This is a genomic window from Streptomyces sp. NPDC017943, from assembly GCF_044328425.1.
In the GTDB taxonomy this organism is placed as follows: domain Bacteria; phylum Actinomycetota; class Actinomycetes; order Streptomycetales; family Streptomycetaceae; genus Streptomyces; species Streptomyces djakartensis_A.
Map to the genome: position 1 here is coordinate 1 of NZ_JBIRHH010000004.1, position 55681 is coordinate 55681.

The following is a 55681-nucleotide window of genomic DNA, read 5'->3' on the forward strand; positions in this document are numbered from 1 at the left end:
TTTCCGATCCGATTTCCTCGGTGCTTTCCAGGTTTCCGCTCTCGCGGTTTCCTTTCCGGCGGTTCCGACTCTATCAGATCCTTTCGGGCCTGATTGCCAGTCAGAGGGGCTTGTCCTCGCGGCTGTTGGGCCGTTCCGACGAGTGAGACTTTAGCGGATTCCCCGGCTCCCGACCTAATCGGGGGCCCGCGTCCTTTCGAACATGGATTCCTCATTCCGCGAATACGCGCACCGAAGAAAACGAGGACAGAGATCTGCCCGTCGAGTAGTGGTGGGTACCTGCGGAGTGGCTGCCCGGGGACCGACCGGAGTCGGCTCTCACGTCGGGCAACTCGGAGAACACTACGGAGGGGGTTAGGGCGTGTCAAGTGCCGGGTGGACCGGGGCCCTGGGGCGTACCGTGGAGCGCATGACCACGCGTACGTGTCACCAGTCCTGGTGGGCCGCCTGACGGCGGCCGCGCTCACGTACGCACTCGACGGCCGCCGCTTCGGCGGCCGTTTCTGTTTCTCCCTCCGCTACTCCCGAGGGGCGGCCGGGCCGGGGCGGTGGTCCCGGACCGGAAGGTGGAACAGAGATGACGCGGGTCTTCAGCGGGGTCAAGCCGACGGGGCATCTGACGCTGGGGAACTACCTGGGAGCGATGCGGCGGTGGGCCGCTGTCGACCAGCACGAGGCGGACGCCTTGTTCTGCGTGGTCGATCTGCACGCCCTGACCGTGGACCACGATCCCGCGCGGGTGCGCCGGCTCAGCCGGCAGGCCGCGAGCCTGCTGCTGGCGACCGGGCTCGATCCCGAACTGTGCACGGTCTTCGTGCAGAGCCATGTGGACGAGCACGCCCGGCTGTCGTACGTGCTGGAGTGCGTGGCCACCGACGGGGAGATGCGGCGGATGATCCAGTACAAGGAGAAGGCCGCCCGGGAGCAGCGGCGGGGTGGGAGCGTGCGGCTGTCGCTGCTGACGTATCCCGTGCTGATGGCGGCGGACATCCTGGCGTACGGGGCCGGTGAGGTGCCGGTCGGGGACGATCAGCGCCAGCACGTGGAGCTGGCCAGGGACCTGGCGGTGCGGTTCAACCAGCGGTACGGGCACACCTTCGTCGTGCCGCGGGCCACCCGGCCCGAGGTGGCGGCGCGGGTGATGAATCTGCAGGACCCCACGTCGAAGATGGGCAAGAGCGACGACGTGGGGCCGGGGATCGTCTATCTGCTCGACGAGCCGGACGTGGTCCGCAGGAAGGTCATGCGGGCCGTGACCGACAGCGGGCGGGAGGTCGTGTACGACCGGGAGGCCCGGCCGGGGCTCGCCAACCTGCTGGAGATCCTCGCCGCGTGCACGGGTGCGGATCCCGAGGACCTGAGTGGCGCGTACGCGTCCTACGGGGATCTGAAGAGGGACACGGCCGAGGCCGTGGTCGAGGTGCTGCGGCCCGTGCAGGAGAGGCACAAGGAGCTGTGTGCCGATCCGGGCCAGGTGGAGGCCGTGCTGCGGGCCGGGGCCGAGCGCGCTCGGGGGATGGCCCGGCCGACGGTGGACGCGGCGTACCGCGCGATCGGGCTGCTGGCTCCTGTGGTGGAGGGCGCGGGGACGCGGGCCGGGGCCGGCGTGTGAGGTGAGGGTGCCGGTGGGGGCGGTGTGTGTGCGGCCGCCCCCGCGGGTTCAGTTGCTGTTGCCGGAGGCCAGGGCGCGGCTGCGGTCGCGAGCGGCTTCGAGGGCGGCGATGAGGGCGGCCCGGACGCCGTGGTTCTCGAGTTCGCGGATGGCGTTGATCGTCGTGCCCGCGGGGGACGTGACGTTCTCGCGGAGCTTGACCGGGTGCTCGCCGCTGTCGCGGAGCATGGTCGCGGCGCCGATGGCGGACTGGACGATCAGGTCGTGCGCCTTGTCGCGGGGCAGGCCGAGCAGGATGCCGGCGTCGGTCATGGCTTCGACCAGGTAGAAGAAGTACGCCGGGCCGGAGCCGGAGAGGGCGGTGCAGGCGTCCTGCTGGGACTCGGGTACGCGGAGGGTCTTGCCGACGGCGCCGAAGAGCTCCTCGGTGTGGGCGAGGTGGTCGGCGGTGGCGTGCGTGCCGGCGGAGATGACGGACATCGCCTCGTCGACCAGGGCCGGGGTGTTCGTCATGACGCGGACCACCGGGGTGCCGGGGGCGAGGCGCTCCTCGAAGTAGGCCGTGGGGATGCCGGCGGCGCCGCTGATGACCAGGCGGTCGGCGGGGACGTGCGGCGCGAGCTCGTCGAGGAGGGTGCCCATGTCCTGCGGCTTGACCGTGAGGATGAGGGTGTCGGCGGTCTTGGCGGCCTCGGCGTTGGTGACCGGGGTGACGCCGTAGCGGGTGCGGAGTTCCTCCGCCCGTTCCCGGCGGCGGGCGGTGACCAGGAGGTCGGCCGGGGTCCAGCCGGCCCGGATCATTCCGCTGAGCAGGGCTTCGCCGATCTTGCCGGTGCCGAGGACTGCGACTTTCTGGGTCATGGCTTTCGGTGCCCTCCGGGGGTTGCGCGTCGTCCTTGGTTCATCCTCGCACTCGGGGTGGCGGGGCGGCGGGCGTGTCCGGTGGGCGGGACGTGCGCCCGGGCCGGTCACATGGTGCGGCGGCGGAGGGTGGCTGCTCCCAGGGTGAGGACCAGCAGGGCGCAGCCGGCGACGATCGACACGTCCCGGACGAAGGTGGCCGTCATGTCGGTGTGGCGCAGGACCTCGTTCATGCCGTCGACCGCGTACGACATGGGCAGCACGTCGGAGACGGCCTCCAGGACGGGGTGCATGGCGTCGCGCGGGGTGAACAGGCCGCACAGCAGGAGCTGGGGGAAGATCACCGCCGGCATGAACTGGACCGCCTGGAACTCCGAGGCCGCGAAGGCGGAGACGAACAGGCCGAGGGCCGTGCCGAGGAGGGCGTCGAGGAGTGCCACCAGGAGCACGAGCCAGGGGCTGCCGGTGACGTCGAGGCCGAGGAGCCAGACGGCGAGGCCCGTGGCCAGGGCGGACTGGACGATCGCGAGGGCGCCGAAGGCGAGGGCGTAGCCGGCGATGAGGTCGCCCTTGCCCAGCGGCATGGCGAGGAGGCGTTCGAGGGTGCCGGAGGTGCGTTCGCGCAGGGTGGCGATGGACGTCACCAGGAACATCGTGATCAGCGGGAAGATGCCGAGGAGGGACGCGCCGATGTTGTCGAAGGTGCGGGGGCTGCCGTCGAAGACGTAGCGCAGCAGGAGCAGCATCACGCAGGGGATGAGGATCAGCAGCGCGATGGTGCGCGGGTCGTGGGTGAGCTGGCGCAGGACCCGGGCCGCGGTGGCGGTGGTGCGGGACGCGCTGAGGGCGCGTGGGGGTGTGGCCGTGCCGGTCATCGGGTCGTCTCCTTGGTGCGGTCCGCGGCCGTCGCGTGGTCGACCAGGTGCAGGAAGGCCTCTTCGACGGTGTCGGATCCGGTGCGGGCGCGCAGTTCGTCGGGGTCGTCGTCGGCGAGGAGGCGGCCCTCGCGCATGAGGAGGAGGCGGTGGCAGCGCTCGGCCTCGTCCATGACGTGGGAGGAGACCAGGAGGGTGGTGCCGCGGTTCGCCGCGAGGTCGTGGAAGAGGGTCCACAGGTCCCGGCGCAGGACCGGGTCGAGGCCGACGGTCGGTTCGTCGAGGACCAGGATCTCGGGGGTGCCGAGGAGGGCCACGGCGAGGGAGACGCGGTTGCGCTGGCCGCCGGAGAGGTTGCCGGCCAGGGCGTCGGCGTGGCTGGTGAGGTCGACGTCGGCGATGGCGCGGGTGACGTGGTCGCGGCGGCGGTCGGCGCGGGCGCGGCCCGGGTCGAGTATCGCGGCGAAGTAGTCGAGGTTCTGGCGGACCGTCAGGTCGTCGTAGACGGACGGGGCCTGGGTCACGTAGCCGATGCGGGTGCGCAGGGTGGGGTGGCCCGCGGGCCGGCCGAGGACGTCGAGGGTGCCGGTGACCTTGGCCTGGGTGCCGACGATGGCGCGCATGAGGGTGGACTTGCCGCAGCCGGAGGGTCCGAGGAGGCCGGTGATCCGGCCGCGCGGGACGGTGAAGGCGAGGTCGCTCAGGACGGTGCGGGTGCCGCGGACGACGGTGAGGTGCTCGGCGTGGACGGCGGGGGTGGCGGGCTCGGATCCGCCTGGTTCCGGACTCGGGCGCGGGGGCGCGGGAGCATTATTCATCATGCGATGAATAATGCTCCCGCGGGTGAGGGGCGTCAAGCGTGGGGCGGGGTTCCGGGCCGCCTCGGGCGGGGGTGTCTCGCCGGGTCGGATGTGCCGGGGGCTGCCGGAGGGCTTGTGTCGGTGGAGTGCGCTGGGAGGGGAGGCGCCGGGTGGGGAGGCGCCGGGTGGGGTGAGGTGTGGGGTCCGGGTCAGGACGGGGTCCGGGTCGCGACGGGGTTCGGGTCGCGACGGGGTCCGGGTCACGACGGGGTCCGGGTCAGGACGGGGCTTCGGCGAGGAGGAGGACCACGTCGTAGGCCTTCTCCATGTGGCCGCCGGGCGGCGGGCATGAGGTGGGTCATGCCTCATGGCCGCCGGGAGCCGGGCCGGGACGCGGTGAGATCTCGGTGAGATGTACGAAGGGCTTGCCCCGGGCGGTGAGCTCCCGTGGGACGCGCTCGGGGGCGGCGGGCCTCAGACGGCCGGGCCCGAAGGGTGAGATCCACGGCGGGCGGGGCCGGGCCCCCGAGCGACGGGACCTGGTGAGGGCGGGCCGGAAAGCGGTCCGTGCACGACGGGCCCGGCGACCCTGAGCCTGTGGGGGCGGTCAGGCGCGGCGGCGGTCCGTGAACTGCGAGCCCGGCGACTCCGAGCCGTGTGGGGGCGGTCAGGTGCGGCGGCGTTGTTTGGACGGGTTGCCGGAGCGGCGGGTGCTGCGCTTCTCGTGGCGGCGGCGGGCCTCCTCGTACTCGGCGCGGTGGAGCTTCTCGCCGGGGGCCTCGGTGAGGGAGCGGAGGAAGTAGGCGAGGAGCGAGCCGACGAAGCCGATGGTGAGGAGGCCGCGCAGGGACGCCTGGCGGTCGGGGTCCGGGCGCCGGGTGAAGCCCTCCCAGGTGTGGCGGAAGGCCATCGCGCTGCAGATCGCGAACATGGCGGTCGTCAGGAGCGTGACGAAGCCGCCGATCGCGGCGATCTGGAGCCCCTGGTAGGCGAGGCGCAGGACGAGGCAGGACGCGGCGGCGGCGACGAGCGAACCGGCGGCCACAGCGACGCGGCGGGCGGTGTAGTGGTCGTCGTGGTCGACCCAGCTGTTGCCGAAGAACCGGAGCGGCTCCGGGCGGGGGGCGGTGCCGGGGGACGGGGTGCCTGTCTCTGCGCTCACCCGTCGATTATGCGCGCGGTGCGGCGCCCGGGGCGGTGTGGCCCGCAGTGGGGGTGGGCCACACCGGCCCGGGGTGGGCGGTCAGGAGCAGCGGGGACGGATGTAGCCGTCGCTGCCCGTCTGGACGTAGGCGTCCGAGATGTACTGGCCGCTCGCGATGTTGTCCCAGATGTTGGTGGTGCCGTAGGGGCCGGTGATCCAGGTGCCCGGCGACTGGCAGTTGATGGAGACCCGGGACCCGGCGGGCAGGACCTTGACGACCGGGTAGCCGGTGCCGGGGCCGCTGCGGACGTTGACGCTGGTGCCCGGTGCGATCGGGTACGTCGTGGCCGCCGCGGCCAGGGTGGTGACGGCCGGGACGGCGGCGCCCGCGGTGTCCTCGGGCTGTGCGGTGCGCTCGATCTCGGCAGGCTCGACTGACATGTGTTCCTCCCCCGTTGAGCCCCACGTCTGCCGTGGGGTCCCGTTGATTCCCTGGAATCACGCTCTCAAACACATGTGCGTGACTCGCCGTTGGGGGGCGGCAAGCCGCCGCTGTCCCGTACGAGTCATCGACTAGGCTCCGTGCGTCGCGCGCGCGGACGAACAGCACGGGGGTGGTCCCATGGCGCCACAGCGGAACGCCGGAGCGGGCCCGGAAGCAGAACTTCCCGAATACGCCGGTCACTACCGTCTCGAGTCCTGCCTGGGTTCCGGCGGGATGGGGGTCGTGCACCTGGCGCGCAGCACCTCCGGGATGAAGCTGGCCGTGAAGGTCGTGCACGCCGAGTTCGCCAAGGACCCCGAGTTCCGGGGGCGTTTCCGGCAGGAGGTGGCGGCCGCCCGGCGGGTCAGCGGAGCCTTCACCGCACCGGTCGTGGACGCCGATCCCGAGGCCGGGCGGCCCTGGATGGCGACCCTGTACATTCCGGGCCCCACGCTCGCCCAGGAGGTGAAGCGGAACGGGCCCCTGGCGCCCGCCCGGTTGCGGCGGCTGATGGCCGGGCTCGCGGAGGCGCTGCGGGACATCCACCGGGTCGGGGTCGTGCACCGGGATCTGAAACCGAGCAACGTGCTGCTCGCCGAGGACGGGCCGAAGGTCATCGACTTCGGCATCTCCCGGCCGAAGGACAGCGAGTTGCGCACCGAGACGGGGAAACTCATCGGGACGCCGCCGTTCATGGCGCCCGAGCAGTTCCGGCGGCCGAGGGAGGTCGGGCCCGCCGCCGACGTGTTCGCGCTCGGGTCGGTGATGGTCCACGCGGCGACCGGGCGGGGGCCGTTCGACTCGGACAGTCCGTACGTCGTCGCCTACCAGGTCGTGCACGACGAGCCGGAACTGACCGGCGTGCCCGCCGAGTTGGCCCCTCTGGTGCTGCGGTGCCTGGCCAAGGAGCCCGAGGACCGGCTGTCGCCGGACGAGTTGATGCGGGAACTGCGCTCGGTGTCGGCCTCGTACGACACGCAGGCCTTCATACCCGCACAGCGCGCCGAGGAGGAACCGGCGGAGCCCGCCCCCCAGGCGCCGGCCGCCGAGGCGCCGGCCGCCGACGCGCCCGCGCGTGGGGGGTCCGGCCGGCTGCTGAAGCGGGGGGCCGTGGTGGCCGGGGCTCTCGCGCTGGCCACCGCGGGGGTGCTGGCGGTGACGGGTCTGCCCGAGGGCGCGGAGCCGGCGCGGGAGGCCGCCTCGCCGCGGACCACGGCCGCCGCGTTCTCCGGGTGGGAGGCGGAGCCGCTGGACGGCCGCAGCGCCCCGCAGTGCTCGTACGCGGCGGACGCCGTGGTGTGCGCGCAGGAAGGGCTGGTGTTCGCGCGCGACGCCATGGACGGGCGGCTGCTGTGGCGGCGGGCGCTGAAGGGCGCCGCCGCGAGCGGGCCGCCGGCCGGGGCCCCGGTCGTCGCGGACGGCAGGGTGCTGGGCGGACTCGGTCAGGGGCGGGAGCTGACGTCCGTCGAGCTGGCCTCGGGCGAGGTGTCCCGGCGGGAGCTGCCGGCGTACGGCGGCTTGCGGGCCGTGGGGGGCATGGTGCTGCTCACCGGCTCCGACGGCACGGTCAGCGGGGTGGAGGCCGCCTCGGGCCGCGTGCGGTGGAGCCACCGGGTGCCGGGGCAGGACGTGCCGTACTTCGTGTCGTTCCCCGGTGACCGGCTGGCGTACGCGGTGGGCGTGTCCGATGACGGGAGCCGGACGCGCGTCACGGCGGTGGATCCGCGGACCGGTGCGGTGCGGTGGCAGGCCGGGCTGGAGGGCAACCTGGAGGCCGTCGGCACGGCGGACGGATCGCTGGTGGCGCTGGCCGTCGACGCCGTGCGCGGCGAGGCGCGGTCCGTCGTGCGCTACGACCCTCGCAGCCGCACCACCGTGCGGGTGCCGCTGCGCGTCCCCCTGGCGCAGGCCCAGGGCGGTGTGCGGGGGGACGTCGTCCATCTCATGGCGGCCGGCGGGGCGTTGACGGCCGTCGACCTCGGGGCGCGCGAGCAGCTGTGGACCCTGGAGACGGGTGTCGTACGGGCCTCCCGGCCCGCTTCGGACGGACGGCATGTGTACGTGAGCGCGCCGGACGGGCGGCTGCTCGCCGTCGACGCCCGGCGGGGCAGGCTCGCCGGGCAGACGCCGGTCCGGCTGGGTGAGCGCTCCGACCGGGTGCCGGCCTCGCTGCCCGAGCCGGTGGTGACGGGCGACCGGGTGTACGGCAGCGCGCCGGACGGCACGGTGTTCGCCGTCGACGGGCGCGATCCCGCGGCCTGGTGAGCGGATACGCCGAGGACCGCCCCCGACGCCCGACGACGGGAGGCGGCCCTCGGCGGCTCGGCGGGGCTCAGCCCAGCTTCGACACGTCCCGCACCGCGCCCTTGTCGGCGCTCGTCGCCATCGCCGCATAGGCACGCAGCGCGGCGGAGACCTTGCGGTCACGGTTCCTCGGTGCGTACCGGCCGTTCAGGGCCTGCTCGCGGCGGGCCAGTTCGGCGTCGTCGACCAGCAGGTCGATCGAGCGGCCCGGGATGTCGATGCGGATGCGGTCGCCGTCCTCGACCAGGGCGATGGTGCCGCCCGCGGCCGCCTCGGGCGAGGCGTGGCCGATGGACAGGCCGGAGGTGCCGCCGGAGAACCGGCCGTCCGTGACCAGCGCGCAGGTCTTCCCGAGGCCGCGGCCCTTCAGGTACGAGGTCGGGTAGAGCATCTCCTGCATGCCGGGGCCGCCCTTGGGGCCCTCGTAGCGGATGACGACGACGTCGCCGTCCTTGACCTGCTGGGTGAGGATCTTCTGGACGGCCTCCTCCTGCGACTCGCAGACCACCGCCGGGCCCTCGAAGGTCCAGATGGACTCGTCGACGCCGGCGGTCTTCACGACGCAGCCGTCCACGGCGAGGTTGCCCTTGAGGACCGCGAGGCCGCCGTCCTTGGAGTAGGCGTGCTCGGCGGAGCGGATGCAGCCGCCCTCGGCGTCCTCGTCCAGGGCCTCCCAGCGCTCGGACTGGGAGAAGGCCTCGGCGGAGCGGACGCAGCCGGGTGCGGCGTGCCACAGCTCGACCGCCTCGGCGGACGGGGAGCCGCCGCGCACGTCCCAGGTCTTGAGCCAGTCGGCGAGGGAGGGGCTGTGCACGGAGTGCACGTCCTCGTTGAGCAGTCCGGCGCGGTGCAGCTCGCCGAGCAGGGCGGGGATGCCGCCGGCGCGGTGCACGTCCTCCATGTAGTACGTGCGGTCCTTGGCGACGTTCGGGGCGACCTTGGCCAGGCAGGGCACGCGGCGGGAGACGGCGTTGATCTCGTCCAGGCCGAAGGGGACGCCCGCCTCCTGGGCGGCGGCCAGCAGGTGCAGGATCGTGTTGGTGGAGCCGCCCATGGCGATGTCGAGGGCCATGGCGTTCTCGAAGGCGGCGAAGGACGCCACGCTGCGCGGCAGGACCGTCTCGTCGTCCTGCTCGTAGTAGCGGCGGGTGATGTCCATGACCGTGTGGGCCGCGTTCACGTACAGCGCCTTGCGGGCCGTGTGGGTGGCGAGGACCGAGCCGTTGCCCGGGAGGGACAGGCCGATGGCCTCGGTCAGGCAGTTCATCGAGTTGGCGGTGAACATGCCGGAACAGGAGCCGCAGGTCGGGCAGGCGTTCTCCTCGATGCGGAGGATGTCCTCGTCGGAGATCTTGTCGTTCACGGCGTCGGAGATCGCGTCGACCAGGTCGAGGGTGCGGACCGTGCCGTCGACGAGCGTGGCGCGGCCGGACTCCATGGGCCCACCGGAGACGAACACCGTGGGGATGTTCAGCCGCAGGGCCGCGTTGAGCATGCCCGGGGTGATCTTGTCGCAGTTGGAGATGCAGATCAGGGCGTCGGCGCAGTGGGCCTCCACCATGTACTCCACGCTGTCCGCGATGAGGTCGCGGGAGGGCAGGGAGTAGAGCATGCCGCCGTGGCCCATGGCGATGCCGTCGTCGACGGCGATGGTGTTGAACTCGCGCGGGATGCCGCCGGCCGCGACGACCGCCTCGCTGACGATCCGGCCGACCGGGGCCAGGTGCGTGTGGCCGGGGACGAACTCGGTGAAGCTGTTGGCGACCGCGATGATCGGCTTGCGGCCGATGTCGCCGCCCGGTACACCGGAGGCGCGCATCAGGGCGCGGGCGCCCGCCATGTTGCGGCCGTGGGTGACTGTGCGGGACCTCAGCTCGGGCATCGTCGCTCGCTCCTTCAGAGACTGCGTCAGAGGATTGCGGAGATTTCTGACTGCTGTCGAGCGTACGCCGGTCATCCAGAGGGCGGGACAGAGTGTCCGAAATGCGGGACGCCCGTCTCGTGTACGCCCCCCCCGGGCGGCTCACGGATCGGTCAGATGTCCCTGGACGACCGGGGCCAGCCGCTCGATGATCTGCTCCGGGTCCGCCGAGGCCAGCGGCTCGATCCTGATGACGTACCGCAGGATCGCGGTGCCCACGAGCTGGGCGGCGGCGAGCTCGGCGCGCAGCTCGGCGTCCGGCAGCTCCAGCCGTACGGCGATGCGGCGCAGCACCTGGGTGGCGACGATCCGGCGGAAGACGGCGGCCGCGGTCTCGTTGGTGAGGGCGGAGCGGACGATGGCCAGCAGGGGGGCGCGGGTCGCCGGGTTCTCCCAGACGCCGAAGAAGAAGCGGGCCAGCCGCTCCCCCACGCCGTCGAGCGGGCCCTCCTCGATGGCCGCCGGGGCCTGCAGGGCCGGGCCGAAGGACTGGGTGATCGCCGCCTCGAACACCTGCTCCTTGGTGCCGAAGTAGTGGTGCACCAGGGCGGAGTCGACGCCGGCCGCCTTGGCGATGCCGCGCACGGACGTCTTCTCGTAGCCGCGCTCGGAGAACTCGTCGCGGGCGGCGGTCAGGATGCGCTCGCGGGTGCCGGCCGACTCGGTGCGCGGCGGGCGGCCGCGGCGGCGCGCGGGGGCACCGGGGCCGCCGGACGCGGGCCGGTCGGTCACGGGCGCGGGACCTTGGCCGCGGCGGCCAGGTGGAGGCGGGTGAAGGCCAGCGCCTCGGCGAGGTCGGCCTCGCGTTCCGCGGCGGACATGGCGCGGCGGGTGTTGACCTCGATGACGACGTGGCCGTCGAAGCCGGTCACGGCCAGCCGCTCCAGCACCTCGGCGCAGGGCTGGGTGCCGCGGCCGGGCACGAGGTGCTCGTCCTTGGCGGAGCCGCGGCCGTCGGCGAGGTGGACGTGGCCGAGGCGGTCGCCCATGCGGTCGACCATGGCCAGCGCGTCGGAGCGGGCCGTCGCGGTGTGGCTCAGATCGATCGTGAAGTGGCGGTAGTCGTCCTTGGTGACGTCCCAGTCGGGGGCGTAGGCGAGCATCTCCCGGTCGCGGTAGCGCCAGGGGTACATGTTCTCGACGGCGAACCGTACGTCCGTCTCGTCGGCCATGCGCCAGACGCCGCTGACGAAGTCGCGCGCGTACTGGCGCTGCCAGCGGAACGGGGGGTGGACCACGACCGTGCCGGCGCCGAGCTTCTCGGCCGCCGCGCGGGCCCGCTGGAGCTTGGTCCAGGGGTCGGTGGACCAGACGCGCTGCGTGATGAGCAGGCAGGGGGCATGCACGGCGAGGATCGGGATGCGGTGGTAGTCGCTGAGTCTGCGCAGGGCTTCGATGTCCTGGCTGACCGGGTCGGTCCAGACCATGACCTCGACCCCGTCGTAGCCGAGACGCGCGGCGATCTCGAAGGCCGTGGCCGTCGACTCCGGGTAGACCGAGGCCGTCGAGAGGGCGACCTTCGCGTCCGGGATCTTTACGGCTGGCTCTGCCATGCAGCACAGGTTACGGGGTGGGGTGGTCGGGACGTGGGGGGTCTCCTGGCCGTTGTGGTGATTGCCACGTGCAGGCGCGGCCCGTTCCCTCCCTCGCGCTCGGGCCCCGCAGCGGCCGCTACGCGTTGTCCATGTGGTCCAGCCTGCGCAGGATCACGCCCTCCCGGAGGGCCCAGGGGCATATCTCCACGCGCTCCACGCCGAACAGGTCGAGGGCGGCCTCCGCCACCAGGGCCCCGGCCAGCAACTGGCCGGCCCGTCCCTCGGACACCCCGGGCAGCTCCGCGCGCTCGCGCTCGGTCATCCCGGCCAGCCTCGGCACCCAGCCCTCCAGGGACTCCCGCTTCAGCTCGCGCTGGACGTAGAGGCCCTCGGCGGAGCGGGCGGCGCCGGCGATGCGGGCCAGCTGCTTGAACGTCTTGGAGGTGGCGACCACGTGGTCGGGGGCGCCGAGGCGGCTGAACTCGCCGACCGTGCGGGCGATCTCGGTGCGCACGTGGCGGCGCAGCGCCCGCACGTCGTCGGGGCCGGGCGGGTCGCCGGGCAGCCAGCCGGCCGTGAGGCGCCCGGCGCCCAGGGGCAGGGAGGCGGCCGCGTCGGGCTCCTCGTCCATGCCGTAGGCGATCTCCAGGGAGCCGCCGCCGATGTCCAGGACGAGCAGCTTCCCGGACGACCAGCCGAACCAGCGGCGCGCGGCGAGGAAGGTGAGCCGGGCCTCCTCCTCACCGGTGAGGACCTGGAGCTCGACGCCGGTCTCGCTGCGCACGCGCGCGAGGACGTCGTCGGCGTTGCGGGCCTCGCGCACGGCGGAGGTGGCGAACGGGAGCATCTCCTCGACGCCCTTGTCCTCGGCGGCCTGGAGCGCCCCGTGGACGACCGAGATCAGCCGGTCGACGCCCTGGGGGCCGATGGCCCCGTCCTCTTCGACGAGCTGGGCGAGGCGCAGCTCCTCCTTGTGCGAGTGCGCGGGCAGCGGGCACGCGCCGGGGTGGGCGTCCACCACCAGCAGATGCACCGTGTTCGAACCCACGTCGAGGACACCGAGTCTCATGTAGGGCACGCTACTGCCCGCCGGGCCCTCCGCCGTCCTCGGTGCGGGCACCCGGCCCGTACCCTGGAGGCGTGCCAAAGACGAAAAAGGCCAAGCGCGACAAATCACCTGGCGTCGCGGTTCCCGACGAGCAGGGCCTCGACTTCGCCCGCGCGTGGGTGGAGTTTCCCGATCCGGCGGACGACGAGCAGGTGTTCCGCTGCGATCTGACATGGCTGACCTCTCGCTGGAACTGCATCTTCGGCAGCGGCTGCCAGGGCATCCAGGCGGGCCGCGCGGACGACGGGTGCTGCACGCTGGGTGCCCACTTCTCGGACGAGGACGACGAGAAGCGCGTCGCCGAGCATGTGGCCAGGCTCACTCCGGACATCTGGCAGCACCACGCCGAGGGCACGCGGAACGGCTGGGTGTCCGAGGACGAGGACGGCGACCGGCAGACCCGCCCCTTCCAGGGGTCCTGCATCTTCCAGAACCGGCCGGGCTTCCCCGGCGGGATGGGCTGCTCGCTGCACATCCTCGCCCTCAAGGAGGGCCGCGAGCCGCTGGAGACCAAGCCGGACGTGTGCTGGCAGCTGCCGGTGCGCCGGACGTACGAGTGGATCGACCGGCCCGACGACACGCGCGTACTGCAGGTGTCGATCGGTGAGTACGACCGGCGCGGCTGGGGTCCGGGCGGTCACGACCTGCACTGGTGGTGCACCTCGGCGACCTCGGCGCACGGCGCGGGCGATCCGGTCTACGTCTCCTACCGGCCCGAGCTGATCGAGCTGATGGGCAAGGCCGGCTACGACCGGCTGGTGGAGCTGTGCGAGCAGCGGCTGGCCTCGCAGCTGCCGCTGCTGGCGCCCCACCCGGCGGATCCGGCACCCCCGGCGCCTCCGGCCGGGCCGGTGGCCTGACGGGGTCCTTCCGCACCCCTCGGCGGGTCCTGCCCACCCGGCCCTACGACGTCGCCGGGCTCGGGTCGCCGCTGCCGGACGGCGGGGGCGTGGAGCCCGCCGGTTCGGTGGGCGCCGTGGCCGTCGGGGTCGGGGTGGGGTCCGGGTCGGAGGACGGCGGCGGGGTCGTCGGCGTCGGGTCCGGGTCGGGGGCGGAGGTCGTGGGGGTCGGGTCGGGCCGGGTCGAGGGCTGACCGCCCGGCCCGCCGGGGTGGGTGCCGGGGCCGGACGGGGTGGGCGCGGTGCCGTACCCCTCGATGTGCACGACCGCGCCGGCCGGGGCGATCGCCACCCGCGCCTGCCAGGCGCCGGCGGGTTCGCGCAGGTGGTCGACGTAGACCTGGATCGTCACCGTCCGGCCGGGGCGGAGGGTGCCCGAGGAGCGGCTGAGGTAGAGCCAGTCGGCCCCGGTGGAGGCGGACCAGGTGACGGTGGCCGGGCCGGTGGCGGTCAGGGTGATCAGGGTGGTGTCGCCGCGGTTGTCGGCCGTCACGGCCAGGGCGCCCTCGCGGCCCGCCCCGGCGACACCGACGACCTCGACGGACACGTCGGCCTTGCCGTCCTCGCCGAAGCGGGGGCCGGGGCGGGTGCTCGCGTTGCCGGCGTTCTCGTAGCCGCCGCCCGCGATCTCGCCGTCCATGCCGTACGGGTCGTCGGCCTCGCTGGCCGAGGCGGAGCGGCCGTCATGCCCCTCCCCGACCGGGGTGCCGCGGTAGGCGGCCCACAGGGCGAGCACGGGGGCGGCCACGACGGTGGCGACGACGGTCGTGGTGACGGCACGCGCGCGCAGGCGGTCCCGCCGGGCGGCGTGGTCCTTGGGGTCCATCGGGAAGCCGCGGCGGTCGAAGCGGGGCGCGTCGGCCCGCGCGCGCGGGGGGTGGGCCATGGCGACGTGCAGGGCCGCGCGGGGTGCCGCGAGGACGGGCAGCTCGGCGGGCGTGACGCTGGTGCCGGGCCAGCGGCCGGGGATGGCGCGCTCGGCGGTGCGGCGGCAGCGCGGGCAGTCGTCGACGTGCCGGACGAGTTCGCGGCGCAGGGTCGTGCCGAGGACCAGCCGGTCGTCACCGACGAGGTGGGCGACGCTGGGGCAGGTTCCCGTCTCGACCACGGCGAGGGCCGCACGCGTGCGTTCCACCTCGCAGGCCGCCGAGGCGAGCAGATCGCGCGTGGCCGCGACGTCCCGGCCGAGCACGGCGGCGACCTCGTGGGCGGAGAGGTGGTGGCGCACGGCCAGTTCGAGCGCCTCGCGCTGCTCGGGGGTGGTGCCGGCGGCCTCCGGCCAGGCCAGCTGGGCCAGTTCGCGGCGGCGGTGCTCCTGCACCTCCTCCGAGGGGGCGGGCGCGGCCGGGCGCTCGGCGTGCTGCCGGCCGGAACGGCCCGCCGCGTGGCTGCTCTGACGTTTCTGCTTGGCCTCGGCCAGCTTGCGCAGACAGGCCCAGCGGGCCAGCGCGTACAGCCAGGCCCGGCGCTCGGCGGGCGCCTCGGGCACGTGCCGGCCGCGGCGCTCGGCCAGGGCGAGGACGTCGCCCAGGGCGGCGGTCGCGGCGTCGTGGTCGCACAGCACGGACAGGCAGTAGGTGAACAGGCCGTCCAGGTAGGGCTCGTAGCGCGCGGGCGGCTGCTGCGCCAGCGTGCGCGCCGCCCCGCGGTCGCGCGCTTCCCGGTGCGCCCTGTGGGCGCCGGTGCTGCGGGCCGAGCGGGTCGAGATCTCCGGAGTACTGCTCATCATTCGGCGACCGTAGGGGGCCGGACGTGGCACCTTCCGGTGGCTTGAGCACATTTAATCCGTACGGGTGAAACGATCCCTCAATCGGGGACAGGAACGGTTCGTTCCGCCGTCGGCGAGGGGTGGCGGAGCCCTGGCGCGCAGGCGGGCGGGGCCGGCCGGTCCCGCGATGTCAGTGGCGGCGGCTACGGTTCCGTCCATGGCTGCCCGTACGAAATCCACCAAGGACCGCCCGTCCTACCGCTGCACCGAGTGCGGCTGGCAGACGGCGAAGTGGCTCGGCCGCTGCCCCGAGTGCCAGGCCTGGGGGACGGTCGAGGAGTACGGCACGCCCGCGGTCCGTACGACGACGCCCGGGCGGGTCACCACCTCCGCCCTGCCCATCGGCCAGGTCGACGGCCGCCGGGCCACCGCCCGCACGACCGGCGTGCCCGAGCTGGACCGCGTGCTCGGCGGCGGACTGGTACCGGGCGCGGTGGTGCTGGTGGCGGGCGAACCCGGCGTGGGCAAGTCGACGCTGCTGCTGGACGTGGCGGCCAAGTCGGCGAGCGACGAGCACCGCACGCTGTACGTCACGGGCGAGGAGTCGGCCAGCCAGGTCCGGCTGCGCGCCGACCGCATCGGCGCGATCGACGACCACCTCTACCTGGCGGCGGAGACGGACCTCGCGGCCGTGCTGGGCCACTTGGACGCGGTCAAGCCCTCGCTGCTGATCCTGGACTCGGTCCAGACCGTCGCCTCCCCGGAGATCGACGGCGCCCCGGGCGGCATGGCCCAGGTGCGCGAGGTCGCCGGCGCCCTGATCCGCGCCTCCAAGGAACGCGGCATGTCCACGCTGCTGGTGGGCCACGTCACGAAGGACGGCGCGATCGCCGGCCCCCGCCTGCTGGAACACCTGGTGGACGTCGTCCTGCACTTCGAGGGCGACCGGCACGCGCGCCTGCGGCTGGTGCGCGGCGTCAAGAACCGCTACGGCACCACCGACGAGGTGGGCTGCTTCGAACTGCACGACGAGGGCATCACGGGCCTCGCCGACCCGAGCGGACTTTTCCTGACACGCCGGGCCGAACCGGTCCCGGGCACCTGCCTGACCGTCACCCTCGAGGGCCGCCGCCCCCTGGTCGCCGAAGTGCAGGCGCTCACGGTCGACTCGCAGATCCCCTCCCCGCGCCGCACCACCTCCGGCCTGGAGACCTCCCGCGTCTCGATGATGCTCGCGGTGCTGGAACAGCGCGGCCGGATCAGCGCCTTGGGCAAGAGGGACATCTACTCCGCGACGGTCGGCGGGGTGAAGCTCTCGGAGCCCGCGGCGGACCTGGCGGTGGCGCTCGCCCTGGCGAGCGCGGCAAGTGACACACCTCTCCCCAAGAACCTCGTCGCGATCGGCGAGGTGGGCCTGGCCGGAGAGGTGCGCAGAGTCACAGGAGTGCAGCGCAGACTGGCGGAAGCCCACCGTCTGGGCTTCACGCACGCCCTGGTCCCGACCGATCCGGGCAAGGTCCCGGCGGGCATGAAGGTTCTGGAAGTCGCGGACATAGGGGACGCCCTGCGGGTCCTTCCCCGGTCCCGTCGCCGAGAGGCCCCACGGGACGAGGAGGGTCGCCGGTAGACTTTGCCCTGGTCTCGCCCGTCCGTGCGAACCAAGCGTGCGACACGGGGGCGCCCCAGAACCTGCGACCGGAGGAGTGCAGTGGCAGCCAACGACCGGGCAGCAGCTCCCGGAAAGTCCGGTGGGAGTGCCGGTACAGATGGCCTCATGCGCGCCTCTCTGAGCGCCGTGGCACCGGGCACCGCCCTACGTGACGGCCTGGAGCGGGTGCTCCGGGGCAACACCGGCGGTCTCATCGTGCTGGGCTCCGACAAGACCGTCGAGGCGCTGTGCTCCGGCGGCTTCGTGCTGGACGTCGAGTTCACCGCGACCCGCCTGCGCGAGCTGTGCAAGCTCGACGGCGGCATCGTGCTGTCCTCGGACCTGTCGAAGATCCTGCGCGCGGGCGTGCAGCTGGTCCCCGACCCGACCATCCCCACCGAGGAGACGGGCACCCGGCACCGCACCGCGGACCGCGTCAGCAAGCAGGTGGGCTTCCCGGTCGTCTCGGTGTCCCAGTCGATGCGGCTGATCGCCCTGTACGTCGACGGCCAGCGCCGCGTCCTGGAGGACTCCGCGGCGATCCTGTCCCGCGCCAACCAGGCCCTGGCCACGCTGGAGCGCTACAAGCTCCGCCTCGACGAGGTCGCGGGCACGCTGTCCGCGCTGGAGATCGAGGACCTGGTCACCGTCCGGGACGTCTCGGCGGTGGCGCAGCGCCTGGAGATGGTCCGCCGCATCGCCACGGAGATCGCCGAGTACGTGGTGGAGCTGGGCACGGACGGCCGGCTGCTGGCGCTCCAGCTGGACGAGCTGATCGCCGGTGTGGAGCCCGAGCGCGAGCTGGTCGTGCGCGACTACGTCCCCGAGCCCACGGCCAAGCGGTCCCGCACGGTCGACGAGGCGCTGTCCGAGCTGGACGCGCTGACCCACGCCGAGCTGCTCGAACTGCCCACGGTGGCGCGGGCACTGGGGTACACGGGTTCCCCCGAGACGCTGGACTCGGCGGTGTCCCCGCGCGGCTTCCGCCTGCTGGCCAAGGTGCCGCGCCTGCCCGGCGCGATCATCGACCGCCTGGTGGAGCATTTCGGCGGCCTCCAGAAGCTGCTCGCGGCGAGCGTCGACGACCTCCAGACGGTCGACGGCGTGGGCGAGGCCCGGGCCCGCAGCGTCCGCGAGGGCCTGTCCCGGCTGGCGGAGTCGTCGATCCTGGAGCGGTACGTCTGAGACGTCCCTGCCTTCCCCGCGCCTGACCGACCCGTCCTGAACGGCTGAGGGCGGCACCCCGAGAGGGTGCCGCCCTCAGCCGTTTCGTGTGTGCCGGGCGTATGCGCGCGCTGTGCGGAGCGCGCGCGCAAGGCGCGCGGCCGGCCCATCCGGCCGGAATCCCGCTGCCATCTCCCGCATGCCGTCGGGACATCGTGAAGGAATCACTCCGCCATTCCCGGCGAATGCCGACGGCCCAGGATGTGAGTCACGGCTCGCCGGCCGGGAAAAGGGCGCCGGGCCGATACCCCTATCAAGGAGGACCTCATGTACCAGGGAGACATCTCTCTGCTCGAGGAGATCGCGGAGCAGGACTTCGACGGTGTCGCCTACGGCGCGTGCACCACGAACACCTTCTCGCTGTCCGACGCCCTCGGCAACAACGGCGGCTGGTGCACCCTCACCAAGGAATGCCAGCCCAACTGCAACTGATTTCGCGGCTGATCAGAGCTTCCAGAAGGAGACACGATGCAGGACAAGAAGACCGACCTCCTCGGTGGTCACGACGAGGCCGAGCTCATCGAGCTCGGTGAGGCGGACACCCACGGCGGTACCGGTCCCTGGTGCATAGCCACCGTGACGCTGGCGTCGGCGGCGCTCTGCCCGACGACCAAGTGCACCAGCAAGTGCTGAATTCCGCCTCACCCCTGCCGGTGAGCGCTTAGCACGCCGAGGCGGAATGGGCGTCGGTCCTCCGATTCTCATTCCGCCCTCACCGTGTTGCCTTCCTCGACGACGCGCACAGACGGAGCGGCGAAACATGACAACTCCAGCCCCTTACTATCCAGAGTTCGACAGCGCCGAAGTCGAGGAGACCATCGCACCCCTGGCGCACTACGACGACGAGATACTCGCCGTCCTGCGCGACGGGCCGGGACACCGCGCGCCCTCCCCGTCCGGTGCCGGCGACCGGCCTTCCGTGGCGCAGTGGCTGAACGACCCCGAGCGCTACCCGTTCCAGCACGTCGTCCGATCCGTCGCCCTGCCCGTGGCGGACACCGGCCTCCCGGCGCTGCTCGCCGTGAACCCCGGCGCCCCCGACGCCCTGCTGCTGCAACTGCTCGACCGGGCCGAGGTCCGGCTGCGCCACGTCCTGACCCGCCCCCTGGTGGCGGCCGTCAACCACGCCCGGGAACAGGGCGTTCTGCGCGGTGACACGCCCCAGGAGCGTTACCGGTACTTCGTCCGCGAGGCGTGCCGGACGTCCTTCGAGGACGTGAGCGGCCTGTCGTTCCCCGTGCTGCGGGACGTCGTCCGTGTCGTGCTGCGCAACGAGGCCGCCGCCATCGCCGAACTGTGCACGCGCCTCACGCAGGACCGGGCCGCCCTGGCCGGGGCGTTCGGCATCGACGCGGCCGACCCGCTGGTGTCGTTCGGAGCGTCGGAGGGCGACACCCACCATCACGGCCGGTCCGTGTCCGTGCTGACCTTCGGGTCCGGCAGGCGCCTGGTCTACAAGCCCCGCGACGTCTCCTGCGAGGCCGCGTACACGACGATCGCGCAGGAACTCAACGACCGGCTGGGCACCCGGCTCGTCTGGGCGGACGTCCTGGAGCGCGACGGTTACGGCTACGTGGAGTTCATCGACGCCGAGGACGTCTCCGACATGTCGGCGCGGTTCATGGAGGACAGCGGGGAGCTCGCCGCCGTGCTGTACCTGCTGAACGCGCGTGACATGCACTTCGAGAACATCCTGCCCACCCGGCGCGGTCCGCTCCCGATCGATCTCGAGACGATCCTGCACCCGGAGCGGGTCCACACCGGCCCCACGCCCGAGGCGCCGGGCAACGCGTACGCCGTCATCGGGCAGTCCGTCTACGGCATCGGCATCCTCCCGCTGGTCATGGCGGGCAAGGGCGGGGACGGCGGCCACGTCGACCTGGGGTTCCTCGGGGACAAGGGGCGCGGGGCCTCCCCCTTCAAGTCGATGCAGTTCGACGAGCCCTTCACGGACCGGGTGCGGCTCGCCTTCCGGTCGGCGCCGGTCGAGGAGCGGCACACCGTGGTGGGGTCCCTCACCGAGGACGAGACCCACGAGCTCGGCCGGCGCATGGCCGACGGCTTCAGCCGGGTCTTCCGGGCCGTCATGGCGGACCCGGACGGCTGGACGTCCCTGCTGCGCAAGGCGGCCGCCGGGATCCGGGTCCGCTACGTCCACAACCCGACGGTGCTCTACTCCCAGACGCTGCGGATGGTGTCCGGCCCGCACGCGCTGGACTCGACCGGGCCGTTCCTGGCGCTGCTGAAGCGCATCGCGATCGCCAGCAAGACCTCCGACCGGCACATCGTCCGCTCCGAACTGCGGCAGCTGGCCGAGCGGGACGTCCCGTACTTCACGGTCGCCGCCACCGGCACGGCCCTGACCGACGGCGCGGGGACCGAGGTCGGTGCCCGTTTCGCCCGGTCGCCGCTGGACCAGGCCCTGATGAAGAGCGCACGGCTGACCGAGTTCGAACTCGGCGAGCAACTGCGGTTGCTGCACTCCGCGTTCGCCTCGCGCTTCCCCGACAACCATCTGACACCGTCCCGGGGCACGGTCGCCGCGGCGCCGGCCGCCGGCTCCTCCGGCCCGCCCGCGGACGGGGCGGCCGGACCCGCCGCGCTCACCGGACCCGCCGCTCTCGCCGGACTCGCCGTCGACCTGTGCGACCGGCTGGTGGCCACCTCCCGCCCCGACCGCTTCGCCCACCTCCCGCGCACCTGGATCGGCCCGCTGGCGTCCGCGCAGACGGACCGGCCCTGGCCTCCCGGGGTCCTCGGCTACGACCTGTACACCGGTCGGACCGGGCCGGCCCTCGCCCTCGCGGCGGCCGGACGGGTGCTGGACGTCGCCGCCTACCGGGACCTGGCCGCGCAGATCTTCTCCACGACCGCCGACATCCTGGCCGGTCACCGCTACGAGACCCGCAGCGTGCGGCAGGCCGGCTACGGCGGCTACACGGGGCTGGCCGGCATCCTGTTCGGGCTGTCCGCGGCCGGCCGGGTGCTCGGCCAGGACGACTGGACCCGGGCCGCCGGCGGCGCCGTGCCGCTGCTCCTGGAGCAGATCCGCGAACAGCCGTCCGCCGAACTGCCGTTGGACGTCATCGGCGGACTCGCCGGTGTGCTGTCCTGCGTCACGGCGGTCGGCGGTCCGCACACCGCCTCGGCCACCGACCTGCTCGCCTCCCTGCTGGTGGACGGGCTGCGCACCGACGGACCCGGAGCCCGGGGCGTGCTGTCCCAGTCGGGCTTCGCCCACGGCGTCAGCGGGGTCCTGCACGCCCTGTGCCGGGCCCTGCCGCGGCTGTCCCCCGACCGGCGCCGCGAGGTCGAACCGGTCGTGGAGCAACTGGTCGCGCGGCTGGGGGACTTCTACGACGCGGACGAGGGCAACTGGTTCTCCAGCACCACCGGGCCGAGGTCCTTCTCCACCGGTTGGTGCCACGGCGCCACCGGCATCGCCCTCGCCCTGACCGCGTACCACGGCGTCTCCGGCGACGAGGCGAGCGCGGCCCTGCGGGACCGGGCCGTGGCCGGCACCCTGCGTCACGGCTTCGGCCGCAACCTCACCTGGTGCCACGGCGACCTGGGCAACCACGGCGCCCTGGCCGCACTGGCCCGGGACGCGGGGACCACCGGGCTGCGCGCCGAGCTGGAGGCGATCGAGCGGAGATGGCTGCAACCGGACGTGTTCCTGCGCAAGACGGACGACGCCCGCAGCCGCTACGCCCACACCAGCAGCCTGATGGTCGGCACCTCCGGGATCGTGCTGCACCTGGTCAACCGGCTCGACCCGGCCGTCCGCGTCTGCCCCGTCACCCTCACCGCCCGGGAACGATGAGCATGGCACGCCACGTACCCACCGTCACCCAGGTCACGCAGACCGAGTGCGGCCTGTGCTCCTGCGTCGCCCTGCTGCGCTACCACGGCCGTGCCGAGGAACTGTCCAGCGCGCGTGAGGCGATGGACGCCGGCCGCGACGGCCTGTCCGCCCAGCAGCTCGGCCGGTTCCTCGCCTCCCGGGGCATGGACGTCAAGGCGTACCGGATCAAGGACGTCTCCGCGCTGGAGAAGTTCACCGCCCCGGTGATCCTCTACTGGGAGGACTACCACTTCGTCGTCCTGGAGACGTTCGACGGCGAGACGGCCGTCGTCATGGACCCGGCCGTGGGCCGCCGCCGGATCAAGCGCGACGAGCTGGAGGCGGGCTTCAGCCACATCGCACTGGCCGCGGAACCGGGGCCGGACTTCGAGCGCACCCGCGGCAGGCCCCTGTCCGAGTGGCGCGGCATGCCGCTGTTCGCCGAGGGGTCCCGGCAGCGGATCGCCCTGGTCGCGCTGCTGTCGCTCAGCGGATACGGGGCCGTGCTCGGCATCCCGATGCTCACCGAGTGGGCCGTGGACCGCACCGCGCGCTGGTCGGGGCTGGCCGACCTGTCCCAGGTCGTCGGGATGGTGCTGGCGGTGGCCGTCGGCTGGTTCGCGCTGCACCTGGTGCGGGTCACGGTGCTGTCCTCGCTGGTCGCCCTGCTCGGCCGGCACCTGATGACCCACACGTTCCGCAAGCTGCTGTCCCTGCCGTACCGGTTCTTCACCACCCGGCAACCCGGTGAACTGCTGTTCCGCCTCAACAGCGTGAACTCGATCCGCGACCTGCTGTCCTCCCGCGTCGCCCAGGGCATCCTGGACGTCGGGACGCTGGTCTGCGTGAGCGTGTACCTCTTCGTCACCGAGTGGCGGCTGGGACTCGTCGCGTCCGGGCTGTTCCTGCTGAACGCCGCCTATCTGGCGCTCACCCGGGTGCGGGTGCTGGAGGCCGTGGACGCCGAGATCGCGCACCTGTCGAAGAGCCAGTCCACGCAGCTGGACGCGATCGTGTCGATCCCCACCATCAAGATGGGCGGCTACGCCGACCAGTTCGTCGACAGCTGGAGCACCACCTACCACCAGTCGCTCGACGCGATGAAGGCGCGCATGCGGCTGCAGCAGGGCCGTATCGCCGGGTTGACGACGACCACGCAGATGTTCGGTCCCGTGGTGCTGCTGCTGGCCAGCCTGTACTTCGTCAACCGCGGCCAGATCTCGCTGGGTGCCGCGATCGCCGTGCAGGCGGTGTCCGCGACCTACTTCGCGCTGGCGACGTCGGTGTTCCAGACGTACACCGAGTTCAACGAGGCGTCGCGGTACCTGGCGCGGCTGCACGACATCACCGACGCCCCGTCCGAGCCGGCCGGAGGCAGCCGCACCGAGCTCGACTCGACGTCGATCCGGGTGGAGGGGGTCGGCTTCCGGTACACCAAGCACAGCGATCCGGTCCTGCACGACGTCTCGCTGGACATCGCCCCGGGCGCCCGCGTGGCCCTGGTCGGCCGCTCGGGCTCGGGCAAGAGCACACTCGGCCGGATCATCTGCGGCCTCTACGAACCCACCACCGGCAGTGTCCGGTTCGGCGGCCGGCCCATGGCCGAGTACGACCGCGACGCGCTGCGGCGGGCCATCGGGTACATCCCGCAGGAGGTGCACCTGCACAACCGCACCATCCTCGAGAACCTGACGCTCGGCCAGGACATCTCGCTGGAGCAGGTCCGCGACTACTGCGACAGCGTCGGCATCCTCGACTTCCTGGAGGAGCTGCCCATGGGGCTGAAGACCCTGGTGTCGGAGATGGGGGCCAACTTCTCCGGCGGGCAGCGCCAGCGCCTGGCGATCGTGCGGGCCCTGCTGCAACGGCCCCGGATCCTCGTGATGGACGAGGCGACGGCCTCCCTCGACACCGTGAACGAGCGGCGGGTCACGGAGATCATCCGGGACATCGGCGCCACGCAGGTGATCATCGCCCACCGGCTGGCCACCATCAGGTCGGCGGACCGCATCTACGTGTTCGACGGCGGCCGGGTCGTCGAGCAGGGCACCCACGAGGAACTGCTGGCCGCGCGGGCGGTCTACGCGGACCTGTACGCGGAGGCCACGCCGGAACTGACCGCGGGGGAACCCGTGGACGCACTCGTCGGAGGCGAGCGAGCATGACCGCACCGGACGTCGCGATCCCCGCGTTCCTGCCCTTCTACACGCAGCTGATCCCCCGCGCCCGCGTCCTCGGGCGGCTGCGCGGCCTCGTCGCCGCGGCCGCCGCGCCGGAGCACGTCGAACCGCTCCTGGACCAGGTGTGGGAGGACCTCGCCGGCAGCGTCGAGGGGCACGCCTTCCGCATGCTGATCGGCGCGTTCCACACCTTCCGCGAGGAGTGCGGGCTCCCCCTGACCACCGAGGGCGACCGGGCCCTGTGCCGGTTCCGGGACCACCTGTCGGACCCGGCCGTCAGCCGCCGGCTCCTCGACGCCCACCCGGTGCTGCGGGACAGGCTGGAGACCGTGCTCGGCAACTCGCTCGACGCCTACGCCGACCTGTTCACCGCCTTCGTCGAGGACCGTGCCGCGCTGGCCGCCGCGGGTCTGCTGCCGTCCGGCGGGGCCGCCATGGCCGGGCTGTTCGCCACCGGCGCGGACCTGCACAACGACAACCGGCAGGTCGTCGGCGTGCGCCTGGTGGACGGCACCAGGATCATGTTCAAGCCGCGCCCGCTGGTCTCCGACGACTTCGTGCGCGACCTGTACGCGGTGGCGGACCACCACCTCGAGCACCCCCTGCGCGGCTGTGTGCCGGACTCGCTCACCATCGGCTCGCACGGCTGGCAGCGGTTCGTCGAGCCCGGCCCGATGCACGACCCCGCCCAACCGGCCCGCTACTTCTACCGGTTCGGGGCCCTGTGCACGCTGTTCGGCTCGATCGGCGCGTCCGACCTGCACGAGGAGAACCTCCTGGCGGCCGGTGAGCACCCGTGCGTGATCGACACGGAGACCATGGTCCGGCCCAACGCCGGCGTGGACGACGACTCCCTGCCGCACGTGCTGATCAACCAGTTGAAGCTCTCCGTGGCCTCGACGATGCTCGTGCCGATGTCCAGCCCCGACTCGCCCATCGACCTGAACATGGCGGGCGTCGGCGTCGAGGGCGAGCAGGCCTCGAAGATGCGCCGGCCGGTGATCCGGGACTCCGGCACCGACGGCATCCGCGTGGAGTGGGAGAACGTCACCTACCGGCACAAGAACAACGTCCCGCGTCTCGGCGCCGACGCGCTGTCGCCCCTGGACCACTTCGCCGACATCCTGGCGGGCTGCACGGACGCGCTGGCGGCCGTGCGGGACGAACGGCTGGCGAAGGTCCTCGACGGCTACCCGGACATGCCGGTGCGGGTGCTGATCCGGTCGACGATGGTCTACAGCCGGTTCCTGGACGCGGCGACCCACCCGGACTACCTGGGGCGGCCCGAGGAGGCCGCGCGGATCTTCCGGCTGCTGGGCACCTACCCCGACTACCTCACGCCCGAGGCCGCGGCGTACGTCGGGGAGCGGGAGCAGGCCGATCTGCACACGGGGAACGTGCCGTACTTCGTCGCCCCCGGCGGTTCCACGGAACTGGCCACGCCCGGGAGCCGGTTCCCGGGCGTCTACAAGCACTCCGCGCTCGACTTCGCGCGCCGCGGGCTCGCCCTCAACGCGCGGCGCGGTGACGCGTTCCACCGGTTCCTGCTGGAGGAGTGCTTCGGCGAACTGGCCGGCGGGAAGGCGCCGGGAAGCCTGTGCGGGCAGGGGGTGTTCGCCGGTGTCCCGGCCGCGGGCACGCCGTCGCAGCGGTGGTCGCGGATCGCCGGGGTCATCGCCTCGGTGGGAGTGTCGTACGACGGCCCGGACGGTCCGCAGACCGGCTGGGTGTGCGGGATCGGGCCGGACCGGAACGCCCCCACCGTCACCCCGGGCAACTTCGTGTCCTTCCACGACAACGGCGGCATCGTCGCCTTCCTGGCGAACGCCGCCCGCCACGAGCCGGGCCTGCGGGAGGTCCACCGTGCCGCCGACCGCGGGCTGGACGCGCTGCTCGAACGGTACGGCGACCTGCTGCTCCAGGTTCCGGAGGGCGTCTTCACCGGGGCGGCCTCGCTCCTGCTGACCCGGCCCGACGCGGTGGACCGCGGCCGGCTCGCACGAGTGCTGGACGGCATCGAAGCGCGGGCCCGGGCGGGCGGCGGGGACACCGACCTGGCCAACGGGCCGGCCGGTCTGCTCATGCTGCTGCTGTCGCGGCTGGAGTCGGGCGAGGCCCCGCTCGTCGACGCGGACCGGCTGGCGCGGCTGCGGGCACTCGTCCTCGACCACGCCGAACGCCCGCGCGCGGGCTTCCACTGGTACGACGTGGCGCACGGCGACCTCGGGCTGCGCTGGGCCGCCGCCCGCGTCGGCCGGGTGACGGGCGACGACAAGCCGGCCCGGGGGTCGGCCGACTGGCTGGCCGCACGGCTGGCCGACGGCGACGAGCCACCGGTGCCGGGCTGGTGCAACGGCGCCGCCGGACTGCTGCTGACGTCCGCCGAGATCCTGGTCTCGGCCGGGCGGCGGGAGATGCTCTCGGACGGCCTGGCGGCCCGCCTGGCGGACCGGGCGACCCGGCTTCCGGAGGACGGGCCGCTGGACCTGTCGGTGTGTCACGGGAGCAGCGGTGTGGTCCAGTCCCTGATCGCGACGGCCCGGCTGCTCGGCGACGACACACTCCTCGACCGGGCGTTCGACCATCAGGAACGGGTCATGGCGGCAGCCCGGACGAGGGGATTCCACACCTCCGCCGTGGGCAGAACCTCCCTGCTCGGCTACATGTTCGGCTGGGCCGGCGTGGGCGACACCGAACTGATGCTGCACGCCGCCGCTTCGGGCACGGACGGCCCCGCCGTCCCGGTCGCGCTGACGGGCGCGGCCACCCGCACCACCACCCCCCACCAGGTCCCCCCGGGGACAGCGACAGGAGAACCGTCATGAGGAAGAACAAGACGGGCGCGGGCTTCGCGCTGGTCATCGGTGTCGTCATCGCCGCCGTCGCCATCACCCAGGACAACTACGGAGGGGCCGTGTTCGCGGTCGCGGCGGGGGCGATCGCCTCCGGCCTCCTGTACGTCCGGTCCGGCCGGGAACGGGGCAACTAGTGCGGTACTCGATCCTCCTGCCGTTCGGGCCCAACCGGCCCGAGCAGGTGGTGCCGTTCGCCAATCTGGTGCGCTGGACGGCGGCGGAACGCCTGTGGCAGGGACAGGGCCTGGTCCTGGAGTCCCACCACCTGGCGAGCTGGCTCTCGGGCATCGGCATCCGGGTCCCGATGGGGTTCGGGGTCTCGCTGATGCCCTTCCGGTCCCCCTTCCACGCCGCTGTGGAGGCCCGTTCGGTCGCCCTGGCCACCGGGCACCCGGTGGTCGCGGGCTTCGGGCCGGGCGCGGCGTCGCTCCAGGAGAGCCTGCTGGGCAAGCCGTACGCGAGCCCGTTGCGGGCTTCGCGGGAGTACGTGTCGATCGTGCGCGGCCTGCTCGCCGGGACGCACGTCGACCTGGCCGGCGAGTACCACTCCGTCTCGGCGAGTCTCTTCCGGACGCCGGCGCCGCCGGTGTCCGTGGGCCTCGGCGTCCTGCGGGAACGCATGGCCGCCCTGGCCGGCGAGGTCGCCGACACCGCCATCACCTGGATGGGGTCGGCGCGGTACCTGGGCGAGACCCTGATCCCGGCCGCGCGCGCGGTCCGGCGCACCCTGCCCGAGCCGCTGAAGGTCACGGCCATCGTTCCCGTCGCCCTGTCGGGCCCGGACCGCAAGGCCGTCGACCTCGCGGCCGCGGCCTGCGGCTCGCACGCGCAACTCCCGCACTACCAGGCGACCTTGCGCCGGGCGGGCATCGAGGTGCGCGGCGAGCCGGAGGACGGGGCGCGGCTGATCGACGGCGGCGTGTTCCTGTACGGCAGCGCCCGGGAGATCCACGAGCGGCTCGCCGCGTACCGGGCCGCCGGTGTCGACGAGGTGGTCCTCAACGCCACCGGAGTCGGCCTGGTGCACGGTCCGCAGGCGGCCGCCCGGGATCTCCTGCGGATCCTGGAGGCGCTGCCGGGCCCCGCCTCAGCCGGGGCTGAAACTGAGCATCCGGGTGCGGGCGGCGATCAGCCGTAACGCGTGCTGGCGGTCCCAGCCCAGTGCGGCGGCCCGCATCGCCTCGACGTCCGGCGGGAGGTTGAGGCCCAGGTCCTCGACGAACACCTTCTGGCAGCGTTTGATGACCGCCAGCGCGTCGGCCGCGTTGCCCTCGATGCAGTGCACCGCGGCCAGGAGCTCCCACAGGCGCTGCTGGTAGGCGGCCTCGGCGATGAGGCTCTCGATCTGGTACGACAGCATCTCGGTGCGGCCGGCGAGGATGCGGGCCGTGAACAGGTCCTGGTAGGTGTCCAGTCGCGCCTTGTTGAGGCCGGCGGTGTGGGCGTCGAACCACCGGGTCGGCGGCAGGTCCTGGCCGAACGGACCGCGCCAGAGCGTCACGGCCTCCTCCAGCGTCTCGATGGCACGGTCCGCCTCGCCCTGCGCCAGCAGCTTGCGTCCCTGCCGTGAGTACGAGAGGAAGGTCGGCAGATCGACCTCCTCGGGGGCGGCGTCGAGCATGTAGCCGCTCTGGTTGCCGCGGTGGGTGCGGATCCTGCCGCTGAGCCCCGTCGCCGCGCGCTCCAGGTCGCGGCGCAGGCCGGTGATGTGGCTGCGGATGTTCGCCACCGCCGACACCGGCGGCTCGTCCCACAGCAGTTCGGCCAGCTGCGCGATGCCCATGGGCTGGCCCGCCCGCAGCAGCAGGGCGGTGAGGATCGCGCGCCGGACGGGCGAGCACTGCTCGAAGTCCCCCCTGACACGGAGCGGACCGAGAATCCTGAAGAGCATCTCCCCGCCCCCCGTCACGATGCGAGGGGGTGTCGGCCTTTCGCGGGGCCGCCGATTCTCCGTCTGGGCGCAGCGGTACAACGCACGATCATGCGCATGAAGTAGTCCCCCGTATGTGAATTGTGTTCAGCGACAAGGCACTCAGGGTGTGTGTGCCCCTTCTGACAGGACGCGTGCCCCGTAGGTCAACCGGAACGCCCCAACCCTCGATCAGAGAGATCGCACGTGCAAGCCCGAACAAGGTTGCTGTGAGCCACCTCACACCGAAGTACTTTCCTGTCAGGAAAGTAGGTGGTACTTTCCTGACAGGAAAGTACGCACGAGCGAGGGGCACGCATGACCTCCGACGACGCGCAGGCCGCACTCGACGACATTCGCCGCCGCCAGGACCAGACCCGGCATGCATATGCCCGTCAGGGCTTCTCCAGACCGGTGGTGCTGATCGCGGCGTCGATGATCTTCCTGGTCTGCCTCTCGTTCGATCTGCCCACGCCGTGGAACGGGGCGATGATCGTGCCGCTCGCCCTGCTGGCCGCCGCGCAGTGGGTGCTGCACCGGCGGAGCTCGGCGGTGCGCCGGCGGCCGAGCGCCGTAGAGCAGGTGTTCGCATTGGCCGTGACAGCAATCCTCATCGGAACCTTCATGGGCCTCTCGGCCGCCGCCTCCGCCGCCGGTGCGCCGGCCCCGCACACCCTCGCCGGCGTGGTGCTCGCGCTCGCCAGCGTGCCGGGTGCGCAGTGGACGCGTTCCCTGTTCGAGGCACTTGTACGCAAGGAAGGCCGGCGAGGCTGATGGACCCGGACTTCGACGAGTTCCTGCACGTGCCCGCGCGGCTGTCGATCGTCGCGCTGCTGGCGCCCGCTTCCTGGGTGGAGTTCGGCTTCCTGCGCGATGCGATCGGCACCAGCGACTCGGCGTTGTCCAAGCAGGTCTCCGCGCTGGCGGCCGAGGAGTACGTCGAGGTGCGCAAGAGCCAGGGGCGTCCCCGCCGTACCCATCTGCGGCTGACCGGGCAGGGACGGGAGGCGTTCCGCCGGCACGCGGCCGCCCTGGAACGCATCGCCGCGGTGGCCCGCACGGCGGCGGAACCCGTGACCGACGAGTAGACCGGCCCACCGCCGGCCCGGGCCGCGAGGCCCGCACGGTCGCCGCGTGGACCACGACAGCAGCAGGGGGACAGTCATGATCGAAGTGAAGGACCTGACCAAACGCTACGGAGACACCCTCGCCGTCGACGGGCTCTCCTTCCGCGTCGAACCCGGGCGGGTGACCGGTTTCCTCGGTCCCAACGGAGCCGGCAAGTCGACGACCATGCGCACACTGATCGGCCTCGACCGGCCCACCGCCGGACAGGCGCTCATCGACGGCAGACGGTACGCGGACCTGCCGCGGCCGCTGTGCACGGTCGGCGCGCTGCTCGACGCCAAGGCCCTGCACGGCGGCCGCACCGCCCGCGGTCATCTGCTGGGGCTCGCCCGCAGCAACCGGATCCCCGAGCGGCGCGTCGACGAGGTCCTCGAGACCGTCGGCCTGTCCGCGGTGGCCGGCAAGCGGGCCAAAGTGCTCTCGCTCGGCATGGCGCAACGGCTCGGCATCGCCGCCGCGCTGCTCGGCGACCCGGACGTGCTGCTGCTCGACGAGCCGGTCAACGGACTCGACCCCGAAGGGGTCCTGTGGATACGTGAGCTGATGAAGAAGCTGGCCGCCGACGGCCGTACGGTCCTCGTCTCCAGCCACCTGATGAGCGAGATGGCGCTGACCGCCGACCACCTGATCGTGATCGGCCGCGGACGGCTGCTGGCCGACACCTCCACGACCGAGTTCGTCACCCGCCACTCCCGCTCCGCCATCCGGATCCGCACACCGCAGCCGGAGCGCCTGCTCGACGTGCTGGACGCCGCGGGCATCTCCGCAGCCGCCGGTGCCGACGGGGCGATCGAGGCGACCGGGACGACCCAGGAGAGGATCGGCGCCCTGGTGGCCGAGGAGCGCGTGACCGTGTACGAGATCAGCCCGCGAACGGCCTCACTGGAGCAGGCGTTCATGCAGCTCACCGGTGGCACCGTCGAGTACCGGGCCGGACAGGGGGCGAGCCGGTGATGACCGCGATCAGCAGCGCGATGGCCTTCGAGTGGGTGAAGATCCGCACGGTCCGGGCGACGGTGTGGTGCCTCGTCTCGTACTTCCTGGCGACGGTGGCGGTCGCCGTCCTCACCGGCTCCTACCTGCGCGGCTCCGCCCAGGACGCCGAAGCGCTCAAGAGCTTCGACCCGGTGGCCGCCGGCTTCAGCGGGCTGCGCCTCGGACTGATCGCGCTCGTGGTCTTCGGCGTGCTCGTCGTGACGCAGGAGTACGCGTCGGGGACGATCCGCACGTCCCTCGCCGCGGTGCCCCGGCGCGGCGTCTTCTACGGCGCGAAGATCCTCACCGGCGCGGCGACCGCCCTGGTGGTCTCCACCCTCGTCGTGACGGTCGGCTTCCTCGCCACCCAGCTGGTGATGGGCGACGCGCGGAACGTCTCGGTCCTCGACGACGGGGTGCCGCGCTGCCTGGTGGGAGCGGTGCTGTACACCACGCTGCTCTGCGTCTTCGCCATGGGACTGGCGAGCGTCCTGCGCAGTTCGGCGCTGACCATGGGCATCCTGGTGCCGCTGTTCTTCATGATCTCGACGATCCTGAACAGCATCCCGGGGGTCCGGGACGTGGCCCAGTTCCTGCCCGACGTGGCCGGCGGGCTCATCCTCTACCGGGACCAGCCGGACGACACCGTCCTGAACGCCTGGACCGGCCTGGGCGTGCTCGCCGCCTGGGCCGCGGCCGCCGTGACCGCCGGATACCTGGTCACGCGGCGCCGCGACGCCTGAAGCCACCCTCCCCCCGCCCCGCACCCGCCCGTCCCCCGGGGCGGGTCCGGGGCGGGCCTTCGGTTCTCGCCCCGCACGCGGCGGCGAGGTCCGGCAGGATCGGGCCGGCCGCCCCTAGTCGGCCGCCCCTAGTCGGCCGACAGGACGAAGGACGTCTGCACCTTGGCGAAGCCCGGTGCCTTCGCCTCGACCAGGTACGTGCCCGGCTTCGCCGAACCGGCCGGCGGGGTGGCGCACTCGGCGGCGCTCGGCTTGCGGTTCCACTTCACCGTGTAGGTGATGCCGCTGTCCGAGGGGACCCGGAACAACTGGTGCGCGGCGGCCTTGGGGCAGTCCTCGGAGGACCAGTAGTCGTCGTCGCTGTCGGCCTGGGAGATGGTGAACACCGCGCTCTCCGGCCCGAGATCGACCTTGCAGTCGTTGTCCGAGACGTTCCGCGCGGTCAGCAGGAACGTGGGCGTCTGGTCGGGGTCGTAGGTGTTGTGGCGGCTGCGGAGGCTGAACTTCACCGCGCTGGGCGTGCAGTTGGGCAGGGTGGACCCGGCCGGCAGGGTGTCGCCCGCGCCGACGCCCGTCCCGGTGCCGCCGCCGGAGCCGCCGGTGCCGCCCACGCCCTGGGAGCCGCCGGAGCCCGAGCCGCCACCGGAGCCCGCACCGGAACCGCCGCCCGAGCCCCCGCCGGAGCCGCCGCCGGACCCGGCGGACGAGCCGCCCGTGCCCGGGTCCTCCGACTCGTCGCGGCCGCCGGGGGCTTGGCTGATCGCCGGGCCGGAACCGGACGGGCCGGGCGTGATGGAGGGCGCGGGATTCTTGCCGTCGGCGCCGTTGCCGTCACCGTCGCCGCCACCACCGCCCACGGACACGATCCAGGCGATCAGCAGCGCCAACACGGCGACCACGGACACGAGTACGACCCTCCTGCGCCAGTAGATGGAGGAGGGAAGCGGACCGACCGGATTGCGCAGAGATCCCACGCCGCAAACCTTACGAGAGTTCGGCGCGTTCACCCGTTTCACCCGCCGTTCGGACCTCAACTTTTCCGGATCATCATTCCGGAAGTGCCGTGGCCACCCCCGTCGTTCGCGGGATGCGGGCGCGGTGATCGCGCACGGTGACGAGATCGACTCGCCGCCTACCGAGCGTGATCACCGGATTCGGGGACGCCCACTTCGCGATCGCATGCCTTGCACCTCTGGCCATGGCAGGGGCGGCCGGGAGTGGCGGGGCGCCCAAGTCCGTTGCCGTGCGCAGGCGTCCGCGGTCCCGGGCGCGCGACCGCCCCCGACTGCACGGTGCGGGGCGCGAGTTGCTCGCGCGGTGCGGCAAGCCGCGCGGTGCGGCGAACCCGCTCGCGGCGGAGGGCGACGCGCCCGGCACGCCCCGGGCGCGCGACGCCCCCGGCACGCCGGGCGGAGTGGCAGCGCGCCGGGCAGAGCGGCAGCGCGCCGGGCGGAGCGGCAGCGCGCCGGGCGGAGCGGCGTCGGCGCCCGCGCGGGGCGCCCGCGCGGCGCGGCGGGGCCGGACCGGTGGCGATCACCGGTCCGGCGTGGCCCCGCGGGTGGCGGTGTGCCCGGATCGGCGGCCCCGCGTGGCACCATCGGAAGGCCATGACTGCTCCCACGAAGCCCTCGCACCCCGTCCCCTCCCCCGCCGGCCCGGCCACCCCCGGCACGCCCCTCGGTGCCGACCTGCACTCCCCCGTCATCGACTGGTTCGACGAGAACGCCCGCGACCTGCCGTGGCGGCGCCCCGAGGCCGGGGCCTGGGGCGTGATGGTCAGTGAGTTCATGCTCCAGCAGACGCCGGTGAGCCGTGTGCTGCCCGTCTACGAGCAGTGGCTGAGCCGCTGGCCGCGCCCCGCCGACCTGGCCAAGGAGGCCCCCGGCGAGGCCGTCCGCGCCTGGGGCCGGCTCGGCTACCCGCGCCGGGCCCTGCGGCTGCACGGCGCCGCCGTCGCCATAACGGAACGGCACGGCGGGGACGTGCCGGCCGATCACGCGCAGCTGCTGGCCCTGCCCGGCATCGGCGAGTACACGGCCGCCGCCGTCGCCTCCTTCGCCTACGGGCAGCGCCACCCGGTGCTGGACACCAATGTGCGCCGGGTCTTCGCCCGCGCGGTCACCGGGACGCAGTACCCGCCGAACGCCACCACCGCCGCCGAGCGCAAGCTGGCCCGCGCCCTGCTGCCGGAGGACGAGGCGACCGCCGCGCGCTGGGCCGCCGCCTCCATGGAGCTGGGCGCGCTGGTGTGCACGGCGAAGAACGAGTCCTGCCACCGCTGCCCGATCGCCGCGAGCTGCGCGTGGCGGCTGGCGGGCAAGCCGGCGCACGACGGGCCGCCGCGCCGGGGCCAGACGTACGCGGGCACCGACCGGCAGGTGCGGGGGCGGCTGCTCGCCGTGCTGCGCGAGGCGCCCGGGCCGGTGCCGCAGGCGGCCCTGGACCGGGTGTGGCACGAGCCGGTGCAGCGGGCCCGCGCCCTGGACGGGCTCGTCGCCGACGGTCTGGTGGAGCCGATGCCCGGCGGGTCCTACCGGCTGCCGCTGACCTGAGACCCACGGACGGACCACGAAGGCGGCTCCTCACCACCGCGTACGTCACGGCGTTCGCCGGGACAAATCACCCCAAACGCCTTCCAACTCCCCCGCGTCTTTACCCTGTTCCGACTTCCGTTACACAACCGACGGACAGCCGAGTGCTGGCCGCAGGCTGCCTCGGACAGTGCCGTGACACGGCCTCCGTACCTTCGAACACGTTCCCGGCCAACCCGGGACGACTGAGGACCACAGGCAGTGCACGGGCGGCGGGGAGCCGGCCCGGACGGGGAAACGGGAGGCGGTTCACCATGGCGCAGGGCGAGGTGCTCGAGTTCGAGGAGTACGTGCGCACCCGGCAGGACGCGCTGCTGCGCAGCGCCCGCCGCCTGGTCCCGGACCCCACCGACGCGCAGGACCTGCTCCAGACGGCGCTGGTGCGGACGTACGGGCGCTGGGAGACGATCGAGGACAAGCGGCTGGCGGACGCCTACCTGCGCCGGGTGATGATCAACACCCGGACCGAGTGGTGGCGGGCGCGGAAGCTGGAGGAGGTCCCGACGGAGCAGCTCCCGGACGCCTCGGTCGACGACGCCACCGAGCAGCACGCGGACCGCGCCCTGCTGATGGACATCCTGCGGGTGCTCGCCCCCAAGCAGCGCAGTGTCGTGGTGCTGCGACACTGGGAGCAGATGTCCACGGAGGAGACGGCCGCCGCCCTCGGCATGTCGGCCGGAACGGTCAAGAGCACGCTGCACCGGGCGCTCGCCCGGCTCCGCGAGGAGCTGGAGTCCCGCGATCTGGACGCACGCGCGCTGGAGCGTGAGGAGCGGGAGCGGTGCGCGGCCTGACCGGCGGGGGGTCCGTACGGACCCGCAGTGGCGTTCAGGCGGTGGGCACGGCACTGGCCGTGCCCACCGCCCTCGCCCTTTTGGTGTCGGGGTGCGGTGCGGGCGGCACCGGCGCCCGCGACGAAGGCCCGGCGCACGCCGACTCGGTGGCCGGCGCCGCCGCCGCCACGCCGTCCGCCGCACCGTCGAAGACGCCCGAGAACGTGAACGCGGTCGCGCTCCTCAAGGACGACCCGAAGGTCGCCCCCGAGGTGAAGCGCGACCTCAAGCCGTGCGTCGCCGACGAGTACCCGGTCGACGTCTCCTACGGCAACCTCACCGGCGGGTCGGCCGACGACATCGTGGTGAACGTGCTGACCTGCGGTGACGCGGTGGGTGTGGGCAGCTACGTGTACCGCGAGCACGACGGCTCGTACAAGAACGTGTTCAAGGCCGAGGAGCCGCCCGTCTACGCGGAGATCGACCGCGGCGACCTGGTGGTGACCAAGCAGGTCTACGAGCGGGGCGACCCGGTGTCGAGCCCCTCCGGCGAGCACGTGATCACCTACCGGTGGGCGTCCGGCCGCTTCACCGAGAAGTACCGCACGCACAACGACTACGGGAAGGTCGCCGGCGACAGCGCGACGCCGGTCCCCGCGAGCTGACGCGGGGCGGCCGGCGGATCCGGTCGGTGACGGCCGGGCCGGTGAACGCGGCGCACGGCCCGTGCGTCCCAGTGAAGACAAGCACCCCACGGACCACGAAGGACTGAGAGCACCGGGATGGCAGAGCAGACCCACGTCCTGTTCGTCGAGGACGACGACGTCATCCGCGAGGCCACGCAGCTCGCCCTGGAACGGGACGGCTTCGCGGTCACCGCCATGCCCGACGGCCTGTCGGGCCTGGAGGCGTTCCGGGCGGACCGCCCCGACATCGCCCTGCTGGACGTCATGGTGCCCGGGCTCGACGGGGTCAGCCTGTGCCGCCGCATCCGGGACGAGTCGACCGTGCCCGTCATCATGCTGTCGGCCCGCGCCGACTCCATCGACGTCGTCCTGGGCCTGGAGGCGGGTGCCGACGACTACGTGACCAAGCCGTTCGACGGGGCCGTGCTGGTCGCCCGGATCCGCGCGGTGCTGCGCCGCTTCGGGCACGCCGGCGGCGACCGGTCCGCGGACCCGGCCGGCCCAGGCGGCGGCGGGGCGCTGACCTTCGGGGACCTGGAGGTGGACACCGAGGGCATGGAGGTGCGCCGGTCGGGCCGGCCGGTGGCGCTGACCCCGACCGAGATGCGGCTGCTGCTGGAGTTCTCCTCCGCGCCCGGCACCGTGCTCTCCCGCGACAAGCTGCTGGAGCGGGTGTGGGACTACGGCTGGGGCGGGGACACCCGCGTGGTCGACGTCCATGTGCAGCGGCTGCGGCAGAAGATCGGGCAGGACCGGATCGAGACCGTCCGCGGTTTCGGTTACAAGCTGAAGGCCTGAGCGGGGTATGAGGGGGCACTTCCGGCGGCTGGTCGCCGCGGGGCTGGAGCGCGCGGGGATCCGTACGGGTCTGAGATGGAAGCTGAGCGCGGCCATCGCGCTGGTCGGGGCGCTGGTGGCCGTCGCGCTGAGCCTCGTGGTGCACAACGCCGCCCGGGTGTCGATGCTGGACAACGCCCGCGACCTCGCCGACGAGCGCATCATGATCGCCCAGCGCAACTTCGAGCTGTCGGGGCGGATGAACTTCCCCAACACGAAGATCAACGACCCGGCTCTGCCGCCGGAGCTGCGCGAGCGGGTCGAAGCGGGCCAGCGGGCGACCTACGTGGCCGACCGGCCCGGCGACGTGCCCGACATATGGGCCGCCGTGCCGCTGAAGAACGGGCAGGTGATGTCGCTGCACTCGGGCTTCACCGACCGCAGCTCCGACATCCTGCAGGACCTGGACCAGGCGCTGATCATCGGATCCATCGCGGTCGTCCTCGGCGGCAGCGCGCTCGGTGTGCTGATCGGCGGGCACCTGTCCCGGCGGCTGCGCAAGGCGGCCGTCGCGGCGAACCAGCTCGCGGGCGGCGAGACGGACGTCCGGGTGCGGGACGCCATGGGCGGGGTCGTGCGGGACGAGACCGACGACCTGGCGAGCGCCGTGGACGCCATGGCCGACGCCCTGCGCCAGCGCATCGAGGCCGAGCGGCGGGTCACCGCGGACATCGCGCACGAGCTGCGCACCCCGGTGACCGGGCTGCTGACCGCCGCCGAACTGCTGCCGCCCGGCCGCCCGACCGAGCTGGTGCTGGACCGGGCCAAGGCCATGCGCACCCTCGTCGAGGACGTGCTGGAGGTGGCCCGGCTGGACGGTGCCTCGGAACGGGCGGAACTCCAGGACCTGATGCTGGGCGAGTTCGTCGCCCGGCGGGTGGCGGCCAAGGACCCCGGCATCCAGGTGCGGATCGTGCACGAGTCGGAGGTCACCACCGACCCCCGGCGGCTGGAGCGCGTGCTGTTCAACCTGCTGGCCAACGCGGCGCGGCACGGCAGGCCGCCCATCGAGGTCACCGTCGAGGGCCGGGTCATCCGGGTGCGCGACCACGGGCCGGGCTTCCCGGAGGACCTGCTCGCCGAGGGGCCGAGCCGCTTCCGCACCGGCAGCGCGGACCGGGCCGGGCACGGGCACGGCCTGGGCCTGACCATCGCGGCCGGCCAGGCCCGGGTGCTGGGCGCCCGGCTGACCTTCCGCAACGTCCGCACCCCGGGCGCGCCCCAGGACGTGCGGGCCGAGGGGGCGGTGGCGGTGCTGTGGCTGCCGGAGCACGCGCCGACGAACACGGGCAGCTACCCGGTGCTGCCGGCCTCGTAGGACGGGTACCGGTGCGCGGTCAGCAGGACCAGTCCTGGTCCGGGTCGAGGCCGCCCTCGCGGGGCTGGGTGAAGGAGAACCAGTTGCCCGAGTCGTCGCGGAACAGCGCCTCCGTGCCGTAGGGGCGCTCCTGCGGCTCCTGGAGGAACTCCACGCCCCGGTCCTTGAGCTTCCGGTAGTCGCCGTGGATGTCGTCGGTGGTCAGCACACCCGCGCCGAGCACTCCCTTGGTGACCAGCTTCTTGAGCATCTCGGCGGACTCCGGGTCCATCGCGGGCCCGCTCGGCACCATCAGGGTGAGCTCCACGTCGGGCTGGTTCGGCGCGCCGACCGTGAGCCAGCGCATGCCGCCCTCCCCCATGGTCATGTCCGTACGGACCTCCAGACCCAGCTTCTCCGTGTAGAACTCCCTGGCCCGGTCCTGGTCGAGGACCCAGACGGTCGCGATGGCGAGACCCTTGATCATGGCGTGCTCCTGCTGCTCCGCGGCGGTCGCTGCTTGCCCTGCCACGGTAGGCAGCGGGTCCGTCAGCCCGCTTCTCCGGAATTGCTCTCCTTGCGGGGAGCGGGCCCGGCGCCGGGGCCGGAGCGGAATCCGCCCGCCCAGAGCATCGCGTAGCAGCCGGGGACGAGGGCGGCTCCCCGGCCGACGTGCCGGATGCGGTACTCACTCGGGGGCAGCCCGGTCCAGGCCTTGAAGCGCGCCGAGAAGGTGCCGACGCTGCTGAAGCCGACCAGGTGGCAGATCTCCGTGACGGAGAGGTCGGCCGTACGCAGCAGGTCCTCGGCCCGTTCGATACGGCGGTGGGTCAGGTACTGGCCGGGGGTCTCGCCGTAGGCCTCCTTGAAGGCCCGGATGAAGTGGTACCGCGAGTACCCGGCGTGCGCGGCGACGGTGTCCAGGTCGAGGCCGGGGTCGGCCCAGTCCCGGTCCATGGCGTCCTTGGCGAGCCGCACCTGCCGCGTCCTGTCCATGCGACCGATGGTGGCACGGGGGTCTGACAGCGGCCCCTGGCGCAGCGGCGGGCCGGGCGTCACCCTCCGGTACGTCGCTCAGCCCTGGGCGGCCTCGCCCAGGACGGGTGCCAGGCGGTTCAGGACGTGGGGCCAGCCCTTGCCCATGCCGTCGTACGCCTGGCGGCCCATCGGGGAGTCGAGGTCGAAGCCCGCGTGGGTGAGGACGAGGCGGGTGCCCCGGCCCTCCGGGTGCAGCGTCCAGGTGATGGTGGTGTCGAGCGTGCCTTCGGCGAACCGGTAGGCCAGCAGCCGCTGGTCGTCCACCTCGGTCACCTCGCAGGGCTGACTGCCGAAGTTCCCCATGTCCAGGGTGAAGCGGTGCCCGACCACGGGCTTGATGTCACCGGCGGCCCACCAGCGGGCGTGCAGGTCGGGGTCGGTCAGGGCCTTCCAGACCGCGGCCGGCGGGTGGGGAAGGAACGTCTCGCAGGTGATCGTGTTGCTCTCGGTCATGTCTCGTGGTCCTCGTCCAGGAGATCGGACAGCGCGTGCAGACGCTGCTTCCAGTAGTGCTCGAACGGGTGCAGCCACTCGCTCACCTCGGCCAGCCGTGCCGGTTCGAGGTGGTAGAAGCGGTGGCGGCCGCGTGGCTCCTCGCGCACCAGTCCGGCGGTACGGAGCACCGCCAGGTGCTCGGAGACCGCGGGCCTCCCGAGCTCGAACATCCCGGCCAGCTCCCCTGTGGAGCGCGGACCTTCACGCAGGCTCTCGAGCAGTCTGCGGCGCACTGGGCTAGCCAGCACGCCGAACACGTCGGCAGGCATGACGCCATGATGCGTCGGGAATCCCCGACGCGTCAAGAATTCCCGACGCATCCCCGGGGGCGCTCCCTCACCGGCGAGGCACGGCGAAGGCCCCGGGGATCACAGCCACCCGGGGCCTTCGTCGGGGATCGGTCCGCCGACCTCGGTCAGAGCGCCTCCGCCAGCGGTGCCTGGGCCGCCGGGGCGTCCGGCTTTCCGTCCTCCGGACCCTTCGGCCCGGCGCCCTTCAGCGGCACCTCCTTGACGAACACCGCCGCCGCCAGCGCGAGCACCGCGATCACGGCCCCGAGCAGGAACGCGGAGTGCGTACCGGCGGACACCGCGTGCTGGTACGCCTCCCGCGCCGCCTCCGGCAGCTTCGCCAGGCTCGCCTGGTCCAGCTGCGCCGACTGCTCGGTCACCTTGGAGCCCAGCGCCCCGGCCCGCTCGGCCATGACGTCCTGGACACGGTGGTTGAACAGCGCGCCCATGATCGCGACACCGAAGGAGGAACCCAGCGTCCGGAACAGCGTCGTGGACGAGGACGCGACCCCCATGTCCTTCATCTCCACGCTGTTCTGCGCCACCAGCATGGTGATCTGCATCAGGCAGCCCATGCCCAGGCCGACCACGGCCATGAAGACGCCGGAGGTCACCCGCGACGTACCGGTGTCCATGGTGGACAGCAGGTAGAGGCCGACGATCATCAGCACGCTGCCGAGCACCGGGAACACCTTGTACCTGCCGGTGTTCGTGGTCACCCGCCCGGCGACCATCGAGGTCACCAGCATCGCGCCGAGCATCGGCAGCAGCAGCAGACCGGAGTTCGTCGCGGTGGCTCCCTGCACGGCCTGCTGGTAGAAGGGCAGGAACAGCGTCGCACCGAACATCACGAAGCCCGTGATGAAGCCGATGAGCGACATCAGCGTGAAGTTGCGGCTGCGGAAGATGTGCAGCGGCACCACCGGCTCCGCCGCCTTGGTCTGCCAGAAGACGAACCCGACCAGCGCGGCGACCCCGATGCCGATGAGCTCCATGATCCGTGCGGAGTCCCAGGCGTACTCCGTGCCGCCCCAGGTGGTGACGAGCACGATCGCGGTGATGCCGACGGTCAGCAGCGCGGCACCCAGGTAGTCGATCCGGGCCTGCGCCCGCTTCTTCGGCAGGTGCAGCACCGCGCTCACGGCGACCAGGGCGACCACGCCGAGCGGCAGGTTGATGTAGAACGCCCAGCGCCAGCCCCAGTTGTCGGTGATCGTGCCGCCGACCAGGGGCCCGCCGATCATCGCCAGCGCCATGACGCCCGCCATCATGCCCTGGTACTTGCCGCGCTCCCGGGGCGGGATCAGGTCACCGATGATCGCCATGACGCCGACCATCAGACCGCCGGCGCCCAGCCCCTGGACGGCGCGGAAGCCGATCAGCTGGCCCATGTCCTGGGCCATGCCGCTGAGCATCGAGCCGATCAGGAAGATGACGATGGACGACAGGAACGTGCCCTTGCGGCCGTACATGTCGCCGAGCTTGCCCCACAGCGGGGTGGAGGCCGCGGTGGCGAGCGTGTAGGAGGTGACCACCCAGGAGAGGTGCTCCAGACCGCCCAGCTCGCCCACGATCGTCGGCATCGCCGTACCGATGATCATGTTGTCGAGCATCGCGAGCATCATCGCGATCATGAGCGCGAGCAGGACGACCCGCACGCTTCTCGGTTGCTTCCCCCCGCTGTCGGCGGCGATCGCCGCCGATGTGTCCGTTGTGTCCGCCATCGCTTCCCACTCCCCCAGCAACTGCTACTTACTTGCCGACCGGCTAGTGACTACACTCGGAAGCTAGCGGCGCACTAGCCGGTCGTCAAGTAAGTTTTCTGGAAAGCGGGCGGCGTAGGAGGATGGGCGGCACCATGGACGGCACCAGGCAGCGGCGCCGCGGGGACACCCGCCGGCGCATCCAGGACGTGGCCCTCGAACTCTTCGCGGAGCAGGGCTACGAGAAGACATCCCTGCGGGAGATCGCCGAGCACCTGGACGTCACCAAGGCGGCCCTGTACTACCACTTCAAGACGAAGGAAGAGATCCTCGTCAGCATCTTCGAGGACCTCACGCAGCCCATCGAGGACCTGATCGACTGGGGCCGCCGGCAGCCGCACACCCTGGAGACCAAGCAGGAGATCGTCCGCCGCTACGCCGACACGCTGGCCCAGGCGGCCCCGCTGTTCCGCTTCATGCACGAGAACCAGGCCACGGTGCGCGAGCTGCGCATCGGCGAGTCCTTCAAGGAGCGCATCCGCAGCCTGCGCGACATCATCGTCGACCCGGACGCGGACCTGGTCGACCAGGTCCGCTGCGCCAGCGCGATCTTCACCCTGCACGCCGGGATGTTCCTGCTCCAGGACATGGGAAACGACCCCGAGGAGAAGAGCAGAGCCGTCCTCGAGGTCGCCACGGACCTGGTGGCCCAGGCCCACCGCGGAGCGGCGGGATCCTAGGGCCGGGAGGTCAGGTCAGACCGTCACGCCCTTGGCGCGCAGGAACTTGACCGGGTCGACCGCCGAGCCGTAGTTCGGGGTCGTGCGGATCTCGAAGTGCAGGTGCGGACCGCTGGAGTTGCCGGTGTTGCCGGACCGCGCGATCTCCTGACCGGTCTTGACGATCTGGCCGATGTGCACCTTGACCTTCGACAGGTGGGCGTACTGGGAGTACGTGCCGTTGCCGTGCTTGATCACGATGGCGTTGCCGTAGGCGGGGCCGTCACCGGCGCCGTTGCCGCCGGCCTTGACCACGGTTCCGCCGTGGGTGGCGAAGACCTGGGTGCCGCTCGGCACCGCGAAGTCCTGACCGCTGTGCTTGTGCGCCCACATGCCGCCGTTCTGGGCGAAGCTCGCGGAGAGCTTGTACTTCTTCACCGGGTCGACCCAGGAGGGCGCGGCCTTCTTCGCGGCGGCCTTCTCGGCGGCCGCCTTCACGGCGGCGGCCTTGGCGGCCTTCTCGGCCTTCAGGGCCTCGGCCTTGGCGGCCTTGGCCTGGGCGGCGGCCTGCGCCTGGACGGCGGTGGCCGCGCCGGACGCGGCCGTGGTGTCGGCGGCGGACGCGACCCCGGCCCCCAGTGCGACCGAGACACCGAGGCCGGCGGCCAGCACGGTCGCACGGGTGCGGAGCTGGGACGTACGGGAAGAACGGGACGTGACGCGCTGGGACATCGAAACCTCGTATGGAAGGGGACGGAGAAAACCACCCGGCGCACTGTCGCTCGCCGTGTGGCCATCCCTTGGTAACCCGAAGTCCGACAAACACCCAAAAGCGTGATCTACGGCCGAAGTTAGTACTTCGGCACCGTGTTCCACGTCTCTTGACACAGTGCTCATTCAGGACAAATACCGGCATTGGCCAGCTCTTCGTCACCCTCCCCCCGGGGCGATTACCCTTCCTTACGGCCCGTTCGCCACTATTCCGGCTAGTACCGGACATATCGCCTGTGCGGCATGTCACCGGTGGCCCACTTCGGCCATTCGGGATATGTGGCGCACGCCTCTAGGCACCTACCGTCCGGTAACCCTACGGTTCCCCTCGCGCCACCCTCGCGCACAAGCATGCACACGACATGTTGGCAGCGTCACGGACGTGAGAGGACCCCCACGACATGCAGATCCGACGCCCCTGGTTGCGCCGCGCATCAGTGACCGCCGTCTCGGCGGCCGCCCTCGTGGCGATGGCCGCACCGGCCGACGCCACGACCGCCGACCGGGCTTCCACCGCCGCCGTGACCGCCACCGCGGCCACCGCGGCGGACGTCGACTACGGCACCTGGCAGAAGGACTGCCAGGCCGTGATGGACCAGGCGCTGCCCTATCTCCAGCAGCGGATCGCGGCGACGAAGCCGGGCGAGAAGCAGGCCATCGTCTTCGACATCGACAACACGACGCTGGAGACCGACTTCGGCTTCAGCTACCCGCAGCCGGCCAACAGGCCGGTCCTGGAGGCCGCCAGATACGCCCAGGAGCGCGGAGTCGCCCTGTTCTTCGTCACCGCGCGCCCGGACATCGTCTACGCCTTCACCGACTACAACCTCAAGCAGGCCGGCTACCGCGTCTCCGGCCTGTACGTGCGCAACTTCATCGACCTGTTCAAGAACGTCGCGGACTACAAGACGGCCCAGCGCGTCTCGATCGAGAAGAAGGGCTACACGATCATCGCGAACATCGGCAACAGCGCCACCGACCTGTCCGGCGGCCACGCCGAGAAGGCGTTCAAGCTGCCGGACTACGGCGGGCAGCTGTCGTAGGGGCCCGGACACGCGGAAGGGGCCGGTGCCTTTCGGCACCGGCCCCTTCTCGTCGGACCGTGACGCTTACGCGTCCTTGCTCAGGTTCGGACCGGTGCCACCGGCCGCCTGCTCGATCGGCGGGACGTCCGGGAGGGCCGACTTCTCCTCGCCGCGGAAGGTGAAGGTCTTGGTCTCGCCCTCGCCCTCCGTGTCCACGACCACGATGTGACCGGGGCGCAGCTCGCCGAAGAGGATCTTCTCCGACAGCGAGTCCTCGATCTCGCGCTGGATGGTGCGGCGCAGCGGACGCGCACCCAGCACGGGGTCGTAGCCCTTCTTGGACAGCAGCTCCTTGGCGGACTGGGAGAGCTCGATGCCCATGTCCCGGTCCTTCAGGCGCTCGTCCACCTTGCCGATCATCAGGTCGACGATCTGGAGGATGTCGTCCTGGCTGAGCTGCGGGAAGACGACCACGTCGTCGACGCGGTTGAGGAACTCGGGCCGGAAGTGCTGCTTGAGCTCGTCCTGGACCTTGTTCTTCATGCGCTCGTAGTTGGTCTTCGTGTCACCCGAGGCCGCGAAGCCCAGGTTGAAGCCCTTGGAGATGTCCCGGGTGCCGAGGTTGGTCGTCATGATGATGACCGTGTTCTTGAAGTCCACGACCCGGCCCTGGGAGTCGGTCAGGCGACCGTCCTCCAGGATCTGCAGCAGCGAGTTGAAGATGTCCGGGTGGGCCTTCTCGACCTCGTCGAAGAGGACGACCGAGAACGGCTTGCGGCGCACCTTCTCCGTCAGCTGGCCGCCCTCCTCGTAGCCCACGTATCCGGGGGGCGAACCGAAGAGGCGGGAGACCGTGTGCTTCTCGCTGAACTCCGACATGTCGAGGGAGATCAGCGCGTCCTCGTCGCCGAAGAGGAACTCGGCGAGCGCCTTGGACAGCTCGGTCTTACCGACACCGGACGGGCCGGCGAAGATGAACGAGCCACCGGGGCGCTTGGGGTCCTTCAGACCGGCACGCGTACGGCGGATCGCCTTCGACAGCGCCTTGACGGCGTCGTTCTGGCCGATGACCCGCTTGTGGAGCTCCTCCTCCATGCGCAGCAGGCGGGAGGACTCCTCCTCGGTGAGCTTGAAGACCGGGATGCCGGTGGCGGTCGCGAGGACCTCGGCGATCAGCTCGCCGTCGACCTCGGCGACGACGTCCATGTCGCCGGCCTTCCACTCCTTCTCCCGCTTGGCCTTCGCGGCGAGGAGCTGCTTCTCCTTGTCGCGCAGGGAGGCGGCCTTCTCGAAGTCCTGCGAGTCGATCGCGGACTCCTTGTCGCGGCGGACACCGGCGATCTTCTCGTCGAACTCGCGCAGGTCCGGCGGCGCGGTCATCCGGCGGATGCGCATCCGGGAACCGGCCTCGTCGATCAGGTCGATCGCCTTGTCCGGCAGGAAGCGGTCCGAGATGTACCGGTCGGCCAGGGTGGCGGCCTGGACCAGCGCCTCGTCCGTGATGGAGACGCGGTGGTGGGCCTCGTACCGGTCGCGCAGACCCTTGAGGATCTCGATGGTGTGCGGCAGGGACGGCTCCGCGACCTGGATGGGCTGGAAGCGGCGCTCCAGGGCCGCGTCCTTCTCCAGGTGCTTGCGGTACTCGTCCAGCGTGGTCGCACCGATGGTCTGGAGCTCACCGCGGGCCAGCATCGGCTTGAGGATGGAGGCCGCGTCGATGGCGCCCTCGGCGGCACCCGCACCGACCAGCGTGTGCAGCTCGTCGATGAACAGGATGATGTCGCCGCGGGTGCGGATCTCCTTGAGCACCTTCTTCAGGCGCTCCTCGAAGTCACCGCGGTAGCGGGAGCCGGCGACCAGGGCGCCGAGGTCCAGGGTGTAGAGGTGCTTGTCCTTGAGGGTCTCGGGCACCTCGCCCTTGACGATGGCCTGGGCGAGGCCCTCGACGACGGCGGTCTTGCCGACGCCGGGCTCACCGATCAGCACCGGGTTGTTCTTCGTACGGCGGGACAGCACCTGCATGACCCGCTCGATCTCCTTCTCGCGCCCGATGACCGGGTCGAGCTTGGACTCACGAGCGGCCTGGGTGAGGTTCCGGCCGAACTGGTCGAGGACCAGGGACGTGGAGGGCGTGCCCTCGGCAGGACCGCCGGCGGTGGCGGTCTCCTTGCCCTGGTAACCGGAGAGCAGCTGGATGACCTGCTGCCGCACACGGTTCAGGTCGGCGCCCAGCTTCACGAGGACCTGGGCGGCGACACCCTCGCCCTCGCGGATCAGGCCGAGCAGGATGTGCTCCGTGCCGATGTAGTTGTGGCCCAGCTGAAGGGCCTCGCGGAGCGACAGCTCCAGGACCTTCTTGGCACGGGGGGTGAAGGGGATGTGGCCGGACGGGGCCTGCTGGCCCTGGCCGATGATCTCCTCCACCTGCTGGCGGACCGCCTCGAGCGAAATCCCGAGGCTCTCAAGGGCCTTGGCGGCGACACCTTCACCCTCGTGGATCAGGCCCAGGAGGATGTGCTCAGTGCCGATGTAGTTGTGGTTGAGCATCCGGGCTTCTTCCTGAGCCAGGACGACAACCCGCCGCGCGCGGTCGGTGAACCTCTCGAACATCGTTAATCGCTCCTCAGAGCGGTCAGGCAGTGGGGGGAACTTCCCCTCCCTGTCCTTCCGCAGCTTAGTCCCGCAAGCGGGGACCGCTCATTCCAACTGCCGACACCGGACCGAGAACCAACACTGCCTCCTGACCCCGAACGCCGACATCTCCTCCAACCCGATGGTGCGAGACGATGTTCCCGCAGGCCAGGCAGATACCCCACTCGCCAGTACGCCGATGGCGAACGTGAGACGTCCTTTCCTGCGTGTCGCCCCCTCCCACTAGGCATGTCTTACCCGCGCGGACCTCGAGTCCATGCCGGGCGCACCCTTCCCCTCCGCTACGGGCGAACAACCTTGCGCCTCCCCGAGCCCCCCGGACGCCCCCGTTCGGGCACTCTGTGCGCGCAGGGCGCGACCCAGCGTAACCCGGAGGGCCTCGCGGCTGTTGCACTCGGCATGTCCGGCACCCCGCACGCCGTCGCCCCCGTCGCGTCCCGGCTCCTTCCGCTCCCCCGCGGGCCGCTCGATCCGCCCGCCCCCTGCGGGACGGGCCCACAGCCGGGCGACCGGGTCCGGCGGTGGTACGAGGACGGGCTGGGCTGGCCGACGGCGCCCGGGGATCCGCTGCGGCTGGTGGTGGGCGTGCGCTTCGACGTCCTGGACGTGCCGGCCGAGGCGGGCCGGGCCGCCCTGCGGCACCTGGCGCCCGGCTCCCCCGTGGCCGTCCGGGGTCCCCGCGCCCGGCTGCTGGTGGCGCCGGGCAGCGCGGAGGAGCTGCCGGGGCTGTTGGAGTGGCTGGACTGGGGGACGCTGCCGCTGGACCTGACGGCGGTCGGCACGGGGGGCCTCATGGAGGCGCCGCGGCCGGACGGGCCGGCCACGGGGGCGTGCCACGGGTCGGAGGGCCCCGGGGTGGTCACGGGGCGTCCCCGGCCCGGCGGGCGGGTCGGTTCCCAGGGGGCCGCCGTGTGGCTGCGGCCCCCCGAGCCGGGATGCGAGGTCGAGGCCTCGCTGCCGACGCTGTCGGCGCTGGGGGGCGGTGGGGATGCCCCCGATCTCGTACGGCTCGTGGACACGGTGGCCACGTGCTGCCACCGGATCCGGCTGCGGCGCGCGGGCGCCCGGCCACCGGCCTTGCCCGCGCAGGGCCGGTAGTGCCGCTGTTCAGCCGTTGGCCTTCTCGTACGCCTCGCGGATGGTCGCGGGGACCCGGCCGCGGTCGTTGACCTCGTAACCGTTCTCCTTCGCCCACGCGCGGATGGCCGCGGTGTCCTGGCTGCCGCCCGAGGCCGCGCGCGGCTTGCCGCGCCCGCCCGAGGCACGGCCTCCGGTACGACGACCGCCCTTCACGTAAGGCTCGAGAAGGTCACGGAGCTTGTCCGCATTGGCGGTGGTGAGATCGATCTCGTACGTCTTGCCGTCCAGCGCGAACGTCACGGTCTCGTCCGCCTCGCCGCCGTCGAGGTCGTCGACAAGAAGGACCTGAACCTTCTGTGCCACCGGATTTCCTTTCATCGATATCTTCAAGGGCCGGGGGAGTGCCGGCATCCGCCGTATCGCCGTCCCCTGTTATATGCAGTACTGCAGTACGTCGGAAAGCAAACCGCTTTTGCCGGAAAAACACAAACCCCCGGCAGAGACCGGTGGCCCCGACTCCGTCCGGAAACGTGCGCGTTTCGGACATAGGCGACCGGGGCAGGGTGGCCCCGCGGAATATGTCTTGACGAACCGGGCGGGGACCGCCTTCGCGGGGTGTGCCGTCGATCCCGGCGATCACAGATGCAGAAGCATCCGGCTGTTGCCCAAGGTGTTCGGTTTCACTCGTTCGAGACCGAGGAACTCCGCGACACCCTCGTCATAGGAACGCAGCAGCTCCGCGTAGACATCGGTGTCCACGGGCGTCTCGCCGATCTCCACGAAGCCGTGCTTGGCGAAGAAGTCGACTTCGAAGGTCAGGCAGAAAACGCGTCGAACACCGAGCCGTCGCGCGGTCTGGAGCAACTTCTCCAGCACCCGGTGCCCGACGCCCGAGCCCTTGAGGCCGGGCTTGACCGCGAGAGTGCGCACTTCGGCGAGGTCTTCCCACATCACGTGCAGGGCGCCGCAGCCGACGACCTCGGCGTTGTCGTCCCGTTCGGCGACCCAGAACTCCTGGATGTCCTCGTAAAGCGTGACCGTCGCTTTGTCGAGCAGGATGCCGCCGCGGACGTAGGCGTCGAGGAGGCGGCGCACCGCCGGGACATCGCTCGTGCGGGCCCGCCGGACGGTGATGGCATTTGCGGTGGGTTCGGGGCTCTTCGCGGACATGCCGGGACGCTATCGCCCGCGGGGGTCCGAAGGGGAGGCGGGGTTCTGCGGGAGGTCTTCCGGGGGTTGTGCGGGTTGTGCCGGTGCGGGGGATTCCGGCGGCGCGGCGGGTTCCCGGGTTTCCGGGCCCTGCACGATGCGTACGGCATCGGTGAGCGCCTGGCGCTGTTCCTGGCTCATCATCCCGAAGAACGCGACGAGAGCGGCGGCGGGGTTGTCGCTCTGCGACCAGGCGTCGTTCATGAGGGCGGCGGCGTAGGCGGCCCGGGTGGAGACGGCCTCATATCGATAGGCACGGCCTTCCGCCTCGCGGCGCACCCAGCCCTTCTGATGGAGATTGTCCAAAACGGTCATCACCGTGGTGTAGGCGATGGACCGCTCCTTCTGGAGATCTTCCAGGACTTCTCGAACGGTCACCGGGCGGTTCCACTTCCACACCCGCGACATGACCGCGTCTTCGAGTTCTCCCAATGGGCGAGGCACCCTCAGCACAATAGTGGGAGAACTCGGTAATGGCGTGGCGGACGTGCGCTTCAGCGGCGAACGGGAACAAAAAGGGCGTACGACTCGGCCGAGCGGGCTCGTGGAGTCGTACGCCGTGAGGAGGGAGAGGTGCGGTCAGGCCTCGGCGCCGGGGGGCGTCGCGGAGGACGGGCGGGCGCCGTCCACGCGCGCGAGGGCGGCGTCCACGGCCGCGTCCTCCTTGGCCTTGTTGGCGCCGCCCTGGGTCTTCACGATCACCCGGATCACGCCGATGAAGAACGCGGCCATGACGACCGGGGGCAGGAGCGCGGAGACGTAGTCCATGGATCCAGGGTAGCCGTCAGCCCGCGGCGAGCTGCTGGGGGCTCGGCGGGGGCGGCGGGGCGGGCTTGCGGCGCGGGAAGACCTCGCCCGGGGTGGGGATCGGACGGGAGGGCTTCGGCGTGCCGGGGCCGGGAGCCGGGGAGGGCGCGGGAGCGGGCTTGGCGGGGTCCGGCTTGCGCGCGGGCCTCTTCTCGGGCTGCCGGCCGACCCCGCCGGGCAGGGCCAGGAGACGGGCGGGACCGGCGGTGCGGGCGCGGTCGCGCGTGCGGGAGGCCGGGACGGTGGCCGTGAGGGCCGCGGCCGGGGCGGTCCGGGAGGCCGGGGTGGTCGCACAGCGGTCCAGGAGGGCCGCCGCCGCGGGGTTGCCGCGCAGGGCGCGCAGGGCGGCCAGGTCGTCGGGGCCGGGGCGGTGGCCGGCGGCCAGGGCCTCGTCGAGCAGGGCGAGGTAGCCGGCCGCGGTGCCGGGGAGGGCCGCGCGGTACCGGCCCAGGTCGGCCACGAGGAAGGCGCGCAGCCTGGCTCCCTCCCGCTGGGCCTCGTCCAGCGACTCCGCGAGGCGGAGACAGTCGCGGACGTCGTCGGGCGTGGCGGGGGCGGGATGGAGGGCGAGGGCGAGAGCGCGGCGGAGCACACGCAGCTCCTCCGGGCCGAACGCCATGCCGCCGCGGGATCCGTAGGGCGTGGGCATGCGGCGACGATACGCGCTAATCAGACAAATCACGCATAGCGGGTGGGTGTGGCGGGGGCAACCACCCACCTGGCCGGGCAGGGGACCGCACCCCGGCGCAGCGGCGGCGGGCCGTTCCGGCGCCGTGGGCGGCGCCGGCTCTTCGCCGCACCGCCCCGCTCCCGCGCGCCGCGACGGGTGCGGGGACCCGCCCCGGCCTCCGGCCGGGCGGCGACACGGGGGCCGCGGATGCTGCGGCTGCCTACGGGCGCCGGGACGCACTGGGGTGCCCGGCGCAGCGACACCTCACCCGGCCGCGAGCCCGGCTCAGGGCACGCTCGGTGAGCGCCGGGACGCGTAGAAGCGCTCCGGCCCCGCCGGGGCCCGGCCCGGCCGCGAGCCGGGGCCCGCATGCGAGCGGCTGGGCGCGCCGGAGCGCTCCCGCCCCGTGACCGCGCTGTGAGCCGGGCCCGGGCACGCCGGACAGCGGCCGGGCGTGGCTGGTGCGGTCCGGCCGCGACGACGCCATGGCCAGGCCGCGAGCCGGGGCCCAGGGCGTGTCGGGAGCGGAGACCGCCGCGGACCACGCCCGGCTGGGGGCGGGGCCGCGGCGGTCGGGGGCCCGGGGGGCGTTATCGGGGCGCGGCGTGTCGGACGGTCACAGGCGGGAGACATTGCGCTCGTACACCAGGCGCAGGCCGATGAGGGTCAGCCACGGCTCGTGCTCGTCGATGACCGAGGACTCGCCCAGGACCATCGGGGCCAAGCCGCCCGTCGCGATGACGGTGACGTCGTCGGGGTCCTCCGCCAGCTCGCGGGCCACGCGGTTGACGACGCCGTCCACCTGGCCGGCGAACCCGTAGACGATGCCCGACTGCATCGCCTCGACCGTGTTCTTGCCGATGACGCTGCGCGGCCGGGCCACCTCGATCTTGCGGAGCTGGGCGCCGCGGACGCCCAGGGCCTCGACGGAGATCTCGATGCCGGGGGCGATGACGCCGCCGACGTACTCGCCGCGCGCGCTGACCGCGTCGAACGTCGTCGCCGTGCCGAAGTCGACGACGATCGCGGGGCCGCCGTAGAGCTCGACCGCCGCGACCGCGTTGATGATGCGGTCCGCGCCGACCTCCTTGGGGTTGTCCATGAGGATCGGGACGCCGGTCTTCACGCCGGGCTCGACCAGCACCGCCGGCACGTCGCCGTAGTAGCGGCGGGTCACCTCGCGCAGTTCGTGCAGGACCGAGGGGACGGTCGCGCAGATGGCGATGCCGTCGATGCCGTCGCCCAGTTCGTCGCCCAGGAGCGGGTGCATGCCCATCAGGCCCTGGAGGAGGACCGCGAGTTCGTCGGCGGTGCGGCGCGCGTCCGTGGAGATGCGCCAGTGTTCGACGATCTCGTCGCCGTCGAACAGGCCCAGGACGGTGTGGGTGTTTCCTACGTCGATCGTCAGCAGCATGGCCCTACCCGCTCCCCTACTCCGCCGGCCGCAGGTCCAGGCCGATGTCCAGGATCGGCGAGGAGTGGGTGAGGGCTCCGACGGCGAGGTAGTCGACGCCGGTGTCCGCGTACGCCCGGGCGTTGCCGAGGGTGAGCCGGCCGGAGGCCTCCAGGGCGGCGCGGCCCTGGACGATCGCGACGGCCTCCTCGCACTCGGCGGGCGTGAAGTTGTCCAGCAGGATCAGGTCGGCGCCGGCGTCCAGCACCTCGCGGAGCTGGTGCAGGGTGTCGACCTCGACCTCGATGGGGACCTCGGGGAAGCGTTCACGCACCGCCCGGAAGGCCTCGGCGACGCCGCCTGCGGCGACCACGTGGTTGTCCTTGACCAGGGCCGCGTCCGACAGCGACATCCGGTGGTTGACGCCGCCGCCGCAGCGGACCGCGTACTTCTCCAGGCTGCGCAGGCCCGGGGTGGTCTTGCGGGTGTCGCGGACCTTGGCCTTCGTGCCGTCCAGGGCGTCCGCCCACGCGCGCGTGGCCGTGGCGACGCCCGACAGGCGGCACAGGATGTTCAGCGCACTGCGCTCGGCCGTGAGCAGGTCGCGGGTGCGGGTGGTGACCGAGAGCAGCTTCTGGCCCGCCTCCACGCGGTCGCCGTCCTCCGCGTGCCGCTCGATCTCCAGCTCCTCCTCGCAGACGACCGACACGACCGCCTCGGCGATGCGCAGTCCGGCCACGACGCCCGCCTCGCGGGCGGTGAAGTCGGCGGTGGCCACCGCGTCCTCGGGGATGGTCGCGACCGTGGTCACGTCCACGCCGTGCGCCAGGTCCTCCTGGAGGGCCACGTTGGCGATGTCCTCGACCTCGACGGGGTCGAGGCCGGCGTCGGCCAGGAGCTGGGCGAGCGCGGGGTCCAGCCCGCACTCCAGGTACGCCTCGTCGTCCGCGCCGCAGGCGCAGCCGTCGCCGCAGCCTCCGGAGGGGGCGAGGGGAAGGTCGTGGGTGCTCACGTCGGTCACTGCTCCTGGGGGGCCTGGGACGGGCAAGTCGTAGGGAAGTGTGTGGTGTCCGTGGTGTGCACGGCCAGCGTGCGGTCGGGGTTGAGGCGTACGACGATGTGGCGGCGCCAGGCCGTGTCGTCGCGCTCGGGGCGGTCCTCGCGCCAGTGGCAGCCCCGGGTCTCCTCGCGCAGCCGGGCGGCGGCGACCAGGACGCGGGCCACGCACAGCAGGTTCGTGGCCTCCCAGGTGTCGGTGCCGGGCTCGGCCGTCTTGCCGTGCTCGGTGAGGGCCTCGCGGGCGTCCGCGTGCAGCCGCTCCAGCTGGTCGGCGGCGCGGGTGAGGGAGTCGGCGGAGCGCAGGACGCCCGCGCCGTTGGTCATGATCCGCTGGATCGTGAGGCGGGCCTCGGGGCTCTGCAGGGGGTGCTCGGGGATCTCGGGGTGCGGCAGGGGGTGCGGCACGCGCGCGTGCGGGCCGGCCGCGGCGATGTCGGCGGCGATGCGCTCGGCGTAGACCAGGCCTTCGAGGAGGCTGTTGGAGGCGAGGCGGTTGGCACCGTGCACGCCGGTGCAGGCCACCTCGCCGCACGCGTACAGGCCGGGCACGGTCGTACGGCCGTGGGAGTCGGTGCGCACGCCGCCGGAGGCGTAGTGGGCGGCCGGGGCGACCGGGACGGGCTCGGTGATCGGGTCGATGCCGTGGGCGCGGCAGGCGGCGAGGATCGTCGGGAAGCGGCGCTCCCACATCTCGGCGCCGAAGTGCCGGGCGTCGAGGTACATGTGCTCGGCGCCGCGCTCCTGCATACGGCGCGTGATGCCCTTGGCGACGATGTCGCGGGGGGCGAGCTCGGCCAGTTCGTGCTGCCCGACCATGAAGCGCACGCCGTCGGCGTCGACCAGGTGGGCGCCCTCGCCGCGCACCGCCTCGGAGACCAGCGGCTGCTGACCCTCGGCGTCCGGGCCGAGGAAGAGGACCGTGGGGTGGAACTGGACGAACTCCAGGTCGCTGACCTCGGCGCCCGCGCGCAGGGCCAGGGCCACGCCGTCGCCGGTGGAGACCGAGGGGTTGGTGGTGGCGGAGAACACCTGGCCCATGCCGCCGGTGGCCAGCACCACCGCGGGGGCGTGCACGGCGCCGACCCCGTCGTGCTGGCCCTCCCCCATGACGTGCAGGGTCACGCCCGCCGTGCGTCCCTCGGCGTCGGTGAGGAGGTCCAGGACGAGGGCGTTCTCCACGGTGCGCATGCCACGCGCGCGGACCGCCTCGACCAGGGCGCGGGAGATCTCCGCGCCGGTGGCGTCGCCGCCGGCGTGGGCGATGCGGCGGCGGTGGTGACCGCCCTCGCGGGTCAGTTCCAGTTCGCCCGCGGGGGACGCGTCGAACCGGGCGCCGGTCCCGATGAGGCGGCGCACCGCGTCGGGGCCCTCGGTGACGAGGATGCGGACCGCCTCCTCGTCGCACAGGCCCGCCCCGGCGACCAGGGTGTCCTCCAGGTGCTGCTCGGGGGTGTCGCCCTCGCCCAGGGCCGCGGCGATGCCGCCCTGGGCCCAGCGGGTGGAGCCGTCGTCGAGCCGGGCCTTGGTCACCACCACGGTGCGCAGCCCCGCGGCCTCGCAGCGCAGGGCGGCGGTCAGGCCGGCGACCCCGGAACCGACGACGACCACGTCCGCGGTGAGGGACCACCCGGGGGCGGGGGCGTGCAGTCGTATGCCTGTGGTGGTCACGAGGCGGCTCCGAGGGTTCCGAAGGTGAGCGGGATGTTGTCGATCAGCCGGGTGGTGCCGACCCGGGCGGCGACGGCGAGGACCGCCTCACCGGCGAAGTCCTCGCCGATCTCGGTGAAGTCGGACGGGTCGACCAGGGCGAGGTAGTCCAGCTTCAGCGGCGGGTCGAGCCGGGCGGCCTCGTCCAGGACCTGGCGGGCCGCCGCGCGGACGGCCGCGGGGCGGCCCGGGGCGGCCGTGGCGACCGCGTGCGTGTCGGCCGCCGCACGGGACTCGCCGAGGGCGCTGAGCGCCTCGGCACGCGCGCGCGTGGCGGGCACCTCCCGGGCCCGGGCGCGCAGCGCCTCCTGCGCGGCGTGCCGGTCCCGGCCCGCGAACAGGGCCCGGGACAGGGCCAGGGCCGTGCGCCGCTCGGGGGCCGACAGGTAGCGGTTGCGGCTGGACAGGGCCAGTCCGTCCTCCTCGCGGACGGTGGGGACGCCGGCGATCTCCACGCCGAAGTTCAGGTCGCGCACCATGCGGCGGATCAGGGCGAGCTGCTGGGCGTCCTTCTGGCCGTACAGGGCGATGTCCGGGCGGGTGAGGTGCAGCAGCTTGGCGACGACGGTGAGCATGCCGTCGAAGTGGCCCGGCCGGGAGGAGCCCTCCAGGCGCTCGCCCATCGGTCCAGCGCTGATGCGGACCTGGGGCTCGCCGCCCGGGTAGACCTCCTCGACAGCCGGGGCGAACACGACGTCCGCGCCGGACCGCCCGGCCAGCGCGAGGTCGGCGTCCAGGGTGCGCGGGTAGCGGTCGAGGTCCTCGCCCGCGCCGAACTGCAGCGGGTTGACGAACACGGTGACGACGACCTCGCCGTCGGGCCCGGCCATCTCGCGTGCGGTGCGCACGAGCGTGGCGTGGCCCTCGTGCAGGGCGCCCATGGTCATCACCACGGCGCGACGGCCCTTGCGTACGCGTGCGTGCAGTTCACCGGCGGTGCGCAGCAGGGTGGTGGTCATCGGGTGTCCCCTTCGGTGCCGTCGGTCCCGTCGGTGCCGTGGGCGAGTACCCCGAGGAGGTCCTCGGCGAGTTCCGGCTTCAGCATTCCGTGCGCCAGGGCCCGGTCGGCGGTGGCGCGGGCCATCGCCAGGTAGCCGGCGACGGTCTGCGGGGCGTGCCGGC

The 55681-nt window shown here is 72.6% G+C and carries 53 protein-coding genes (1 of these 53 cut by a window edge); 24 read left to right on the forward strand and 29 right to left on the reverse strand.

Annotated elements, in window-relative coordinates:
* The first annotated feature begins 577 nt into the window (after positions 1-577).
* On the forward strand, positions 578-1612 hold the full coding sequence (trpS, locus tag ACH4C6_RS13440) for a tryptophan--tRNA ligase (RefSeq protein ID WP_398108730.1): 1035 nt from the start codon (positions 578-580) through the stop codon (positions 1610-1612).
* A 48-nt stretch (positions 1613-1660) separates the two neighbouring features.
* Here trpS and proC read toward each other — a convergent pair whose 3' ends face one another.
* The 5 genes from proC to ACH4C6_RS13465 all read right to left on the reverse strand — a co-directional run bounded on the left by proC (position 1661) and on the right by ACH4C6_RS13465 (position 5733).
* Positions 1661-2473: a pyrroline-5-carboxylate reductase gene (gene proC / locus ACH4C6_RS13445; RefSeq protein WP_398108731.1), complete on the reverse strand. Its 813-nt coding sequence runs from the start codon at positions 2471-2473 to the stop codon at positions 1661-1663.
* Positions 2474-2580: 107 nt separating this feature from the next.
* Positions 2581-3348 carry an ABC transporter permease gene (locus ACH4C6_RS13450; RefSeq protein WP_398108732.1) on the reverse strand — a complete coding sequence of 256 codons (768 nt, stop codon included), beginning with the start codon at positions 3346-3348 and terminating at the stop codon, positions 2581-2583.
* Positions 3345-4169: an ABC transporter ATP-binding protein gene (locus ACH4C6_RS13455; RefSeq protein ID WP_398108733.1), complete on the reverse strand. Its 825-nt coding sequence runs from the start codon at positions 4167-4169 to the stop codon at positions 3345-3347. Before ACH4C6_RS13455 ends, ACH4C6_RS13450 begins: the two co-directional genes overlap by 4 nt.
* Positions 4170-4815: 646 nt before the next feature.
* Positions 4816-5310 (reverse strand): EamA/RhaT family transporter, encoded by a 495-nt coding sequence (locus tag ACH4C6_RS13460; protein ID WP_398108734.1) that lies wholly within the window; start codon positions 5308-5310, stop codon positions 4816-4818.
* Between the two features lie 81 nt (positions 5311-5391).
* Positions 5392-5733, reverse strand: a complete 342-nt coding sequence (locus ACH4C6_RS13465) for an SH3 domain-containing protein (protein WP_398108735.1) — start codon at positions 5731-5733, stop codon at positions 5392-5394.
* 181 nt (positions 5734-5914) lie between these two features.
* On the opposite strand from ACH4C6_RS13465, the gene ACH4C6_RS13470 reads away from it, so the two are divergent.
* On the forward strand, positions 5915-8041 hold the full coding sequence (locus ACH4C6_RS13470) for a PQQ-binding-like beta-propeller repeat protein (RefSeq protein ID WP_398108736.1): 2127 nt from the start codon (positions 5915-5917) through the stop codon (positions 8039-8041).
* Between the two features lie 67 nt (positions 8042-8108).
* Here ACH4C6_RS13470 and ilvD read toward each other — a convergent pair whose 3' ends face one another.
* The 4 genes from ilvD to ACH4C6_RS13490 form a co-directional block, all read right to left on the reverse strand.
* Entirely contained in the window at positions 8109-9962 is a 1854-nt protein-coding gene (gene ilvD, locus ACH4C6_RS13475) for a dihydroxy-acid dehydratase (RefSeq protein WP_398108737.1), read from the reverse strand.
* Positions 9963-10103: 141 nt separating this feature from the next.
* Entirely contained in the window at positions 10104-10733 is a 630-nt protein-coding gene (locus tag ACH4C6_RS13480) for a TetR family transcriptional regulator (RefSeq protein ID WP_398108738.1), read from the reverse strand.
* Positions 10730-11554 carry a sugar phosphate isomerase/epimerase family protein gene (locus ACH4C6_RS13485; RefSeq protein ID WP_398108739.1) on the reverse strand — a complete coding sequence of 275 codons (825 nt, stop codon included), beginning with the start codon at positions 11552-11554 and terminating at the stop codon, positions 10730-10732. The genes ACH4C6_RS13480 and ACH4C6_RS13485 overlap by 4 nt, the downstream gene beginning before the upstream one ends.
* A 118-nt stretch (positions 11555-11672) precedes the next feature.
* Positions 11673-12605 (reverse strand): Ppx/GppA family phosphatase, encoded by a 933-nt coding sequence (locus tag ACH4C6_RS13490; protein ID WP_398108740.1) that lies wholly within the window; start codon positions 12603-12605, stop codon positions 11673-11675.
* Positions 12606-12676: 71 nt separating this feature from the next.
* Here ACH4C6_RS13490 and ACH4C6_RS13495 point away from each other — a divergent pair, with 71 nt between their 5' ends.
* Positions 12677-13504 carry a hypothetical protein gene (locus ACH4C6_RS13495; RefSeq protein WP_398108741.1) on the forward strand — a complete coding sequence of 276 codons (828 nt, stop codon included), beginning with the start codon at positions 12677-12679 and terminating at the stop codon, positions 13502-13504.
* A gap of 43 nt (positions 13505-13547) precedes the next feature.
* Here the strand turns inward: ACH4C6_RS13495 and ACH4C6_RS13500 are convergent, their stop codons facing one another.
* Complete coding sequence (locus ACH4C6_RS13500; protein ID WP_398108742.1) at positions 13548-15272, reverse strand: hypothetical protein; 1725 nt, start codon at positions 15270-15272, stop codon at positions 13548-13550.
* Positions 15273-15468: 196 nt separating this feature from the next.
* Between ACH4C6_RS13500 and radA the strand changes: the two genes are divergently transcribed.
* The 9 genes from radA (at position 15469) to ACH4C6_RS13545 (ending at position 28140) form a co-directional block, all read left to right on the forward strand.
* Complete coding sequence (radA, locus tag ACH4C6_RS13505) at positions 15469-16878, forward strand: DNA repair protein RadA (protein WP_398108743.1); 1410 nt, start codon at positions 15469-15471, stop codon at positions 16876-16878.
* A gap of 81 nt (positions 16879-16959) precedes the next feature.
* Positions 16960-18084, forward strand: coding sequence for a DNA integrity scanning diadenylate cyclase DisA (gene disA / locus ACH4C6_RS13510; RefSeq protein WP_333937246.1), 1125 nt, complete (start codon positions 16960-16962; stop codon positions 18082-18084).
* Between the two features lie 306 nt (positions 18085-18390).
* Positions 18391-18555 carry a plantaricin C family lantibiotic gene (locus ACH4C6_RS13515; protein WP_369198764.1) on the forward strand — a complete coding sequence of 55 codons (165 nt, stop codon included), beginning with the start codon at positions 18391-18393 and terminating at the stop codon, positions 18553-18555.
* 36 nt (positions 18556-18591) lie between these two features.
* A complete protein-coding gene (locus ACH4C6_RS13520; RefSeq protein WP_369198765.1) occupies positions 18592-18756 on the forward strand; it encodes a class II lanthipeptide, LchA2/BrtA2 family in 165 nt (54 codons plus the stop codon).
* 127 nt (positions 18757-18883) lie between these two features.
* A complete protein-coding gene (locus ACH4C6_RS13525) occupies positions 18884-21946 on the forward strand; it encodes a type 2 lanthipeptide synthetase LanM family protein (RefSeq protein ID WP_398108744.1) in 3063 nt (1020 codons plus the stop codon).
* A 2-nt stretch (positions 21947-21948) separates the two neighbouring features.
* The gene (locus tag ACH4C6_RS13530) at positions 21949-24132 is read left to right on the forward strand and encodes a peptidase domain-containing ABC transporter (protein WP_398108745.1); all 2184 of its coding nucleotides are present in this window, start codon (positions 21949-21951) and stop codon (positions 24130-24132) included.
* On the forward strand, positions 24129-26972 hold the full coding sequence (locus tag ACH4C6_RS13535; protein ID WP_398108746.1) for a DUF4135 domain-containing protein: 2844 nt from the start codon (positions 24129-24131) through the stop codon (positions 26970-26972). The genes ACH4C6_RS13530 and ACH4C6_RS13535 overlap by 4 nt, the downstream gene beginning before the upstream one ends.
* Positions 26969-27136 (forward strand): hypothetical protein, encoded by a 168-nt coding sequence (locus ACH4C6_RS13540; protein ID WP_398108747.1) that lies wholly within the window; start codon positions 26969-26971, stop codon positions 27134-27136. The genes ACH4C6_RS13535 and ACH4C6_RS13540 overlap by 4 nt, the downstream gene beginning before the upstream one ends.
* Entirely contained in the window at positions 27136-28140 is a 1005-nt protein-coding gene (locus tag ACH4C6_RS13545; RefSeq protein WP_398108748.1) for an LLM class flavin-dependent oxidoreductase, read from the forward strand. The genes ACH4C6_RS13540 and ACH4C6_RS13545 overlap by 1 nt, the downstream gene beginning before the upstream one ends.
* Here the strand turns inward: ACH4C6_RS13545 and ACH4C6_RS13550 are convergent.
* Positions 28090-28893, reverse strand: coding sequence for a BTAD domain-containing putative transcriptional regulator (locus tag ACH4C6_RS13550; RefSeq protein WP_398108749.1), 804 nt, complete (start codon positions 28891-28893; stop codon positions 28090-28092). The two genes, ACH4C6_RS13545 and ACH4C6_RS13550, sit on opposite strands and share 51 nt — an antisense overlap.
* 336 nt (positions 28894-29229) lie before the next feature.
* Here ACH4C6_RS13550 and ACH4C6_RS13555 point away from each other — a divergent pair, with 336 nt between their 5' ends.
* The 4 genes from ACH4C6_RS13555 (at position 29230) to ACH4C6_RS13570 (ending at position 31757) form a co-directional block, all read left to right on the forward strand.
* A complete protein-coding gene (locus ACH4C6_RS13555) occupies positions 29230-29685 on the forward strand; it encodes a hypothetical protein (protein ID WP_398108750.1) in 456 nt (151 codons plus the stop codon).
* A complete protein-coding gene (locus ACH4C6_RS13560; protein WP_369198773.1) occupies positions 29685-29999 on the forward strand; it encodes a transcriptional regulator in 315 nt (104 codons plus the stop codon). Before ACH4C6_RS13555 ends, ACH4C6_RS13560 begins: the two co-directional genes overlap by 1 nt.
* A gap of 76 nt (positions 30000-30075) precedes the next feature.
* Positions 30076-30993, forward strand: coding sequence for an ATP-binding cassette domain-containing protein (locus tag ACH4C6_RS13565; RefSeq protein ID WP_398108751.1), 918 nt, complete (start codon positions 30076-30078; stop codon positions 30991-30993).
* Positions 30993-31757, forward strand: a complete 765-nt coding sequence (locus ACH4C6_RS13570; protein ID WP_398108752.1) for an ABC transporter permease subunit — start codon at positions 30993-30995, stop codon at positions 31755-31757. Before ACH4C6_RS13565 ends, ACH4C6_RS13570 begins: the two co-directional genes overlap by 1 nt.
* A gap of 128 nt (positions 31758-31885) precedes the next feature.
* Here ACH4C6_RS13570 and ACH4C6_RS13575 read toward each other — a convergent pair whose 3' ends face one another.
* Positions 31886-32731: a hypothetical protein gene (locus ACH4C6_RS13575; protein WP_398108753.1), complete on the reverse strand. Its 846-nt coding sequence runs from the start codon at positions 32729-32731 to the stop codon at positions 31886-31888.
* Between the two features lie 633 nt (positions 32732-33364).
* Here ACH4C6_RS13575 and ACH4C6_RS13580 point away from each other — a divergent pair.
* From ACH4C6_RS13580 to cseC, 5 genes are all read left to right on the forward strand, one after another.
* Complete coding sequence (locus ACH4C6_RS13580) at positions 33365-34309, forward strand: A/G-specific adenine glycosylase (RefSeq protein ID WP_398108754.1); 945 nt, start codon at positions 33365-33367, stop codon at positions 34307-34309.
* 293 nt (positions 34310-34602) lie between these two features.
* Positions 34603-35142 carry a SigE family RNA polymerase sigma factor gene (locus tag ACH4C6_RS13585; RefSeq protein WP_398108755.1) on the forward strand — a complete coding sequence of 180 codons (540 nt, stop codon included), beginning with the start codon at positions 34603-34605 and terminating at the stop codon, positions 35140-35142.
* A complete protein-coding gene (locus tag ACH4C6_RS13590) occupies positions 35130-35786 on the forward strand; it encodes a hypothetical protein (protein ID WP_398108756.1) in 657 nt (218 codons plus the stop codon). Before ACH4C6_RS13585 ends, ACH4C6_RS13590 begins: the two co-directional genes overlap by 13 nt.
* Before the next feature lie 117 nt (positions 35787-35903).
* Positions 35904-36605: a two-component system response regulator CseB gene (cseB, locus tag ACH4C6_RS13595; protein ID WP_398108757.1), complete on the forward strand. Its 702-nt coding sequence runs from the start codon at positions 35904-35906 to the stop codon at positions 36603-36605.
* Between the two features lie 7 nt (positions 36606-36612).
* Positions 36613-37962, forward strand: coding sequence for a two-component system sensor histidine kinase CseC (cseC, locus tag ACH4C6_RS13600; RefSeq protein WP_398108758.1), 1350 nt, complete (start codon positions 36613-36615; stop codon positions 37960-37962).
* Positions 37963-37981: 19 nt separating this feature from the next.
* Here cseC and ACH4C6_RS13605 read toward each other — a convergent pair whose 3' ends face one another.
* From ACH4C6_RS13605 to ACH4C6_RS13625, 5 genes are all read right to left on the reverse strand, one after another.
* A complete protein-coding gene (locus ACH4C6_RS13605) occupies positions 37982-38428 on the reverse strand; it encodes a VOC family protein (protein WP_398109335.1) in 447 nt (148 codons plus the stop codon).
* 62 nt (positions 38429-38490) lie between these two features.
* Positions 38491-38937 (reverse strand): helix-turn-helix transcriptional regulator, encoded by a 447-nt coding sequence (locus ACH4C6_RS13610; protein ID WP_398108759.1) that lies wholly within the window; start codon positions 38935-38937, stop codon positions 38491-38493.
* Between the two features lie 78 nt (positions 38938-39015).
* Positions 39016-39432: an SRPBCC domain-containing protein gene (locus ACH4C6_RS13615; protein ID WP_398108760.1), complete on the reverse strand. Its 417-nt coding sequence runs from the start codon at positions 39430-39432 to the stop codon at positions 39016-39018.
* Positions 39429-39743: an ArsR/SmtB family transcription factor gene (locus ACH4C6_RS13620; protein WP_398108761.1), complete on the reverse strand. Its 315-nt coding sequence runs from the start codon at positions 39741-39743 to the stop codon at positions 39429-39431. Before ACH4C6_RS13620 ends, ACH4C6_RS13615 begins: the two co-directional genes overlap by 4 nt.
* A 146-nt stretch (positions 39744-39889) precedes the next feature.
* The gene (locus ACH4C6_RS13625; RefSeq protein ID WP_398108762.1) at positions 39890-41488 is read right to left on the reverse strand and encodes an MDR family MFS transporter; all 1599 of its coding nucleotides are present in this window, start codon (positions 41486-41488) and stop codon (positions 39890-39892) included.
* A 122-nt stretch (positions 41489-41610) separates the two neighbouring features.
* On the opposite strand from ACH4C6_RS13625, the gene ACH4C6_RS13630 reads away from it, so the two are divergent.
* Positions 41611-42207 (forward strand): TetR/AcrR family transcriptional regulator, encoded by a 597-nt coding sequence (locus ACH4C6_RS13630; protein WP_398108763.1) that lies wholly within the window; start codon positions 41611-41613, stop codon positions 42205-42207.
* Between the two features lie 15 nt (positions 42208-42222).
* Here the strand turns inward: ACH4C6_RS13630 and ACH4C6_RS13635 are convergent, their stop codons facing one another.
* Positions 42223-42918, reverse strand: a complete 696-nt coding sequence (locus ACH4C6_RS13635; RefSeq protein WP_398108764.1) for a M23 family metallopeptidase — start codon at positions 42916-42918, stop codon at positions 42223-42225.
* 440 nt (positions 42919-43358) lie between these two features.
* Between ACH4C6_RS13635 and ACH4C6_RS13640 the strand changes: the two genes are divergently transcribed.
* Entirely contained in the window at positions 43359-44000 is a 642-nt protein-coding gene (locus ACH4C6_RS13640; RefSeq protein ID WP_398108765.1) for an HAD family acid phosphatase, read from the forward strand.
* A 66-nt stretch (positions 44001-44066) separates the two neighbouring features.
* On the opposite strand, the gene ACH4C6_RS13645 is transcribed toward ACH4C6_RS13640, so the two are convergent.
* On the reverse strand, positions 44067-46592 hold the full coding sequence (locus tag ACH4C6_RS13645; protein ID WP_398108766.1) for an ATP-dependent Clp protease ATP-binding subunit: 2526 nt from the start codon (positions 46590-46592) through the stop codon (positions 44067-44069).
* Between the two features lie 441 nt (positions 46593-47033).
* On the opposite strand from ACH4C6_RS13645, the gene ACH4C6_RS13650 reads away from it, so the two are divergent.
* Complete coding sequence (locus ACH4C6_RS13650; protein ID WP_398108767.1) at positions 47034-47732, forward strand: SCO3374 family protein; 699 nt, start codon at positions 47034-47036, stop codon at positions 47730-47732.
* Between the two features lie 9 nt (positions 47733-47741).
* Here ACH4C6_RS13650 and ACH4C6_RS13655 read toward each other — a convergent pair whose 3' ends face one another.
* From ACH4C6_RS13655 to ACH4C6_RS13700, 10 genes are all read right to left on the reverse strand, one after another.
* A complete protein-coding gene (locus ACH4C6_RS13655; protein ID WP_398108768.1) occupies positions 47742-48077 on the reverse strand; it encodes an Lsr2 family protein in 336 nt (111 codons plus the stop codon).
* Between the two features lie 273 nt (positions 48078-48350).
* Complete coding sequence (locus ACH4C6_RS13660; RefSeq protein WP_398108769.1) at positions 48351-48884, reverse strand: amino-acid N-acetyltransferase; 534 nt, start codon at positions 48882-48884, stop codon at positions 48351-48353.
* A 9-nt stretch (positions 48885-48893) separates the two neighbouring features.
* Positions 48894-49331 carry a BlaI/MecI/CopY family transcriptional regulator gene (locus ACH4C6_RS13665; protein ID WP_398108770.1) on the reverse strand — a complete coding sequence of 146 codons (438 nt, stop codon included), beginning with the start codon at positions 49329-49331 and terminating at the stop codon, positions 48894-48896.
* A gap of 171 nt (positions 49332-49502) precedes the next feature.
* Positions 49503-49691, reverse strand: a complete 189-nt coding sequence (locus ACH4C6_RS13670) for a hypothetical protein (RefSeq protein ID WP_398108771.1) — start codon at positions 49689-49691, stop codon at positions 49503-49505.
* Between the two features lie 16 nt (positions 49692-49707).
* Positions 49708-50379 carry a hypothetical protein gene (locus ACH4C6_RS13675; RefSeq protein ID WP_398108772.1) on the reverse strand — a complete coding sequence of 224 codons (672 nt, stop codon included), beginning with the start codon at positions 50377-50379 and terminating at the stop codon, positions 49708-49710.
* Positions 50380-51016: 637 nt separating this feature from the next.
* Complete coding sequence (locus ACH4C6_RS13680) at positions 51017-51814, reverse strand: type III pantothenate kinase (protein WP_398108773.1); 798 nt, start codon at positions 51812-51814, stop codon at positions 51017-51019.
* Between the two features lie 16 nt (positions 51815-51830).
* A complete protein-coding gene (gene nadC, locus ACH4C6_RS13685; RefSeq protein ID WP_398108774.1) occupies positions 51831-52805 on the reverse strand; it encodes a carboxylating nicotinate-nucleotide diphosphorylase in 975 nt (324 codons plus the stop codon).
* A gap of 5 nt (positions 52806-52810) precedes the next feature.
* Positions 52811-54520, reverse strand: coding sequence for an L-aspartate oxidase (locus ACH4C6_RS13690; protein ID WP_398108775.1), 1710 nt, complete (start codon positions 54518-54520; stop codon positions 52811-52813).
* Positions 54517-55518: a pantoate--beta-alanine ligase gene (gene panC / locus ACH4C6_RS13695; RefSeq protein ID WP_398108776.1), complete on the reverse strand. Its 1002-nt coding sequence runs from the start codon at positions 55516-55518 to the stop codon at positions 54517-54519. The genes ACH4C6_RS13690 and panC overlap by 4 nt, the downstream gene beginning before the upstream one ends.
* A protein-coding gene (locus ACH4C6_RS13700; protein ID WP_398108777.1) for a Rossmann-like and DUF2520 domain-containing protein crosses the window boundary here: on the reverse strand, positions 55515-55681 show its 3' portion. The gene runs 772 nt beyond the window's last position; the window shows 167 of its 939 coding nt (coding positions 773-939); its start codon lies beyond the right edge, outside the window; its stop codon occupies positions 55515-55517. The genes panC and ACH4C6_RS13700 overlap by 4 nt, the downstream gene beginning before the upstream one ends.

Excerpts from the sequence above, each read along its gene's own strand:
- proC (WP_398108731.1), bottom strand. The coding sequence starts at position 2,473 with ATGACCCAGAAAGTCGCAGTCCTCGGCACCGGCAAGATCGGCGAAGCC.
- ACH4C6_RS13500 (WP_398108742.1), bottom strand. The coding sequence starts at position 15,272 with ATGATGAGCAGTACTCCGGAGATCTCGACCCGCTCGGCCCGCAGCACC.
- ACH4C6_RS13565 (WP_398108751.1), top strand. The coding sequence starts at position 30,076 with ATGATCGAAGTGAAGGACCTGACCAAACGCTACGGAGACACCCTCGCC.
- ACH4C6_RS13665 (WP_398108770.1), bottom strand. The coding sequence starts at position 49,331 with ATGTCGCGGGTGTGGAAGTGGAACCGCCCGGTGACCGTTCGAGAAGTC.
- ACH4C6_RS13550 (WP_398108749.1), bottom strand. The coding sequence starts at position 28,893 with ATGCTCTTCAGGATTCTCGGTCCGCTCCGTGTCAGGGGGGACTTCGAG.
- ACH4C6_RS13555 (WP_398108750.1), top strand. The coding sequence starts at position 29,230 with ATGACCTCCGACGACGCGCAGGCCGCACTCGACGACATTCGCCGCCGC.
- ACH4C6_RS13610 (WP_398108759.1), bottom strand. The coding sequence starts at position 38,937 with ATGGACAGGACGCGGCAGGTGCGGCTCGCCAAGGACGCCATGGACCGG.
- ACH4C6_RS13635 (WP_398108764.1), bottom strand. The coding sequence starts at position 42,918 with ATGTCCCAGCGCGTCACGTCCCGTTCTTCCCGTACGTCCCAGCTCCGC.
- cseB (WP_398108757.1), top strand. The coding sequence starts at position 35,904 with ATGGCAGAGCAGACCCACGTCCTGTTCGTCGAGGACGACGACGTCATC.
- ACH4C6_RS13580 (WP_398108754.1), top strand. The coding sequence starts at position 33,365 with ATGACTGCTCCCACGAAGCCCTCGCACCCCGTCCCCTCCCCCGCCGGC.
- ACH4C6_RS13485 (WP_398108739.1), bottom strand. The coding sequence starts at position 11,554 with ATGGCAGAGCCAGCCGTAAAGATCCCGGACGCGAAGGTCGCCCTCTCG.
- ACH4C6_RS13455 (WP_398108733.1), bottom strand. The coding sequence starts at position 4,169 with ATGATGAATAATGCTCCCGCGCCCCCGCGCCCGAGTCCGGAACCAGGC.
- ACH4C6_RS13615 (WP_398108760.1), bottom strand. The coding sequence starts at position 39,432 with ATGACCGAGAGCAACACGATCACCTGCGAGACGTTCCTTCCCCACCCG.
- ACH4C6_RS13535 (WP_398108746.1), top strand. The coding sequence starts at position 24,129 with ATGACCGCACCGGACGTCGCGATCCCCGCGTTCCTGCCCTTCTACACG.
- ACH4C6_RS13490 (WP_398108740.1), bottom strand. The coding sequence starts at position 12,605 with ATGAGACTCGGTGTCCTCGACGTGGGTTCGAACACGGTGCATCTGCTG.
- cseC (WP_398108758.1), top strand. The coding sequence starts at position 36,613 with ATGAGGGGGCACTTCCGGCGGCTGGTCGCCGCGGGGCTGGAGCGCGCG.
- ACH4C6_RS13520 (WP_369198765.1), top strand. The coding sequence starts at position 18,592 with ATGCAGGACAAGAAGACCGACCTCCTCGGTGGTCACGACGAGGCCGAG.
- ACH4C6_RS13650 (WP_398108767.1), top strand. The coding sequence starts at position 47,034 with ATGTCCGGCACCCCGCACGCCGTCGCCCCCGTCGCGTCCCGGCTCCTT.
- ACH4C6_RS13625 (WP_398108762.1), bottom strand. The coding sequence starts at position 41,488 with ATGGCGGACACAACGGACACATCGGCGGCGATCGCCGCCGACAGCGGG.
- ACH4C6_RS13450 (WP_398108732.1), bottom strand. The coding sequence starts at position 3,348 with ATGACCGGCACGGCCACACCCCCACGCGCCCTCAGCGCGTCCCGCACC.
- ilvD (WP_398108737.1), bottom strand. The coding sequence starts at position 9,962 with ATGCCCGAGCTGAGGTCCCGCACAGTCACCCACGGCCGCAACATGGCG.
- ACH4C6_RS13560 (WP_369198773.1), top strand. The coding sequence starts at position 29,685 with ATGGACCCGGACTTCGACGAGTTCCTGCACGTGCCCGCGCGGCTGTCG.
- ACH4C6_RS13585 (WP_398108755.1), top strand. The coding sequence starts at position 34,603 with ATGGCGCAGGGCGAGGTGCTCGAGTTCGAGGAGTACGTGCGCACCCGG.
- ACH4C6_RS13645 (WP_398108766.1), bottom strand. The coding sequence starts at position 46,592 with ATGTTCGAGAGGTTCACCGACCGCGCGCGGCGGGTTGTCGTCCTGGCT.
- ACH4C6_RS13605 (WP_398109335.1), bottom strand. The coding sequence starts at position 38,428 with ATGATCAAGGGTCTCGCCATCGCGACCGTCTGGGTCCTCGACCAGGAC.
- ACH4C6_RS13525 (WP_398108744.1), top strand. The coding sequence starts at position 18,884 with ATGACAACTCCAGCCCCTTACTATCCAGAGTTCGACAGCGCCGAAGTC.
- ACH4C6_RS13570 (WP_398108752.1), top strand. The coding sequence starts at position 30,993 with ATGACCGCGATCAGCAGCGCGATGGCCTTCGAGTGGGTGAAGATCCGC.
- ACH4C6_RS13670 (WP_398108771.1), bottom strand. The coding sequence starts at position 49,691 with ATGGACTACGTCTCCGCGCTCCTGCCCCCGGTCGTCATGGCCGCGTTC.
- ACH4C6_RS13465 (WP_398108735.1), bottom strand. The coding sequence starts at position 5,733 with ATGTCAGTCGAGCCTGCCGAGATCGAGCGCACCGCACAGCCCGAGGAC.
- trpS (WP_398108730.1), top strand. The coding sequence starts at position 578 with ATGACGCGGGTCTTCAGCGGGGTCAAGCCGACGGGGCATCTGACGCTG.
- panC (WP_398108776.1), bottom strand. The coding sequence starts at position 55,518 with ATGACCACCACCCTGCTGCGCACCGCCGGTGAACTGCACGCACGCGTA.
- ACH4C6_RS13530 (WP_398108745.1), top strand. The coding sequence starts at position 21,949 with ATGGCACGCCACGTACCCACCGTCACCCAGGTCACGCAGACCGAGTGC.
- ACH4C6_RS13515 (WP_369198764.1), top strand. The coding sequence starts at position 18,391 with ATGTACCAGGGAGACATCTCTCTGCTCGAGGAGATCGCGGAGCAGGAC.
- ACH4C6_RS13660 (WP_398108769.1), bottom strand. The coding sequence starts at position 48,884 with ATGTCCGCGAAGAGCCCCGAACCCACCGCAAATGCCATCACCGTCCGG.
- ACH4C6_RS13675 (WP_398108772.1), bottom strand. The coding sequence starts at position 50,379 with ATGCCCACGCCCTACGGATCCCGCGGCGGCATGGCGTTCGGCCCGGAG.
- ACH4C6_RS13680 (WP_398108773.1), bottom strand. The coding sequence starts at position 51,814 with ATGCTGCTGACGATCGACGTAGGAAACACCCACACCGTCCTGGGCCTG.
- ACH4C6_RS13620 (WP_398108761.1), bottom strand. The coding sequence starts at position 39,743 with ATGCCTGCCGACGTGTTCGGCGTGCTGGCTAGCCCAGTGCGCCGCAGA.
- ACH4C6_RS13540 (WP_398108747.1), top strand. The coding sequence starts at position 26,969 with ATGAGGAAGAACAAGACGGGCGCGGGCTTCGCGCTGGTCATCGGTGTC.
- radA (WP_398108743.1), top strand. The coding sequence starts at position 15,469 with ATGGCTGCCCGTACGAAATCCACCAAGGACCGCCCGTCCTACCGCTGC.
- ACH4C6_RS13470 (WP_398108736.1), top strand. The coding sequence starts at position 5,915 with ATGGCGCCACAGCGGAACGCCGGAGCGGGCCCGGAAGCAGAACTTCCC.
- ACH4C6_RS13630 (WP_398108763.1), top strand. The coding sequence starts at position 41,611 with ATGGGCGGCACCATGGACGGCACCAGGCAGCGGCGCCGCGGGGACACC.
- ACH4C6_RS13640 (WP_398108765.1), top strand. The coding sequence starts at position 43,359 with ATGCAGATCCGACGCCCCTGGTTGCGCCGCGCATCAGTGACCGCCGTC.